General features: G+C 71.4%; 45 protein-coding genes and 1 tRNA gene (2 of these 46 cut by a window edge). 21 read left to right on the top strand and 25 right to left on the bottom strand.

The genetic code is table 11. The features are described from left to right. The 4 genes from B1759_RS09925 to B1759_RS09910 all read right to left on the bottom strand — a co-directional run. Positions 1–1,246: the 5' portion of a TonB-dependent receptor gene (locus B1759_RS09925; protein ID WP_095514846.1), read on the bottom strand. 1,871 nt of this gene lie to the left of the window's left edge; the window shows 1,246 of its 3,117 coding nt (coding positions 1–1,246); it begins with the start codon at positions 1,244–1,246; its stop codon lies beyond the left edge, outside the window. A 201-nt stretch (positions 1,247–1,447) separates the two neighbouring features. Further along, positions 1,448–1,918, bottom strand: coding sequence for a TonB-dependent receptor plug domain-containing protein (locus B1759_RS09920; RefSeq protein WP_095514845.1), 471 nt, complete (start codon positions 1,916–1,918; stop codon positions 1,448–1,450). 288 nt (positions 1,919–2,206) lie between these two features. Then, the gene (gene fabF, locus B1759_RS09915) at positions 2,207–3,472 is read right to left on the bottom strand and encodes a beta-ketoacyl-ACP synthase II (protein ID WP_095514844.1); all 1,266 of its coding nucleotides are present in this window, start codon (positions 3,470–3,472) and stop codon (positions 2,207–2,209) included. Positions 3,473–3,577: 105 nt separating this feature from the next. Continuing rightward, positions 3,578–3,823: an acyl carrier protein gene (locus tag B1759_RS09910; RefSeq protein ID WP_095514843.1), complete on the bottom strand. Its 246-nt coding sequence runs from the start codon at positions 3,821–3,823 to the stop codon at positions 3,578–3,580. A 247-nt stretch (positions 3,824–4,070) separates the two neighbouring features. Here B1759_RS09910 and metK point away from each other — a divergent pair, with 247 nt between their 5' ends. Next, the gene (metK, locus tag B1759_RS09905; protein ID WP_095514842.1) at positions 4,071–5,276 is read left to right on the top strand and encodes a methionine adenosyltransferase; all 1,206 of its coding nucleotides are present in this window, start codon (positions 4,071–4,073) and stop codon (positions 5,274–5,276) included. 27 nt (positions 5,277–5,303) lie between these two features. On the opposite strand, the gene B1759_RS09900 is transcribed toward metK, so the two are convergent. The 3 genes from B1759_RS09900 to B1759_RS09890 all read right to left on the bottom strand — a co-directional run bounded on the left by B1759_RS09900 (position 5,304) and on the right by B1759_RS09890 (position 11,534). After that, a complete protein-coding gene (locus B1759_RS09900; protein WP_158225200.1) occupies positions 5,304–7,475 on the bottom strand; it encodes a T9SS type A sorting domain-containing protein in 2,172 nt (723 codons plus the stop codon). A 471-nt stretch (positions 7,476–7,946) separates the two neighbouring features. Next, a complete protein-coding gene (locus B1759_RS09895; protein WP_143537333.1) occupies positions 7,947–9,623 on the bottom strand; it encodes a T9SS type A sorting domain-containing protein in 1,677 nt (558 codons plus the stop codon). A gap of 204 nt (positions 9,624–9,827) precedes the next feature. Beyond that, positions 9,828–11,534 carry a T9SS type A sorting domain-containing protein gene (locus tag B1759_RS09890; RefSeq protein WP_095514839.1) on the bottom strand — a complete coding sequence of 569 codons (1,707 nt, stop codon included), beginning with the start codon at positions 11,532–11,534 and terminating at the stop codon, positions 9,828–9,830. Positions 11,535–11,678: 144 nt separating this feature from the next. On the opposite strand from B1759_RS09890, the gene B1759_RS09885 reads away from it, so the two are divergent. The 3 genes from B1759_RS09885 to B1759_RS09875 all read left to right on the top strand — a co-directional run bounded on the left by B1759_RS09885 (position 11,679) and on the right by B1759_RS09875 (position 16,049). Then, positions 11,679–12,218 carry an ECF-type sigma factor gene (locus tag B1759_RS09885; protein WP_198948811.1) on the top strand — a complete coding sequence of 180 codons (540 nt, stop codon included), beginning with the start codon at positions 11,679–11,681 and terminating at the stop codon, positions 12,216–12,218. Between the two features lie 3 nt (positions 12,219–12,221). Continuing rightward, a complete protein-coding gene (locus B1759_RS09880) occupies positions 12,222–14,606 on the top strand; it encodes a protein kinase (RefSeq protein WP_095514837.1) in 2,385 nt (794 codons plus the stop codon). A 147-nt stretch (positions 14,607–14,753) separates the two neighbouring features. Further along, positions 14,754–16,049: an adenosylhomocysteinase gene (locus B1759_RS09875; RefSeq protein ID WP_095514836.1), complete on the top strand. Its 1,296-nt coding sequence runs from the start codon at positions 14,754–14,756 to the stop codon at positions 16,047–16,049. 47 nt (positions 16,050–16,096) lie between these two features. Here B1759_RS09875 and B1759_RS19985 read toward each other — a convergent pair whose 3' ends face one another. Then, positions 16,097–16,351 carry a hypothetical protein gene (locus B1759_RS19985; RefSeq protein WP_198948810.1) on the bottom strand — a complete coding sequence of 85 codons (255 nt, stop codon included), beginning with the start codon at positions 16,349–16,351 and terminating at the stop codon, positions 16,097–16,099. A gap of 192 nt (positions 16,352–16,543) precedes the next feature. On the opposite strand from B1759_RS19985, the gene B1759_RS09865 reads away from it, so the two are divergent. Continuing rightward, positions 16,544–18,727: a hypothetical protein gene (locus B1759_RS09865; RefSeq protein ID WP_095514835.1), complete on the top strand. Its 2,184-nt coding sequence runs from the start codon at positions 16,544–16,546 to the stop codon at positions 18,725–18,727. A 227-nt stretch (positions 18,728–18,954) separates the two neighbouring features. Here B1759_RS09865 and B1759_RS09860 read toward each other — a convergent pair whose 3' ends face one another. The 3 genes from B1759_RS09860 to B1759_RS09850 all read right to left on the bottom strand — a co-directional run bounded on the left by B1759_RS09860 (position 18,955) and on the right by B1759_RS09850 (position 21,259). Then, positions 18,955–20,253, bottom strand: a complete 1,299-nt coding sequence (locus tag B1759_RS09860; RefSeq protein ID WP_095514834.1) for a hypothetical protein — start codon at positions 20,251–20,253, stop codon at positions 18,955–18,957. Between the two features lie 102 nt (positions 20,254–20,355). Continuing rightward, positions 20,356–20,907, bottom strand: coding sequence for a molybdenum cofactor guanylyltransferase (locus tag B1759_RS09855; RefSeq protein WP_095514833.1), 552 nt, complete (start codon positions 20,905–20,907; stop codon positions 20,356–20,358). After that, a complete protein-coding gene (locus tag B1759_RS09850; RefSeq protein WP_095514832.1) occupies positions 20,891–21,259 on the bottom strand; it encodes a hypothetical protein in 369 nt (122 codons plus the stop codon). The genes B1759_RS09855 and B1759_RS09850 overlap by 17 nt, the downstream gene beginning before the upstream one ends. 50 nt (positions 21,260–21,309) lie before the next feature. Here B1759_RS09850 and B1759_RS09845 point away from each other — a divergent pair, with 50 nt between their 5' ends. Together B1759_RS09845 and B1759_RS09840 are read left to right on the top strand one after the other, a co-directional pair. Further along, positions 21,310–22,155 carry a DMT family transporter gene (locus B1759_RS09845; RefSeq protein WP_095514831.1) on the top strand — a complete coding sequence of 282 codons (846 nt, stop codon included), beginning with the start codon at positions 21,310–21,312 and terminating at the stop codon, positions 22,153–22,155. 105 nt (positions 22,156–22,260) lie between these two features. Continuing rightward, a complete protein-coding gene (locus B1759_RS09840; RefSeq protein WP_095514830.1) occupies positions 22,261–22,884 on the top strand; it encodes a malonic semialdehyde reductase in 624 nt (207 codons plus the stop codon). Here the strand turns inward: B1759_RS09840 and fdhD are convergent. From fdhD to B1759_RS09820, 4 genes are all read right to left on the bottom strand, one after another. Next, positions 22,881–23,735: a formate dehydrogenase accessory sulfurtransferase FdhD gene (gene fdhD / locus B1759_RS09835; RefSeq protein ID WP_095514829.1), complete on the bottom strand. Its 855-nt coding sequence runs from the start codon at positions 23,733–23,735 to the stop codon at positions 22,881–22,883. The genes B1759_RS09840 and fdhD overlap by 4 nt on opposite strands. After that, entirely contained in the window at positions 23,732–24,223 is a 492-nt protein-coding gene (locus tag B1759_RS09830; protein WP_095514828.1) for a DUF1641 domain-containing protein, read from the bottom strand. Before B1759_RS09830 ends, fdhD begins: the two co-directional genes overlap by 4 nt. A 97-nt stretch (positions 24,224–24,320) precedes the next feature. After that, positions 24,321–27,419 carry a formate dehydrogenase subunit alpha gene (fdhF, locus tag B1759_RS09825; RefSeq protein WP_095514827.1) on the bottom strand — a complete coding sequence of 1,033 codons (3,099 nt, stop codon included), beginning with the start codon at positions 27,417–27,419 and terminating at the stop codon, positions 24,321–24,323. A gap of 152 nt (positions 27,420–27,571) precedes the next feature. Then, on the bottom strand, positions 27,572–28,537 hold the full coding sequence (locus B1759_RS09820; RefSeq protein WP_095514826.1) for a D-2-hydroxyacid dehydrogenase: 966 nt from the start codon (positions 28,535–28,537) through the stop codon (positions 27,572–27,574). Between the two features lie 134 nt (positions 28,538–28,671). Here B1759_RS09820 and B1759_RS09815 point away from each other — a divergent pair, with 134 nt between their 5' ends. The 8 genes from B1759_RS09815 (at position 28,672) to B1759_RS09780 (ending at position 38,691) form a co-directional block, all read left to right on the top strand. Further along, positions 28,672–29,220 carry a DUF1440 domain-containing protein gene (locus B1759_RS09815; protein ID WP_095514825.1) on the top strand — a complete coding sequence of 183 codons (549 nt, stop codon included), beginning with the start codon at positions 28,672–28,674 and terminating at the stop codon, positions 29,218–29,220. A 70-nt stretch (positions 29,221–29,290) separates the two neighbouring features. Further along, positions 29,291–31,582: a PAS domain-containing protein gene (locus B1759_RS09810; protein ID WP_095514824.1), complete on the top strand. Its 2,292-nt coding sequence runs from the start codon at positions 29,291–29,293 to the stop codon at positions 31,580–31,582. Positions 31,583–31,586: 4 nt separating this feature from the next. Beyond that, on the top strand, positions 31,587–32,030 hold the full coding sequence (locus tag B1759_RS09805) for a response regulator (RefSeq protein ID WP_095514823.1): 444 nt from the start codon (positions 31,587–31,589) through the stop codon (positions 32,028–32,030). Next, positions 32,027–33,160: a response regulator gene (locus B1759_RS09800; RefSeq protein ID WP_095514822.1), complete on the top strand. Its 1,134-nt coding sequence runs from the start codon at positions 32,027–32,029 to the stop codon at positions 33,158–33,160. Before B1759_RS09805 ends, B1759_RS09800 begins: the two co-directional genes overlap by 4 nt. A 201-nt stretch (positions 33,161–33,361) precedes the next feature. After that, positions 33,362–34,318, top strand: a complete 957-nt coding sequence (locus B1759_RS09795) for an aldo/keto reductase (RefSeq protein WP_095515102.1) — start codon at positions 33,362–33,364, stop codon at positions 34,316–34,318. Positions 34,319–34,531: 213 nt separating this feature from the next. Beyond that, positions 34,532–36,991 (top strand): response regulator, encoded by a 2,460-nt coding sequence (locus B1759_RS09790; protein ID WP_095514821.1) that lies wholly within the window; start codon positions 34,532–34,534, stop codon positions 36,989–36,991. Between the two features lie 96 nt (positions 36,992–37,087). Continuing rightward, complete coding sequence (locus tag B1759_RS09785; RefSeq protein WP_095514820.1) at positions 37,088–37,534, top strand: hypothetical protein; 447 nt, start codon at positions 37,088–37,090, stop codon at positions 37,532–37,534. Continuing rightward, positions 37,531–38,691 carry an MFS transporter gene (locus B1759_RS09780; RefSeq protein ID WP_095514819.1) on the top strand — a complete coding sequence of 387 codons (1,161 nt, stop codon included), beginning with the start codon at positions 37,531–37,533 and terminating at the stop codon, positions 38,689–38,691. The genes B1759_RS09785 and B1759_RS09780 overlap by 4 nt, the downstream gene beginning before the upstream one ends. A 24-nt stretch (positions 38,692–38,715) precedes the next feature. Here B1759_RS09780 and B1759_RS09775 read toward each other — a convergent pair whose 3' ends face one another. The 4 genes from B1759_RS09775 to B1759_RS09760 form a co-directional block, all read right to left on the bottom strand. Next, positions 38,716–40,767 carry a TonB-dependent receptor gene (locus tag B1759_RS09775; protein WP_095514818.1) on the bottom strand — a complete coding sequence of 684 codons (2,052 nt, stop codon included), beginning with the start codon at positions 40,765–40,767 and terminating at the stop codon, positions 38,716–38,718. 95 nt (positions 40,768–40,862) lie between these two features. Next, positions 40,863–42,011, bottom strand: a complete 1,149-nt coding sequence (locus tag B1759_RS09770) for a PQQ-dependent sugar dehydrogenase (protein ID WP_095514817.1) — start codon at positions 42,009–42,011, stop codon at positions 40,863–40,865. Between the two features lie 68 nt (positions 42,012–42,079). Then, entirely contained in the window at positions 42,080–42,997 is a 918-nt protein-coding gene (locus B1759_RS09765) for a haloalkane dehalogenase (protein WP_095514816.1), read from the bottom strand. Then, positions 42,990–43,355, bottom strand: coding sequence for a DUF4260 domain-containing protein (locus B1759_RS09760; RefSeq protein ID WP_095514815.1), 366 nt, complete (start codon positions 43,353–43,355; stop codon positions 42,990–42,992). The genes B1759_RS09765 and B1759_RS09760 overlap by 8 nt, the downstream gene beginning before the upstream one ends. Before the next feature lie 261 nt (positions 43,356–43,616). Between B1759_RS09760 and B1759_RS09755 the strand changes: the two genes are divergently transcribed. Further along, positions 43,617–45,404, top strand: a complete 1,788-nt coding sequence (locus tag B1759_RS09755) for an AarF/ABC1/UbiB kinase family protein (RefSeq protein ID WP_095514814.1) — start codon at positions 43,617–43,619, stop codon at positions 45,402–45,404. Positions 45,405–45,509: 105 nt separating this feature from the next. On the opposite strand, the gene B1759_RS09750 is transcribed toward B1759_RS09755, so the two are convergent. From B1759_RS09750 to B1759_RS09735, 4 genes are all read right to left on the bottom strand, one after another. Beyond that, positions 45,510–46,892, bottom strand: a complete 1,383-nt coding sequence (locus B1759_RS09750; RefSeq protein WP_095514813.1) for a hypothetical protein — start codon at positions 46,890–46,892, stop codon at positions 45,510–45,512. Positions 46,893–46,944: 52 nt separating this feature from the next. Further along, positions 46,945–47,826, bottom strand: a complete 882-nt coding sequence (locus B1759_RS09745; protein WP_158225199.1) for a T9SS type A sorting domain-containing protein — start codon at positions 47,824–47,826, stop codon at positions 46,945–46,947. 124 nt (positions 47,827–47,950) lie between these two features. Beyond that, positions 47,951–49,933 (bottom strand): alkaline phosphatase family protein, encoded by a 1,983-nt coding sequence (locus B1759_RS09740; protein WP_095514811.1) that lies wholly within the window; start codon positions 49,931–49,933, stop codon positions 47,951–47,953. Beyond that, positions 49,926–50,636 carry a sulfotransferase family protein gene (locus tag B1759_RS09735; RefSeq protein WP_095514810.1) on the bottom strand — a complete coding sequence of 237 codons (711 nt, stop codon included), beginning with the start codon at positions 50,634–50,636 and terminating at the stop codon, positions 49,926–49,928. The genes B1759_RS09740 and B1759_RS09735 overlap by 8 nt, the downstream gene beginning before the upstream one ends. A 154-nt stretch (positions 50,637–50,790) precedes the next feature. Between B1759_RS09735 and B1759_RS09730 the strand changes: the two genes are divergently transcribed. Then, positions 50,791–51,870 (top strand): hypothetical protein, encoded by a 1,080-nt coding sequence (locus B1759_RS09730; protein ID WP_095514809.1) that lies wholly within the window; start codon positions 50,791–50,793, stop codon positions 51,868–51,870. Between the two features lie 59 nt (positions 51,871–51,929). Beyond that, complete coding sequence (locus B1759_RS09725; RefSeq protein ID WP_158225198.1) at positions 51,930–53,219, top strand: serine hydrolase; 1,290 nt, start codon at positions 51,930–51,932, stop codon at positions 53,217–53,219. Positions 53,220–53,316: 97 nt separating this feature from the next. On the opposite strand, the gene B1759_RS09720 is transcribed toward B1759_RS09725, so the two are convergent. Beyond that, positions 53,317–53,390: transfer RNA gene (locus B1759_RS09720), tRNA-Val, on the bottom strand. 395 nt (positions 53,391–53,785) lie between these two features. Between B1759_RS09720 and B1759_RS09715 the strand changes: the two genes are divergently transcribed. From B1759_RS09715 to B1759_RS09705, 3 genes are all read left to right on the top strand, one after another. After that, the gene (locus B1759_RS09715; RefSeq protein WP_143537332.1) at positions 53,786–54,163 is read left to right on the top strand and encodes a hypothetical protein; all 378 of its coding nucleotides are present in this window, start codon (positions 53,786–53,788) and stop codon (positions 54,161–54,163) included. 42 nt (positions 54,164–54,205) lie between these two features. Beyond that, a complete protein-coding gene (locus B1759_RS09710; protein WP_095514806.1) occupies positions 54,206–56,104 on the top strand; it encodes a mechanosensitive ion channel family protein in 1,899 nt (632 codons plus the stop codon). 88 nt (positions 56,105–56,192) lie between these two features. Next, positions 56,193–57,164 carry an RsmB/NOP family class I SAM-dependent RNA methyltransferase gene (locus B1759_RS09705; RefSeq protein ID WP_095514805.1) on the top strand — a complete coding sequence of 324 codons (972 nt, stop codon included), beginning with the start codon at positions 56,193–56,195 and terminating at the stop codon, positions 57,162–57,164. 12 nt (positions 57,165–57,176) lie between these two features. Here the strand turns inward: B1759_RS09705 and B1759_RS09700 are convergent, their stop codons facing one another. Then, positions 57,177–57,671: the 3' portion of a 2TM domain-containing protein gene (locus B1759_RS09700; RefSeq protein WP_158225197.1), read on the bottom strand. It continues 30 nt past the right edge of the window; only the last 495 of its 525 coding nucleotides appear in the window; its start codon lies beyond the right edge, outside the window; its stop codon occupies positions 57,177–57,179.

The raw sequence follows: 57,671 nt of genomic DNA, 5'->3' as shown, positions 1-57,671 counted from the left end.
GGTCGTTGACCGGGGCGACCGGCCGGTACTGGATGGCGTTCTGGAAGAGACCGCCCTCGAAGCCGCCCGTGTCGTTGGCCGGCACGAAGTCGTCGTCGGTGAGGGCGCTCGTCAGGTTGAGGCTCAGCCGCAGCTTGTTGTCGTAGAGCTGGTTGCTCGCGTTGAGGCGCGCGGTCACGCGCTCCAGCCCGGACGAGATCACGATGCCGTCCTGGTTGAGGTAGCTCAGGCTGGCGCGGTACTGCGTGTTCGCGGTGCCGCCGCCGAACGACAGGTTGTGGGACTGCGTCGGTGCAGGCCGGAAGAGCTCCCCGACGAAGTCGCTGTTGATCGAGCCCGTGTTGAGCGATGGATCGGGACCGGCGAGGGTCCCCGCGCCGAAGTTGGTCGTCACGAACTGGCGGTACTCGTCGGCCGTGAGCACGTCGAACGTCTCGCTGGCCTGCGAGATCGAGAACGAGCCCTCATAGTCGACCGTGACGCGGCCCTGAGCCCCGTTCTTGGTCGTGATCAGGACCACGCCGTTGGCGCCGCGCGAGCCGTAGATGGCCGTCGCGGAGGCGTCCTTGAGGACCGTCACCGACGCGATGTCGTTCGGGTTGAGCAGCGTCAGCGGGTTGCGCGCCGGGCCGGCCGTGGCCTGGCCTGCGCCTCCGGGCGTGACGTTGTCGCCCGAGACCGGGATGCCGTCGATGACATAGAGCGGCTCGTTGGACGCCGTGATGGACGTGCCGCCACGGATCCGGACGGAGACGTTCGCGCCGGGCTCGCCCGAGCTCTCGATCACGCTCACACCCGCCACCCGGCCTTCCAGGAAGTCCGTCGGGGCGGTCACCAGCCCCTCGTTGGCGTCGTCGACATCAACCGACGACACCGAGGCCGTCACGTCGCCGCGACGCTGCGTGCCGTAGCCGACCACGACGACCTCGTCGAGGATGTCGGAGTCCTCTTCGAGGCGCACGTCGATGACGGAGCGGCTGCCGACCGTCTCGGTTGCCGTGATGTAGCCGAGGAAGCGGTAGACGAGGACCGACTCGGGGCCGTCCACCGCGATCGAGTACTCGCCGTCGAGGTTGGTCGCGGCGCCGCGCGTGGTGCCTTCGATGACGACGTTGACGAAGGGCAGGGGGTCGCCAGAGGAGGCGTCCACGACTGTGCCTGTTACCGTTTGCGCGACGGCCGCGGGGGCCGCACCGAACGCAAACAGGAGCGCGGCCAGCCCGAGGAGGGTAGCGTTCCGACTCATCTGTGTAGGGGTGTGTGTGGGGTGTCCGTTCGACCGACCGCACCACCAGAGACCGGAAGCGCTATCAGCCGACCCAAGCTTAAGCGTTTCCCCCAGATTGCGCAAACGCTTACATCGGGCTTTAGAGACTGTAGGGCGGCACGGCTGCCTGGCCGTCTCCTCCGCTGCCCTTCACTCTCACGCATCCCAGGAAAAGCGCATTCAGGACCCGGCGCCCGAGCCGTCGTGCCCTCCTGAGTCCGGCCGGACGGTCGTGATCAGGATGACCCCGTTGGCCCCACGCGACCCATACATGGCGGTCTCGCTGGCGTTCTTCAGCACACGGATGCTGGCGACGTCGCGCGGGTTGATGCCCTGGAGCGCGCCCCCCACCCCGAGCGGAACCGCGATCCCGTCGATCACGAACAGAGGGTCCGCGTTGCCGTCGGCTCGGATGCTCTCGGTGCCGCGGATCCGGATGACGAGGTTGCCTGCTTCCTGGCGGACCTGTACGCCCGCGACCTGCCCGCGCAGCATGTCCTCGACACGCGCCAGCGCCTGGCCGTCCGTGTCGGCCGCCGTGACCACGTTGGGATCGCGATTCTCGCGGACCCCGTTGCCCGACCCACAGCCGACGAACAGGAAAACGACGAACAGGAGGGCGAAACGCCCCAGAGGCGAAGTGTGCGACATGGCGGCCGAGGGTCTGGTGTGCCCGCAAGGTGGGGCACCACCGCCCTCAGCGCAAGGCGCCCGGCGTACCACCCCTTGAGGCGAGACCCGCCCACAGCGGGAGGCCCCACCCGAGGCGGACGTACCCCGACCGACTCGACGTGCCGATAACGCCAAAGCGGAAGCCCATCAGCTCCTGCCCCTGGGGCTCCGGGTGCGGCAGGGATGGCGGCTGGGCGAAGCGTCGTCCTGTACGAGAACGGGGGCGGCAGGCCCTCGCCCACCGCCCCCGCGATCTGCTGCCCGACGCTACGCCGCGTCTTCGACCTTCTTGAACACGATGCACGTGTTGTGGCCGCCGAAGCCGAACGCGTTCGAGAGCGCCACCTTGACGTCGCGCTCCTGGGGCGCGTTGAACGTGTAGTTGAGGTCGCAGGCCGGGTCCGGCGTCTCGAAGTTGATCGTCGGCGGGATTTTGCCGTGCTGGATGGCCAGGATGGACGCCACCGCCTCGACGGCTCCCGCGGCACCCAGCAGGTGGCCCGTCATCGACTTCGTGGACGAGAGGTTCATCTGGTAGGCGTGCTCGCCGAAGACCGTCTTGATGGCCTTCGTCTCCGCCACATCGCCCAGCGGCGTGCTCGTGCCGTGCATGTTGAGGTAGTCGACGTCCTCGGGCGTGATGCCCGCCGTCTGGAGCGCCTGCCGCATCGCGAGCCGCGCGCCGAGGCCTTCCGGGTGAGGCGCCGAGATGTGGTGCGCGTCGGCGCTCATGCCAACGCCTGCCACCTCGGCGTAGATGCGGGCCCCGCGGGCGACCGCGTGGTCGTAGTCCTCCAGGATGAGCGCGCCCGCGCCCTCGCCCATCACGAAGCCGTCGCGGGCCGCGTCGAACGGGCGGCTGGCGCCCTGGGGATCGTCGTTGCGCGTTGAGAGCGCCTTCATGTTGCCGAAGCCGCCCAGCCCGACCTCCGTGATGGAGGCATCGGTGCCGCCCGCCACCACCGTATCCGCGAGCCCGGCCTTGATCACCATCCAGGCGTCACCAATGGCGTTGTTGGACGTGGCGCACGCCGAGACCGTCGCGTAGTTGGGCCCGTGGAGGCCGTGCCGCATCGAGATCAAGCCCGGCGCCATGTCGATGATCATCATCGGCACGAAGAACGGGCTCAGGCGACGCGGACCGTGCGCGGCGTACTGCACCACCTGGTCCTGGAACAGCTTCATCCCACCGATGCCCGACCCCACGATCACGCCGATCCCCGTCCGCTCCTCCTCCGACATGCTGGAGGGGTCGATGCCCGCGTCGGCCAGCGCCTCGTCGGCGGCGACGATGGCGTACTGGGCGAACGGGTCGAGGCGGCGGGCCTCCTTGCGGTCGAGGTAGTCCCCCGGGTCGAAGTCCGTCACCTCACAGGCGAACGTGGTCGGGTACTCGCTGGCGTCGAAGTGCGTGATGGGCGCCGCACCGCTGCGGCCCTCCATCATGGCGTCCCAGAAGGCGGGGACCGAGTGGCCGATGGGCGTGAGTGCGCCGAGGCCGGTGACGACGACGCGGCGGTCGGAGAACGACATAGGTGATTCGCGGAACGGGCCGCCGCAGGGGCGGGATACAAAACCGGCGGTGCGCTGCAGAGCGCCCCGCCGGAGAACGTCGGAGTGGAGGGGCCGAGCAGGACCCTACGCGTCCTGCTGCTTGCTGACGTACGAGATCGCATCGCCGACGGTCGCGATCTGCTCGGCGTCCTCGTCGGGGATGGTCATGTCGAACTCTTTCTCGAACTCCATGATCAGCTCGACCGTGTCGAGGGAGTCGGCACCGAGGTCGTTGGTGAACGAGGCTTCGGGCGTGATGTCGGCCATGTCGACGCCGAGCTTCTCGACGATGATCTCCTTGATTCGCTGTTCGGTGGACGCGTCAGCCATGGGATGGGTCGGATGTAGAGGGTAGGGGTGCGCCGGTCGGGCGCCATGAGGGCGGGAAAACTACGTCAGCCGCTCGGGCCGGGCAATCGGCCCGACGCAGTGGCTTCCGGGCACCTTACGAGCGTCGGCCGACGCAGATTCGCCGAAGACGCGTTCTCCTCGCGGCACGGCGCCGAATCGGGGCGCAGGGAACGCCGGGGGTCGGCTACCTTCTCGGCCCTCTGCACCCTCCAATTCGCGGTTTCCCATGGCGATCCTCTTCACCTCCGAGTCCGTCTCCGAAGGCCACCCGGACAAAGTCTCGGACCAGATCTCCGACGCCCTCCTCGACGCCTTCCTCGCAGGCGACCCCGCCAGCCGCTGCGCCATCGAGACGCTCTGCACGACGGGCCTCGTCGTGGTCTCGGGCGAGGTCACGAGCGACACCTACGTCGACGTGCAGGAGGTCGTCCGCACGACCATCGAGGAGATCGGCTACACCGACCCGATGCTCCAGTTCGACGCCCGCTCCTGTGGCGTGCTGGTCTCGATCCACGAGCAGTCGGCCGACATCGCGCAGGGCGTCGACGACGACCAGGGCCTCCACGTGGAGCAGGGCGCCGGTGACCAGGGCATGATGTTCGGCTACGCGACCCGCGAGGACGAGGAGACGCTGATGCCGCTCGCGCTGATGCTCTCGCACCGCCTCGTGCAGCGGCTCGCCGAGATCCGCAAGGCGGGCGAGGTGATGACCTACCTCCGGCCCGACGCGAAGAGCCAGGTCACCATCGAGTACGAAGCCGACGGCCGGACGCCCAAGCGCATCCACACCGTCGTCATCTCGACCCAGCACGACGAGATCAACCCCGAGGACGACGACGCGACGCTCGCCCAGATCAAGGCCGACGTCCGCGAGCACGTCCTGCCGGCGGTCCTGCCCGAGGGCATGGTCGATGACGGCCTCATCCTGCACGTCAACCCGACGGGCACCTTCGTGATCGGCGGGCCGCACGGCGACACGGGGCTCACGGGCCGCAAGATCATCGTCGACACGTACGGCGGGAAGGGCGCCCACGGCGGCGGTGCCTTCTCCGGCAAGGACCCCTCCAAGGTGGACCGCTCGGCGGCCTACGCCACGCGCCACGTCGCCAAGAATCTGGTCGCGGCCGGGCTGGCCGACGAGGCCCTCGTGCAGGTCGCCTACGCGATCGGCGTCGCCGACCCGGTCTCGATCCGCGTCGAGACCAACGGCACCGGCAAGGGCCTCACCGACGCCCAGCTGGCCGACCTCGTGACCGAGGTCGTCGACCTCCGCCCGGCGGCCATCATCTCGCGCTTCGGCCTGATCGACCCCGATGCCGAGACGCGGCCGACGTACCGCAACACGGCGGCTTACGGCCACTTCGGCCGCGACGAGTTCCCGTGGGAGCGCCTCGACCTGGTCGACGCCCTCACCGAGGCGGCCCAGGCCTAGCGGTGGGCCGGGGCCGCGTGGCTCCGGTCAGCGCGCGACGACGGCTCGGCGGGCGACCACCTGCCCGGCAGCCTCCAGCCGGACGACGTAGACACCCGCCGCGAGCGTCGCGCTCAGACGCGCCTCGTGGCGGCCTGCCGCGACGGCTCCGTCCGCAAGGACCGCGACCGTGCGGCCCTGCACGTCCAGGACGGTCAGGCGCACCGTGCCCGGCTCGGACAGTTCGAACGCCACCCGCGCGCCGCCCACGCTGGGGTTGGGTGCGACGGGTAGCAGGGTCACCGTCTCCGCCTCGGGGCTCGGGAGGCGCGCGTCGGAGACGGGCGCGGCGGGCCGGGCCGCCAGCCCGGCGGCCCAGGCAGGAATCGTGAGCGTCCGCGCAGCGCCGTTGGTGCGCGGCCCTTTGGCCTTGACGCGGAACGCCTCCCAGGGGCCGATCGCGGCGGGCGCGTCCACCCAGAGGCGCGTCTCGGGGTCCCACACCCAGACCGGCGCATTCGGACTGACGTTGGTGCCGCCGGGCCACGACGCGATCCCGGTCAGGTCGAGATCTGTCGCGAACGGGTTGGCGAGGTACGTGAACCGCGTCCCGGCGGTGTCCAGTTCGACCGTCACGTCGGTCGTGTTGGCGGGGCGGTCGGTGGTGAGCACGAACGGAAACTCGACCCCGACGCTGACGCGCGGGTTGCCCTGCGCGCGGTCGTACATCTGCCAGCGGAACGCGCGGCCGAGGGCCAGTTCCTCGCCGGTGCCGGCCGCGGGGGCCCAGGTGTTGCTCGCCGCGTCGAACGTCGTCCACAGATTGGGCGCGCGGGCGCCGGGGTAGTAGCCCGTCACGCCGCGGACGAGGTTCTGCGCGGCGAGGTCGTCCACGGTGACGCCCGAGGCGGGCGGCCCCAGGTAGCGGAGCCCGAGCCGTCCGTCGATGACCGTGGAGACGTAGGGCGTCACGGCGGGGCGGATGAGCCGGGCGTCCACGGGCCAGTGAGCGCCGACGCGGGCGAAGCTGTAGACGGCGCCGCTGCGGTCGCCGTCGTCGCTGGCGCCGGGCGCGCCGACGAGCACGCGGTCGCCCGAGATCGCGACCGACTGACCGAGTGCGTGGAGGGAGTCGAGGCGGGGCGCGAACAGGTCGGCCTCCTGCGCCCACGTCGCGCCCGTGCGTGCGAACACGTAGGCGGCGCCGGTGCCGGGGCCGAGGCCTGCGCGGCGCGACCCGACCAGCGCGCGGTCGCCAGAGATCGCGACCGAGATGCCGAACTCCTGGTCGATCCCGCGGTCGTCGGGCGCCAGCTTCGCCTCCTCCGTCCACGTCGACCCGGAGCGCGCGAACACGTAGGCGGCGCCGCTCTTCCGCGCCGGGTTGTCGTTGAAGTAGGACCCGACCAGCGCGCGGTCGCCCGAGAGCGAGACGGCGCGCCCGAAGAGGTCGACGGGCTGCGCGTCCGAGGCGGTGAGCTTGGCCTCCTGGCTCCACGTCGTGCCGGAGCGGACGAACACGTACGCCGAGCCGGTGCGGTCGCCGCCGTCGTCGTCGCGGTAGGCACCGATGAGCGCGCGATCGCCGGAGAGCGAGACGGAGAAGCCGAAGAAGTCGTCCACGTCCGCGTCGAGAGCCGTCAGCTTGACCTCCTCGGTCCAGGTCGTGCCGGAGCGCACGAACACGTAGGCGGCGCCGCTATCGGTCCCCTCATCGTCGTCTGCGAGCGCGCCGACGAGCGCCCGGTCGCCCGAGAGCGAGAGCGCGTATCCGAAGTAGTCCCCCGCCTCGGCATCGCTGGCGGTCAGCTTGGCCTCCTGCTCCCAGCCCGAGGCCGTGCGCACGAAGACGTAGGCCGAGCCGCTCAGCGCCCCGTCGTCACCATTGGCGAATGCGCCGACGAGCGCCCGGTCGCCCGAGAGCGAGACGGCCGCTCCGAACAGGTCGTCCGCCGCCGCATCGTCGGGGACGAGCGTGCCGTCTAGCACCCATCCGGTCTCCGTCCAGGCGTAGACGAACGCGACGCCGCTCCGCACGCCGTTCTCGGACGCCCGATACGCCCCGATGAGCGCATAGTCTGCCGACACGTCCACCTTCCAGCCGAAGTAATCGTCGGTGGCCAGGAGCGCGGCCGGGTCGATCTCCGCGGCCGGTTGCGCGACGACACCTCCGCCGACAAAAACGAACGCGAGCACGAGGCGACGGGTGACGGCGAGCATCGAGCGCGAAGAGGTTGAAGGGTGTGACGAAGGATACCCAGCGCCCACTCTCCGACCGCCCCCGGATACGACATGACCGCCGCCCCCGTACAGCGGGGGACGGCGGCTCCTGCAGCCGGCGTGGACCATCCCACCACGAACAGAGCCAGGCCGGGCGCAGAGATGTCGTCCGCCGAGGCTCCGAACCGGCGCAGCAGCGACCGTTCAAGAGCGAGGCCCGGCGGGCGACCTCAGTGTGCGATTCGCTTCGGGATTCCACATCATGGGATCCCACGATTTGTCTCGTGGCATCCCACGATTCGCCGACAGCCCTACCCGCTTCCGGCGGGCGGAATGGGCACCTGGCATGCCTGCTTCCTCCCCTAGCCATGCGGTCGGCGCGCGCGCCCACCCGGGACTGGCACACGAACCGATGGACAATAAACCGTTTCTAACCAAGTCCTTACATGCCGCGCCAGATAGGACATCGACCTACCGCATGACGACGGCCTGCCGCGTGAGACGCTGCCCGCCCGCCTCCAGCCGGACCACGTAGACGCCCGCGGCCAGCGCCGTGCCATCCAGCAGCGTCTCGTGACGTCCGGCCGCCACCTCGCCGTCGGCCAGGACGGCCACCTCGCGGCCCCGCACGTCGTAGACCGCCAACCGCACCCGGCCCGCCTCGGGCACCGCGAACGCGACCCGCACCAGCCCGGCCGACGGGTTCGGCACGACGGGAGACAGCGAAACCTCCCGCACCTCGTCGGCCGACGAGGCCGCAGAGGCCCCGATGCGGAGCACGAAGCGGTCCGCACCACTCTCGATGTCCGCGATCTCATGGAGCGGTACCTCGTCGAGACTCGGCCGCGGCGCGACCTGGAACGCCACCTCGGACCGGGACCGCACGTCGATCTCGGCCCCGGTGACGAGGTCGACCAGCGTGACCGGAAGCCCCCCGGGCAGCGCCGCGGCGTCCCAGCGGAGCGTGAGGTCGGCGGCGGCGCCTCGCGTCTCGACCGCCAGCGGAATTTCGGCGGCGGCGAACGGGCGCACGTCGTAGCCGACGAAGGCGTGCTCGCCGCTCGCCCCGGCATGTCGGGCGCCGATCATCGCGTAGGTGTCGGCGGGCACCTGGAGTTTTTCGGCGTCCTCGGCCTCGTCGAACCCGGCGCGCGCGTCTTCCTCGAACACGACCGTGAACGCGCGGTCGGCGAGTGGGCGTCCGTCAGCCGCCGTGCCATCGAGGGTGAACGCCAGACGCGGCGATGCGGCTGGGCTGACTGCCGAGCCCGGACTCGTCACGTCCTCCGTGCGGGCCGCCACGGGCGCGCGCAGGGCCGAGACGGATGCGCTGGCCGGAATCGTGAGCGTCCGCGGCTGGCCCGAGACCGGTGGCCCCTTCGCACGGACCCGGAAGGCCACCCAGGGGCCGACCGAGGCGGGCGCGTCGTCCCACGTCTGCGCCACCGGGTCGTAGACCCAGACCGGCGCGTTGGGGCTCAGGTTGTCGCCGCCGGGCCAGTCGCCGATGCCGGTCAGGTCGAGGGCGGTGCCGAACGGGTTGGCCAGGAAGGTGAACCGGTTGCCGCCCGTGTTGAGGTCCAGCACCACGTCGGCCGTGTTGGCGGGCAGGTCGGTGGTGAGCGTGAACGGCAGCGGCACCGACTGGCTGATGTCCGGGTTGCCGTTGGCGTGGTCGTAGAATCGCCACCGAAACGCGCGGCCGAGTGCGAGGACCTCGCCCGTCCCCGACGACGGCACCCAGGCGCCCGCGACGGGGTCGTAGGTCGTCTCTAGGTTGGCCGGGCTGGCGGCCGGGTAGTAGCCGGGCACGCCGCGGACGAGGTTCTGAGCCGCGAGGTCGTCCACGGTGAGTCCCGAGGCGGGCGGCCCGAGGAAGCGGACCCCGCGCGGCGTGTCGATCACGATCGAGACGGGGCCGTCCGTCGGCAGGCCGCCGCCGCACCAGAAGCCCTGGCAGATGGCGCCTCCCCCTCCCGAGACTTCGCCGACAACGCTCTGCCCGATGGTTCCCTGGACTCCGAACGTCGCGCCGGAGGCTGCCGTCGCGCCTCCGCCCACCACGACCCGCGACAGCTCCACCTGCGCCACGGCGACGCCGGGCGCCACGAGCAGCACGAGAGCGAGCAAACGGATCGAATGACGCATCGGAGAACCTACAGTTCGGGAATAGACGCCTCCCCCCTCGCGCCGTTCTCCGCGACCCCGCGAACGCGCCGTCGTCCGACAGGCCCACCTCGGCACCGCTCTCAGCAGACTCGGCACACACGACGCGGCCGGCCCCCCGGAGAGAGCCGGCCGCGCAGGGAGCCGGACGACGTGCCGTCCCGGAAAGAGCCCGGTCCCGGTTCGCTACCGCACGACGGTGACCGTTTGCGTGCGCACCGCGCCGTCGGCCGTCAACCGGACGATGTAAATGCCCGCCGTCTGCCCGTCGGGGTCCCACGTCCACTCGGAGGTGCCGGCTGAGACCGCGCCGTCGAACACGACCGCCACGCGGCGGCCGAGTGCGTCGAACACGTCCACGCGGACCTCGGCGGCCTCGGCCAGAGTCGCCGCGAGGCGGACGGCTCCGACGGCCGGGTTCGGGCTGGCCGTCAGCTGCAGGCCGACCTCTTCCGCTCCCCCCTCCGACGCGGTCGCCGGATCGAAAGAGAACGTCTGCAGGATGGTGCCTTCCGCCCCCTGGAAGCCGACCGTGCGGACGACGTAGGACGTGCCTCCCGTCACCGGGAACGTCACGAGTGAGCGCGTGCCGACGGGCGCGTCGTCGTTGCAGGCGACCTGTTCCCCGATCGCGCCGGCCTCCGTGATCACGTGCACCGACCCGATGGTGTCGAACGAGGACTCGGCCCAGTCGATGGTCACGCTGCCGTCGCCGGGAGCCGTGAAGATGCGCCAGACCGAATTCCGCCCATCGTTGGCCTCGGCGACGCAGGCCGCCACGCTCTCACCGGCCTCCTCGGTGGCGCCGATGTTGAGGTCCGGGTACAGCGCCGGGGCGTTCGAGAAGACCAGGGCGCCGGGCGCGGCGGCGACATTGTCGTTCGGCGCCTCCGCGACGAACGTGCTCAGGAGGCCGCTCACCCCACCGACGCCGACGGCCAGTTCTCCCTCGGCCCCATCGTATCCCGTCACGCGCAGGAAGTAGCGCGTGCCCGGCACCGTGTCGAACGTGACGTAGGAGCCGTCATCGGGGCTCCCCAACGTCCGGTCGTCGTTGCAGGCGACCTCGGTAAGAGAGCCCTCGCTGTCGAGCGTGTGGATCGTCAGGATGGTGTCGACCGGGTCCGCCCCGCTCCCTCCGGCGTACGCCTCCACGGTCCCCACCCCGGTCGCTGCGAAGGCCCACCACACGGCGTTGCTGCCGTCTCGGCCCGCGCCCACGCAGGAGGCGGGCGGGTTGAACGTGTCCTCGATGTCCGCGCCGACCAGCGTACCGACCTTGTTGGTGTCGGACGCCGCGATCGGGTAGGCCGCGAAGGCGAAGTCATTGACCGGCGGGTCTCCGCCGGACGGCGTGGTCACCACGAGCGACACATCGTCGACGAGGGCGCCGAAGAACGCGTCCGCCGTCGTTCCGGCCACCTCGACGCCGACGAATCGGATCGTGTGCGGCTGGCCGTCGGCGAAGAACGAGAGGTCCACGTTCCGCGCGACGTAGTCCGGGAAGGACGCGGCATCGTCCTGGGTGAAGGCCTCCAGTTGGATGGTGTCGATGAACACGGCGAACTCGCCGCTCCCGTCGTCACCGGCGCCGAGTTGGAGGTGGTACGTCAGAAGCGCGCTCGTGGCGTCGGCCGGAATCGTGACCGTCTGCGCTACGGACATGTCGTTGGACTCACTCAGCCCAGCGAGAAACACGTACTGGGCTCCGGTTCGCGGCGGCCGGCCGCACGTGTCATCACAAAAAGGGCTCGTGGCGGAACTGGTGGTTTCGCTCCAGCCCAGCGGCGGCGTCCCCTCGAAGGAGCCGTCGAGGACGAGGTCCTGCTGGGCAAGCACGGCGGGCGCGGCGAGCAGGAGGAGGGCGGAGAGGAGGAGTCGCAAGGGAGTCATCGGGGATGAAGGAGGTTCACCCTTCCCATAGCCGAACCCGGTCGAGACCTAATCATGGTCGGCATAAGGTTTTCCGGTCCGCTATCCTGTAGGCCTCCAGCCTGCCTGTCGATGCCCGCCCCGGCAGACCCGCTCGACGTCTCCGTGACCCGACTGCTCCACGCCGCTAGCCGCGGCGAGCCCGACGCCCTCGACGAGGTGTTCCCGCTCGTCTACGGCGAGTTGCAGCGGCTCGCCCGCAAGGTGCGCAGCGGGCGAGCGGGCGACACCCTCAACACGACCGCGCTCGTCCACGAGGCGTACCTCAAGCTGGTCCGCACCGACGACGTGGCGTGGAACGGGCGGCAGCACTTCTTCCGGGTCGCGGCCCGGGCCATGCGCCAGGTGCTCGTGCGCGACGCCACCCGGCGGCAGACGGCCAAGCGCGGCGGCGGACAGGCGCCTGTCGAGCTCAACGAAACCATGCACGGCGCGGCGATGGCCGACGACGACGTGTTGGCGCTCGACGAGGCGCTGGGGCGCTTGGAGGCGCTCGACGCCCGCCAGGCGGCCGTCGTCGAGATCCGGTTCTTCACGGGCCTCACCCTGGAGGAGACCGCCGAGACGCTGGGCGTTTCCGTGCCCACCGTCAGCCGCGACTGGCGGATGGCGCGGGTGTGGCTGGCCCGCGCCCTCGCCGCCTGAGCCATGGACGCCGACCGCTGGGCCGCGCTTCAGCCCTTGCTCGACCAGGCGCTCGACCTCACCCCCGCCAAGCGCGCGGCGTTCCTCGCCCACCAGCCAGACCCGGAGGTGGCCGCCGACCTGGCCGCTTTGCTCGACGCCGCCGACGAGGTCCCTGCCATCCTGGATGGCCCGCCGGCCTGGGACGCGCACGCCCTCCTCGACGACGCGACCGCCGAGGCGGACGACCTCGCCGGGGTGCACGTCGGGCCGTACCGATTGGTCCGCGAGTTGGGCCGGGGCGGGCAGGGCCGCGTCTTCCTCGCCGAGCGCGACGACGTGGGCACGCAGGTAGCGCTCAAGCTGGTCCACGGTGCCCTGGCCGCGCCCGAGGTGGTGGGCCGATTTCTGACGGAGCGGCGCGTGCTCGCCGGGCTCGTGCACCCCCACATCGCCCGGCTGCTCGATGCCGGGACGGCCGACCTCGGCGGCCTCAGCCCCACGCCGTACCTCGTGATGGAGGCCGTCGAGGGCCGGTCGATCACCGCCCACGTCGCCGAGACTCGCCCTCCCCTCGACGAGCGCCTCCGCCTCTTCGGACAGGTCTGCGAGGCCGTCGCGTTCGCGCATGGGCGGCTGGTCGTCCACCGCGACCTCAAGCCGTCGAACATCCTGGTCGAGGACGGGCCCGAGGGGCCGCGCGTCAAACTGCTCGACTTCGGCATCGCCAAGCTGCTCTCCGACGACGCGGAGGGCCTCACGCGGACGGGCCAGTCGCCTCTCACGCCCGAGTACGCGGCGCCGGAGCAGGTGCTGAGCGGCCCCGTCACGGTCACGACCGACGTCTACGCGCTCGGCGTGATCCTCTACGAGTTGCTCACCGACGCACGGCCGTACGACACGTCGGGCGGCTTGCGCGAGGCCGTCCGCGCGGTGTGCGACGAGGAGCCCGCCCGGCCCTCGACCAGGGTGCCCGATGCCGACCGCGCCCGGTCGCTCCGCGGCGACCTCGACGCCATCGTGCTGCGAGCGCTCGCCAAGTCCCCCGACGTGCGCTACGCCTCCGTCGATGCCTTCCTCGCCGACCTCCACCGCCACCGCGACGGGCTTCCCGTCCTCGCGCGCCGGGCGACCGCGCGCTACCGGGCGACCAAGTTCGTCCGTCGCCACGCCCTCGCGACGAGCGTCGCCGCCCTGGTGGTGGTGCTCGGGATCGGCACCGGCGTGCGTGAGGTGTCGCTCCGACGGTCTGCCGAGCTCGCTCGCGACGAGGCGCAGGCCACCGCCGCACTCCTGACCGACGTCTTCGACGCGACCAGCGACGCCGTCAGCTCGGAGATCCGGCGCGACACGCTCCGCGCCGTCGACCTGCTCGACCGCGCCGCGACTCGGCTCGCCGCGACCCCCGACCCCGATCCCGCGCTTCAGGCCCGCCTGACCCTCCACCTCGGGCAGATCTACGCCAGCCTGGGCCTGGAGGACCGCGCGGCCAGCCAGTACCGCGAGGGCGTCCGTCTGCTGCGCCCCCTCGGCGGCGCTCCCCTCGCCGACGCCCTCTACCTCGTTGGCATCAATGCGACCGCCCGCGGACTCTGCACGGAAGCCGAAGCCGCCCTCACGGAAACAGTCGAGATCGGTCGGCGCGAGCGGCTCCCCGCGTCGGCGACGGCCAGCGCGCACGGCGCACGGGGCGGCGCTCTGGCGTGCCTCGGCCGCTACGACGAGGCCATCTCGGATGCCCAGGCCGCCCAGCGATATGCCGCCACCCAGCCTGGAGACGACGGCACCTCCCTCCATATCCTGAGCGACATGCTCGACCGGGGCGGACGGCGCGACGAGGCCATCGACGCGATTCGCCAGAGCCTGGCGCTGGCGGCGAGCCTCTACCCTGAGGGGCACCAGGTCCTGACGGCGCGCCGCCTCATGCTGGGCCGCCTCCTCGCCGACGCCGGGGCCGACGGAGCCGCCGAGCGCGTCCTCCGCACGGCCTACGAGACCTCGCGGGCCCGCATCGGCCCCCGCCACGGGCGGACGCTCGCGGCACAGGGCGCGGTCGCCGAAGCCCTCGCCCGCCTCGGGCGGACCGCCGAGGCGGAGCCGCTCGCCCGCGACGCAGTGCGGGTGGCGCAGACCCTTCCGCCCGCAGACGCCGTCGCCCGCATTCGGGCGCTCCAGTCCCTCGCCCGCGTCCGCCTCGCCGCCGGGCGGCCGGAGGACGCGGAGGCCCCAGCCCGGGAGGCCGTCGCGTTCGCGACCACCCTTCCCCTCTGGAGCGTGACCACCTTCCCCGAGACCCACCGCACCCTCGCCGAGTCTCTGCGCCGCCAGGGCCGCGCCGCCGAAGCCGAGGCGGCCGAACGAGAGGCCGAGGCCGTCGAGGCGCGCATGACCGCTCGCGCCTCCAGGTGAGCGACAGGCCCCCACCTGAGGCCTTGCACCTGCGCGCACCCTCGTCTAGAATTGACGGAGCGGCACTGCAAATTGACAGCCTCCCAACGTCCGGCGCGCTAGGTTTCACTCACACCTGAAACACCACCGGCACGGCCGGCCATCTCCATGGATCACAAGGAAGGAAAGTACAAGGTCGCCGACCTCTCCCTCGCGCCCGAGGGCCGCATGCGGATCGAGTGGGCCGAGAGCCGGATGCCGGTGCTCATGAAGCTCCGCGAGGAGTACAGCCAGTCGAAGCCGTTCGCCGGCTACAAGATCACGGGCTGCCTCCACGTCACCAAGGAGACCGCCGTCCTGTGCGAGACGCTCAAGGCGTGCGGCGCGGAAGTGGCCTGGAGTGGCTGCAACCCGCTCTCGACGAACGACTCGGTCGCGGCGGCGCTCGCGATGGGCCCCAACGGCGACGAGGACGGCATCGAGATCTACGCCTGGTACGGCCAGGACACGGAGGGCTTCTACTGGTCCATCGACCGGTCCATCGACAAGACGCCGGACACGACCCTGGATGACGGCGCCGACCTCATCTTCCGCGTCCACAGCGCCTTCCCCGAGAAGCTGGCCGACATCATCGGTGGCTCGGAGGAGACCACGACGGGCGTCCACCGCCTGCGTGCCATGGCCGACGACGGCAAGCTGGGCTACCCCGTCTACGCCGTCAACGACGCCGAGACGAAGTGGGACTTCGACAACGTCTACGGCACCGGCCAGTCGACGCTCGACGGCATCCTGCGCGGCTCGTCCGTCCTGATCGCGGGCAAGAACTTCGTCGTCGCCGGCTACGGCCACTGCGGCCGTGGCGTCGCCATGCGGGCCAAGGGCATGGGCGCCAACGTCATCGTGACCGAGATCAAGCCGACGGCCGCCCTCAAGGCGACGCTCGACGGCATGCGCGTCATGACCATGGAGGAGGCCGCCAAGGTCGGCGACATCTTCGTGACCGCCACCGGCATGAAGGACATCATCCGCGGCGAGCACTTCGTCTCGATGAAGGAGGGCGCCATCGTCTGCAACACGGGCCACTACGACGTCGAGCTCAACCTCGGCGAGCTGGCCGAGATCTCGCAGGACACGCGGATGATCCGCGACGACAACCGCGAGTACACGATGGACAACGGCAAGAAGATCTACGTCCTCGCCGACGGCCGCCTCGTGAACCTCGCCGCCGCGGAGGGCCACCCCTCGGAGGTCATGGACATGAGCTTCGCCAACCAGTTCCAGGCCCACCTGGCGCTGATCCAGGCCAAGGAGGCCGGCGAGGAGATGCCCAAGGCCGTCCTCGACCTCCCCGAGGAGCTCGACCAGCAGATCGCCCGCGTGAAGCTGGAGACGATGGGCCTCCAGATCGACGAGCTGACCCAGGACCAGATCGAGTACGCCACCGACTACTCGGCCGGCACCTGATCGTCTGACTCCCCGTCCCGCTCGCGGGACGGCCCCGACCGGGGTGCCTACCGCCATAGGCTCCCGGAAAGAGCGCCCACCCCCTTTCTCGGGGGGTGGGCGTTCGCCTGTTCAGCCCCCGCCTCGGTGCCGAGGTGGGCATGGGCCGAGCGCACACGGCCCCACGACGACGAGATGGGGGCGAGGTTGGCAGAGCCGTCGGCGTTGCGCGTGCTCACCAGCACGACGGGCGTCCCGAGATAGAGGATGGTCGGGTCCAGCGTCCGGGTAGGCGCGGTCGAGAGGTCGGCGAGGGAGAGCATGGCGGTGCGGAGGAGAGCCCCAACCTCGGCCCGACGTGACCCCAGCGGCTTCCCGGTTCATGATCTCGAACTCCCTCGCCCTGGTCCATTTTGCCCCCGCGCTCCCTCCGCCTCGGCCCCGAGGCGGGCAGGGTCGTCCGCCCCGCGTGGAGCACCGATCCCGTAGGTTGCCTCCCCGCCCCGACCGAACGCATGCGCACGCTCCTCCTGCTGGCCGCCCTCCTCCTCGCCCTGCCCACCTCGGCGCAGTCGCGAGCCGACGCCAGTTCGCAGGCGGGTGACTGCCCCTACCCGGTCGTCTTCGTCCACGGCTTCACCGGCAGCCAGGCCTCCTGGGAGCCCTTCACCGGCCACCCCGACGTCGCCACGATCTGGGGCCCCCGCGCCGACGTGTTCCACGCTGTCCTCAACGCCTATGAGAACGAGGAGCGCATCGCCGGCCCCGACGGCGTCCGCGACACCCCCGACGACGACGTGCTGGTCAGCTTCGCCAACCGGTCCAATGCCCTCGCGCCGGGCTGCGTCTATGCGTCCAACTGGGAGAACTTCTGGAACGAGGACCCCGCCAATCCGCTGCTGGAGGTCAACTCAGGCGACTCCCCCGGTGGCCTCTTCGCCTCGGAGAGCGACTCCAACGAGGAGGCCGTTCAGAAGCAGGGCTACACCCTCGGCCGCCTGATCGACGCGGTGCTCGCCGCCAACCCTGGCAAAGACCGCGTCATCCTCGTCGGCCATTCGATGGGTGGCCTCGCCATTCGCGAGTACCTCCAGCGCCGCGACGGCGCTGGCACGCCCATGTGGTGGGTCGAGCCGACCGCGCCCGGTGGACACCGCGTCGCCCGCGTCCTCACCGTCGGCACCCCGCACCGGGGCAGCAACCTGTTCGGCAACCCCTTCTTCGACGACCCCGGCCTCGACGGCACACCCGACATCAACAGCGCCGCCGTCCGCGACCTGCGCTACAACTACTTCTGCTTCATCTGCAACGGCCCCGCCCCCTACTTCTGGGGGGGCGAAGAGGACGGCATCGCGGCGGGCTTCCACACGGACGACGTGGACCTCGACGGCGACGAGACCTCCACCATCACCGGCATCAACATCGACGGTCGCGACCAGGGCTTCGGGGATGCCGAGGACGGCACCCTCGACAACCCGGCGATGCCCCTCCCCACCGACCTCCACTATACCTGGCTCACGTCGGACATGGGCACCACCGGCGACGGCGTCGTGGATATCACCCGCCAGTGGATCTACGACGCCAGCGGCCCCGTCCCCAGCGATGGCGTCCCCCACCGCCTCGCGGACTCGCTCCTCACCGACTCCTTCCACCTCGACCAGCAGGAGGACACCGACGCCGTCATCCGCGGCCTCGACGAGCCCGACTACCCCGTCTGGGCCTACGCCCTCGCCGTCGGCCCGACGTACGCCGCCACCGCGACCGTCCGTTCGATGAGCACGCCCGACGGCCCGCCCACTGAGGACCCCGACTGGTTCCGCGTGGTCGGCCCCGCGCGCATCGTCGTGATCCCGACGCCGGGCCTGGCGGGCCGGATCGACGCCTACGAGGGCACCCCGCCCCCGTACACCACCGCAGACGGCGACGCGACCGCCGCATGGGAGGCGGGCGACATCCGCCGCGCCCTGGTGGTCCCCCCCGGCCTGAACCACGTCCGCGTCACCCACGCCGGCGTCGGGATGCAGTCCTGGCGGACGCCCTACACCGTCACCGCCCAGCCGCTCCCGCTCGTCGTCACGGCGACCCCACGCAACGCGCCCGTCGTCATCCCGGCCGGCGGCGGCGGCTTCCGCTACGACGTGCGGATCCTCAACCGCAACGCCGTCGACCTCCCCGTCGAGGTCTGGGCCGACGCCCTCGGCCCCGACGGCGAGTTGTCGGACGTGGCGACCGCGCCTCGCCCGGCCACCGCCCTCCCCAGCCGGACGACCCGCGTCACCATCCGCCAGAACCTCCGCCGCACCGCCGCGCCCGGTGCCTACACCTACCGCGTCCACGTCGGGACCTACCCGGATGCAGACCTCACGGTCACCTTCCCGGTCGAGAAAGCGACTGCTCTCACAGCCGCCGCCGCCTCCACCTCGGCCGATGAGGCAACCGAGGCAGGCCTGGGCGCTCCCAGTCCCAACCCACTCCGCACGCGCCTGACGGTGCCGCTCACGCTCGACGCGCCCGCTACGGCCACGGTCGCCGTCTATGACGTGCTCGGCCGCCGCGTCGCGACGCTCTGGGACGGTCCGCTGGCCTCCGGAGCGCACCGTCTCGTGTGGGACGCCGCCGACGCCGCCCCGGGCCCCTACGCCATTCGCGCGACGGTCGGCGGACGCACCGAGGTAAGACAAGTCGTGCGGATCCGCTGACATCGCCGGGAGCACCCCTGCTCCTCGGCGCGTTACACTCCGTTCCCACCGACGGGGTCCGCGGAGCGCTGGCACCTCTCGTCGGAATCTTCTGCGCCGAGGTCGGCTGTGACCCTACGCGTCCTCTACCAGAGCACCGACGCGCTCCCAGGCCGCCGCGGGCGAGTCGCTCGCCACCGAGCCTGTGGTCCCCTCCTTCGGGGGGCTCGGCGGCCCCGCAGGCGGGCTCACGGAGAGTCGTAGTCGTCGATCTCGATGAGGCCATCGTTGGTCGCCGCCCAGACGGTCGAGCCCTGGACCAGAAGGTCGCTCGCTGCACCTCGATAGCGTCGGTCCGCGACGCCGCCGACGTACCGCACGATGTGGCCGTCCGGGGCCCCGACCCACATCCGGCCTGGGGTGGACAGGGCCACCGTCCCGCACCCCGAGGTGCTCGGCGGGAAGGACGCCTGCTCGGCCCAGCCCGAGCCGGTCCACGTCGCGACCGTGCACAGTCCGCCGGTCGGGCCGGTGAGCGCGAACACCTGCCCGTCCGGCGTCCCGCCGACGCGGCTCGCCGCGTCGGAGCCGAGGCCCGAGGTCGACTGCCAGCCCGTCCCGTCGTTTCGAAGCACCCCGCGGTCAGACGTCGCCAGCCAGTGGACGCCGTCGGACGAGATGTGGTACCCGAGGAGGGACGGGGGCACCGAGTCGTACTCGTATGGGCCGCTCTCGATGAACGCGACGCGCTCCCCCTCGATGCGCATGAGGTGCTGGCGACTCTGGTGGATGCCGTAGAACGCCTCCCCAAACCCGGCTCCGGCCTGGAGTCCGTCGTCGTAGAACACCCGGTACGCCGCCCCAGTCTCTCCGGTCGCGAGGTCGACGCGGTGGAGGTACGTCTGCCCTCCCCCCGCTGCCGTGCGGTGCTCGACCCACGCCACCTCGCCGTCCGAGTCGAGGTAGCGGTCGAACCCCGTGGACCGCTTCACGAAGGAGACCCCGTCCGTGGAGGACCAGAACGACGAGGGAAACTCCGAGAGGTGCACCCACAGCTCGCCACTGACCCCGGAGTAGACCGCGCTCACGTCGGACTCATAGGGCGAGGGGCTGGAAACGCCGCGACGCCACAACGTCTGCTCGATCTCCACCGGGAGACTCGCCGTCGCCAGCCGGTCGGCGTACAGCGTGTCCCCGTCCACGACCCCGATGAACGTGTCCCGGACCTCGACCGCGAAGGTGAGGGTGCCGTCCAGTTCACTGACTGAGGCCACGTACTCCAACACGCCGTCCTGCGGCGGAGACGCCCCGACACGCTCTTCGCCGAGCGTCCCCTGCACAGACGCGATGCCCGTCTCTGAGTTATCGCCCGTGACGCGGACGCGAAGCGTGTCCCGGACGGGACTCGCGCTGAGGACCTCGACCGAGATCTGGAGCGGAGGCACCGAGGCCTCGAACTCCTCCTGGCGCTCCTCCAGCGTCACGGAGTCGCACGCGCCGAGGACGACAGCGAAGAGAACGAGGCACGACACGACGAGGCGACGCATAGGGATCGAAATGGAATCCAAGAGGAGTCGGTCGAGAAAACCTACCGACCGGGTCGCCGGACTCGCCTGTGACTTTCGTGCGCCCTCCCGCTCGCCCACCCGTCAGAGTTCGCTCGGTCGGTTGACGTTGTGGAGGCCGCGTATGGACACCTCGCGTGCCTCAAGCCGGTCGACGAGGCCGTGCAGCGCGAGTCGCCCCGCCGCCAGGCGCTCTGCCACGACTGGCCCGACCGTCGCCACGCGCCACAGTGCCACCGTCGGCTGGCGACGCCCATCGTCGGCCAGCGCCACGGCGACATCGACGGCCTCGGGCACGTCGCCGAGGAGTGGCTGAAGGGCCTCAGCCGTGAGAAAGGGCAGGTCGACAGCGGATGACACGAGCCAGGGCGTCTCGCAGGCGGACAGCCCAGCGGCCAGCCCAGCGAGCGGACCTCCGTCCGGGACGGCATCGAGAACCACGCGGGCGTCGATGGGATAGGCGCGCGGCGTCGGCCCGGTCGCCACGAACACCGAAGCGGCGTGGGCGGACAGCGCGGTGTGGACGCGCGCCACGAACGGAACGCCGTCCAGCGCCGCGAGCGCCTTGTCGCGCCCGAAGCGCCGACTCGCGCCCCCTGCAAGAATGAGCCCGGTGACCTCAGCGCGCGTCGGCATCGGGGTGCGGGAAGAGGTCCGTCTCGTCCGGCCGCTTGTGCAGGCAGTCGAAGTCCTTCTCGACGAGGAGGCGCAGCGTCCGCCCGTCGCCCGCGTCCTGCGTGCCCTCGAACCCGACGCGTTCGTCGTCCGGCCATCCAGCAAGCCACTCGCGCGGCACCGAGACGGTCACCGTGCCCCCCTCCACCTCGGCACCGAGGTGGGAGACCTCAGCGGCGCAGAAGATGTAGCGGAGTACGGCGCCCGGTGCGACGTGCATCGCGCCCTCGACGGCGCCCGTCTGGTCGAGCGTGCGGAGGTCGCCGCGCGACAGGCGCAGGCGGAGAGAGTCGTCCTGGATGCGGAGCTTCACGGGGAGCGGGGAAAGTGCGACGGTACGTTCGGCGTCCGCCCGTGCTCCCCATGCCGACCCTCTCCCGCCCCGCCGTCCTCCTGCTGACCTCGGCGACGATGGCCGCGTTCGCCGCCAACTCGGTGCTCGCCCGGCTGGGGCTGGCGACGACCGAGACCGGCGCGGCGAGCTTCACCGCCGTCCGCGTGGCGACCGGTGCTCTCGTGCTATGGACGATCGTCCGCGCGCGCCGCCAGGCAGTGGGCGGAAGCTGGCCCTCGGCCGTGGCGCTGATGGTGTACGCGGCGGCCTTCTCGGTCGCCTACCTCCAACTAGCCGCGGGCACGGGCGCGCTCGTGTTGTTCGGCGCCGTCCAGCTAACGATGATCGGCTGGGGCGTTTTCCAGGGCGACCGCCCGAGTCTCCCGGTGTGGACCGGGATCGCGCTGGCCGTCGGCGGCCTCGTCGCCCTGTTGCTGCCCGGGCTGACCGCGCCGCCCTTGGTTCCCGCGCTGCTGATGGCCGCCTCGGGCGTCGGCTGGGGCGTGTACTCACTGAGGGGCCGCGGCTCTCAGCACCCGGCGGCCGACACGGCGGGCAACTTCGTGCGCGCCGTCCCCCTGGCGGCGCTGCTACTGCTTCCCGCCGCGCTGGGCGACGGACTCCGGATGGACGGGCTGGGGTTGGGCTACGCGCTCGCCTCGGGCGCCGTGACCTCCGGGCTCGGCTATGCGCTGTGGTACGCCGTCCTCCCGAGCCTGCGGGCGACCTCCGCGGCGACGGTCCAGCTCAGCGTGCCGGTGCTGGCAGCACTGGGCGGCGTGGCGTTGCTGGGCGAGGCCGTCACCCCCCGCCTGGTGCTGGCGTCCGTGGCGACGCTCGGTGGCATCGCCCTCGTGGTGCGCCAGCGCCGCTGACCACGCGGGCGTTGGTGCCGGGGCAGGATGTCTGCCCCTTCGCAATTACTTGTTGCAACAGACAAGTAGGAGAGGCGTTGAGCCGCCGACCCACCTCCCACCCCTATGCTCCCCGTCCTCTCCGCCCCCCTCCGCCTCGACGACGATGCGCAGGACCTCCTCTTCCGCGAGGCCCGCACCGCCAACGCCTTCACCGACGAGTCCGTCACCGACGAGCAGATGGAGGCCATCTATGACCTCGTCAAGTGGGGCCCGACGGCCGTGAACGGCCAGCCCCTGCGCGTTCTCCTGGTGCGCTCCGACGAAGCCAGGGCTCGTCTCCTGCCTCACGTCGGCGAGGGCAACCGTCGCAAGACCGAGAGCGCTCCCCTCGTGGCCGTGCTCGCCTACGACACGGACTTCCACGAGGCCCTGCCGCGCGTCTTCCCCCACGCGCCCGCCGCGAAGTCGTGGTTCGAGGGCAGCCCGGAGCAGGACGCCGCGCGGGCGGCCGGGGCGCGCGACAACGCGTGGCTCCAGGCGGGCTACTTCACCCTGGGCATCCGGGCTGCCGGTCTGGCCGCCGGTCCGATGGCCGGATTCGACGCGGCCGGCGTCGACGCGGAGTTCTTCGCGGACCGGCAGTGGCGGTCGTTCCTGGTCGTCAACATCGGCCGACCGGCCGAGCAGGGCGCGTGGTTCGACCGCTCGCCGCGCCTCGACTACGACGAGGTGGTCGAGACCGTCTAGCCCGCCTCGGCGAGCCGCCCGGCGCCCGCGTACACGTTGAACCGTCCGTCGCGGACGAACCCAAGCAGCGTCATCCCGTGCTCGGTCGCCAGGTCCACCGCCAGTGACGACGGGGCGCCGACGGCGGCCAGCACGGAGATCCCGGCCATCAGCGCCTTCTGCGCCAGTTCGAACGACGCCCGGCCGCTCACGAGCAGCACGTGCTCGGCCGGCACGTGGGCGCCCTCGGCCAGGAACGAGCCCACCAGCTTGTCGACGGCGTTGTGCCGCCCGACGTCCTCCCGCACGCGCACCAGTTCGCCCGCCTCGGTAAAGAGCGCGGCCGCGTGGAGCCCCCCGGTCTGCTCGAACACGTCCTGCGCCTGTCGCAGGCGGAGGGGCAGCGCGTGAACGGTCTCCGGGCGGAGCGACGGACCGCCGGGCAGCGTCGGCGCGCCCGACACCGCGACGGCCTCCAGCGACGCCTTCCCGCAGACGCCGCAGCTGGAGGTGGTGTAGACGTGCCGCTCCAACCTCCGCGCGTCGAACCGGACGTGGTCGGCCAGTGTGACGACGACGATGTTGGGATCGCGCTGGCCGCCCTGGAGCGGCGTGTGCGCCACGTCGATCACGTCGGTGGGCGCGTGGATGACGCCCTCGCCTGCGAGAAAGCCGAGCGCGAGCGCGGCGTCGTGGCCGGGCGTCCGCATAGTGACCGCGAGGCGCTGGACGCGGGGCTCGGCGGCCGTCCCCCACCGCAGGCGGATCTCCAGCGGCTCCTCGGCCGCCACCCAGTCCATGTCCGCCTCGGGCGCCCCGTCGCGGACCCGCACGACGGCGACCTCTCGGGACGCGATCGTCTGCACTGTCATTCCGGCTGCGCGCCGTCGCGACCATCGTGGGACGAGTGGACGGGCGGCTGGGGATCGTGGAGTTGGCTGCCGAGGGTACCCAGCAGCGTCAGCGCGGCGTCGAGGCCGCGGCGCACCTCGGGCTGGCGGAGCTTCTTCAAGACCGTCAGCGAGCCCGGCGCGTCGTCGGCGTCGTCCAGCCGCTCCCCGGCGTCGGCGAGGGCGCGGTCGAGGGCGGCCACGAACCGGTCGAGGCCGTCGGCGTCGATGCGGCCGAGCAGCTTGGCGAGCACGAGCAGGTTGGCGAGCCCGTTGCGTCCCTCATAGGTGTTCAGCCCGTCCAGCACGACCGCCATCACCTCCTGGAACTGGCTGACGAGCCCGTTCAGCACGCGCAGGGTGCCTGACGTGTGGAGGGTCTCCAGCAGTCGATTCAGGTCGTCTTGCGCGGTAAACGCCTGCTCGCCGGGCGGCGCGGGCGGGAGGTCGTAGGCGAGGGGCTGGGCCATGAGGAAAGAGGGATGGCGGGATTCGGGATGGAGAGGGATGCGGGGCTCAGGATGGAGAGGGGCAGCATCGGTTGACGCGTCCCTCATCCCGTATGCCTCATCCCGCATCCCTCCTGTACCCGACCGGCGGGCGCTGGAGGACGGGCAGGTCGTAGTCGGGCCGCGCCCACTTGCGCTCCACCTCGACGCCGTTCTGGGGTGTCGGCGAGCCGTAGCGGTGGTGCGTGGCCGCGATCGGACGCTTGCGGCGCTCGCCCCGAGGTGGGCCGTCGAGCACCTCCATCTGGACCGCCAGTTCCTTGTAGGCAGGCGTGTGGCTGTCTGGATCGACGTGGTTCGAGGTGAGGTAGTTGACCGCGTGTGCAGCGGACGACAGCGGCATGTAGAGCTCGCCGTCGCGCACCTGGTCGCTCACGAGCACCTGCACCTCCACCTTGCCGCGCCGCGACGCGAGGCGCACCCAGTCGCCGGTCGCCACCCCGCGCTCCCGGGCGAGGTCGTGGGACACCTCGACGTAGGTGTCCGGCACGATCGCGTTCAGCCCGGCCGACTTGTGCGTCTGGTTGCCGACGTGGAAGTGCTCCAGGTTGCGGCCCGTGTTGAGGTGGAGCGGGTACTGCTCGTCCGGCGCCTCACTCGGCTCGGTCCACCCGAGCGGGTAGAGCCGCGCCTTGCCGTCGGGCAGGTGGAAGCCGTCCGTGTAGAGGAGCGGCGTGTCGGTGCCGTCCGCGTCGACGGGCCAGCAGAGGGACCGGTAGCCTGCGAGGCGGGCGTAGGTGACGCCCGCGAAGAGCGGCGTCGTGGCCGCGACCTCGTCCATGATCTCGCCCGGGTGCGTGTAGCCCCAGTCGTGGCCGCAGTGGCGCGCGAGGTCGGTCAGGATGCGCCAGTCGGGGCGGCTGTCAGCGAGGGGCGGGATGGCCTGGTAGAGCCGCTGGATGCGGCGCTCGGTGTTGGTGAACGTGCCGTCCTTCTCCAGGCTCGGGCTCGCCGCCAGCACCACGTCCGCGAACTGGGCCGACTTCGAGAAGAAGATGTCCTGCACCACGAACAGGTCCAGCTTGGCGAGCGCCTCCTGCACGTAGTGCGCATTGGCGTCCACGAGCGCGATCTCCTCGCCGACCAGGAAGACGGCCTTCAGCGTCCCCTCGTGGATCGCGTCGATCATCTCGCGGTTGTCCAGCCCCTTCGTCGCCGAGAGCGGCACGCCCCACGCGGCCTCGTACGTCGCCCGCACCTCGGGGTCGTCGACCGGCTGGTAGCCGGGGAAGAAGGTGTTGATGGAGCCGAAGTCCGAGCACCCCTGCACGTTGTTGTGGCCGCGGAGCGGGTACCCGCCCGTGCCCGGCTTGCCGAAGTTGCCAGTAACCAAGAGCAGGTTCGAGAGGGCCGTGCTCGTGTCGGAGCCCATCTTGTGCTGCGTGACGCCCATGGCCCACAGCCCGCAGACCGTCTCCGCCTCGGCGATGCGCCGCGCGATGTCGATCAGCGTGTCCTGCGCGATGCCCGTCATCTGCTCCGCGTAGGCGAGCGTGAACGGCTCCAGGCTCTCGCGGTAGCTCGCCTCGTGGTTGACGTGCTGGTCCAGGAAGGCGCGGTCCTCCCAGCCCTGGTCGAAGATGTACTTGGCGACCGCGCTCATCCAGATCAGGTCCGTCCCCGGGGTCGGGCGGATGAACACGTCGGCGCGCTGGGCGGTCAGGTGCGCGCGGATGTCGGCCACAATGTGGGTCTGGCCGTTCTGCTTCTGGGCCGCCCGGAGGTGCGCCGCCAGGACGGGGTGGCTCTGGTCTGTGTTGGTGCCCACCATCAGCACGAGGTCGGCCGCGCGGATGTCGTCCATCGTGCCCGCGTCGCCACCGTAGCCGACCGTCCGCCACAGGCCGACCGTCGCGGGCGCCTGGCAGTAGCGGCTGCAGTTGTCGACGTTGTTCGTCTTGAACACGGCGCGGGCCAGCTTCTGGACGAGGTAGCTCTCCTCGTTCGTCGCCTTGGACGACGCGATGAAGGCGACCGAGTCCGGCCCGTGCGCGTCGACGATGGCGCGCATCCGCGTCGCGACGGTCTCCAGGGCGTGGTCCCAGGTCGCCTCGGCGAACGTCTCGCCGCCCTGGCCGTCCGGCACGCGGACGAGCGGGCCGCGCAGACGCTCCGGCGCGTTGACGTAGTCCCACCCGAACTTGCCCTTGACGCAGGTCGAGATGCCGTTGGCCGGCCCCTCGCCGGTCGGCTCGATCTTGAGGATGCGCCGCTCGCGCGTCCACACCTCGAACGAGCAGCCGACGCCGCAATACGTGCAGACGGTCTTGGTCTTGTCGATGGAGGCCTCGCGCATCGCGGCCTCAGCGTCCGAGAGCGCGAAGATGGGGCTGTTGCCGATGAAGGGCTCGACGGCCTTGACCACGTCCACGGACGGGTAGAAGACGTTCGACTGCAGGTTGGTGAAGTGACCGGCCTCACCGATCATGGTCTTCTCCATGAGCGCGTTGCACGGGCACACCGTCACGCAGTGGCCACAGCTGACGCACGAGGACTCGCCCGCGAGCGCGCCGCCGTCCCACTGCACCCGGGGCACGTCGGCCTCCCAGTCGATCGAGAGCGTCTCGGTGACCTGGACCTCCTGGCACGCCTCGACGCACTTGCCGCAGACGATGCACTGGTCGGGGTCGTACTGGTAAAACGGGTGACTCGCGTCGGTCTCGTAGGGCTTCCGCTCGAACGGGTAGCGCTGGTGCTCGACGGCGACGTGCTTGGTCGCGTTGTGGACCGGGCAGTCGCCGTTGTTCCGGTCGCAGACCGTGCAGTACAGGTTGTGATTCCCGAGCAACCGGTGCATCCCCTCCTCCCGCGCATCGCCCGAGGCGGCCGTCCGCGTGGCGACCACCAGCCCGGCGCGGACGGGCGTCGCGCAGGCGCGGGCCAGCGTGCCGTCGACCTCGACGAAGCAGGTGTCGCAGGTCTGGATCGGCCCCAGTTCCGGCTGGAAGCAGACGTGGGGGACCGAGTGGCCACCCGGCCCGCCCTCGGTCGCCGTGCGCTGGCCGTCGGCCTGGTCGAGGCGGTCGAGCAGGGTCGCCAGCCACTCGCCGTCGCGGCCCTCCACCGCGCGGCCGTCGACGGTGAGTTGGACGACCTCGGCGGTGGCGTCGGACGCGAACCCGCGGTGGGCCTGGGGAACGGTACGCAGCAGGTCCATGCGGAGGCATCGTGAAGGGAGCGCAGGGTACACCCGCCGCGGGCGGTCGGGATCCGGCGCGGCGCTCGGGACTCGCCTGACTGCCTCCGCCTCGGTCGGCCTGCCACCAGGGTCGGCCCGCGACCTCCCCGAGGCGAGAGGGGCCGGAGGCATCAGTACCCGGCGTCGAGGTCCACGCGGTTGCGGAGGTCGCTGCCCGCTCGCCACCGATTGAGGTTGTCGGCGAACAGGGCCAGCGCGCGGTCGGCGTAGCGCGGCGTGTCGCCCGCGACGTGGGGCGTCACGATCACGTTGTCCATCGTCCACAGCGGCGACGAGGCGGGCAGCGGCTCGTCCTCGACCACGTCGAGCCCGGCCGCGCCGACCTGCCCCGAGCGCAGCGCCTCGATCAGGTCGTACTGGTCGACCGTCTCCCCCCGGCCGACGTTGACGAACACGGCCCCGCGCTTCATGGCACCGAACACGCTCGCGTCGAGCATGCGGTACGTCGCGGCGGTGGCGGGGAGCGCAGCCACGACGGCGTCCGCCTCGGCCAGTTCATCGGTCATGGCGTCGGGCGTGACCGTGCGGAGGGCGCCGGGCGTCTCGCGCCCGCTGTGGCGCACGGCCACCGCCGTCATGCCGAAGGCGTCGGCCAGCCGGATCACGCGCTCGCCGATGGAGCCGGCGCCGATCATCACGAGGCGCTTGTTCAGCCACTCGAACACGCCCCCGTAGTCGTCCGACGTGCCCCACCGGCGGTCGCGCTGGTCACGGAACGCGCGGGGTAGGTCGCGCGCGACGGCCAGCAGCATCGCGAACACGTGCTCGCCGATGGGAACGGCGTGGACGCCCGACGCGCTCGTCACCATCAGGTCCGGGTGCGCCGACGAGTCGAACGCCTCGTGCGCGACGAGCCAGTCGAGCCCGGCACTCCACGACTGGATCCACTCCAGGGCCGGTGCCTCGGCCACGAGCGCGGGCGGGAAGTAGCCGAGGGCGACCGTGACCTCGCCGAGGTGGGGGCGGACGTCCTCCTTGGAGCGGGTGCGGACGACCTCGAACTCGGGCGCCAGGGCGCGGACGCGGTCGAGATCGGGGAGTTGGTCGTCGGGGAGGCAGACGAGGAGGGTGGGCATCCGAATGCGCGAGAGGGAAGCGAGGCACGAACCGGCGCGCGGCGGGGATCCTCGGGGATGGCCCGAGGCGAGGCTCGTGACGAACACCGCAGGAGCGTCAGGGTTGGACTCCTCCCCTCTCTCCCACACCTCCCATGTCGAGTTCGAATCCCTCCGCCCATCTGCAGCCGTCGATCTGGAAAGGCGCCCTCGCCGGGCTCATCGGCGGGCTCGTCGGCACGGTCGTCAAGAGCCAGGCCGAGCCCATCCTCCAGAACCTCGGCGAGCGCTGGTTCCCCCCGACGCACGCCCAGAAGGAGCGCCCCGGAGCCGACGTGCAGGGCCACCCCGACCGGATGCCTCCGTCGTACATGGCCCAGGGCGCGACCGACCTCGTCGGCGTGACGCTGAGCCGCGACGAGAAGCTGGAAGCGCAGAACGCCATCCACTGGACCTTCGGGACGAGCGCGGGCGTGGCCTACGGCGTGCTCGCCGAGGTGACCGACGCGGAGGTCGGGTTCGGCATCCCCGCCGCCGCGGCGCTGTTCGCCGCCACCCACGGCACGACGCTCCCGGCCGCCGGCCTCCAGGCCTCCCCCCGCGACATGCCGACCGCGTGGTGGGTCTGGGAGTTCGGCTCGCACCTCGTCTACGGCCTCACCGTCGACCTCGTCCGCCGGGGCGTGCGGACCGCCCTCGGCTGAGCCGGTCCGCCTCGGCGCGGCGAGCGACACCTGCTCGCAGGTACGTTAGGCGGCCCTGTCCTCCCCTGCCGTGCCCGACGGTTCCTTACTCCCCCCTCCCTCGGACGCCGCCGAGACCGATGGCCGCCTCGATCAGGTCGCGGCGCTGGTCGACTTCGGGACGCTGGTCATCGACGGCGACACCGCGACCGCGGACGCGCGCGGCGCCGAGCTGTTCGGCCTGCCTGTTGGGCTCCCCGTCCCTCGCACCGATGTCCTCGCACGGTTCCACCCGGCCGACCGTGCCGAGATCGAGCGCCGGTCCGCGGCGTCTCTCCCCCCGGACGGAGACGGGAGCTTCGCCATGGAGTCCCGCGTGATCCAGCCCGACGGCTCGGTCCGCTGGCTGGACGTGCACGAGCGGGTCGTGTCTGACGGGACCGAGAGCGGCCATCGTCCCCGGCGCACCGTGCTCGTCGCCATCGATCGGACCGAGGTCCGCGCGGCGAGCGCCGCGGCGGCGCTGGCCTCCGCGGATCTCCAGACAGCGCTCGACGCGGCCAGCATGGGACGATGGGACGTGGACCTCGCCGACGGCACCGTCTTCGGCGACGCCCAGTTCCAGGCCATCCACGGCGACCCGCCTGTGGCCCGCCGACGCTCGTTCGAGGAGGCGACCCTGCTTCTCCACGAGGCCGACCGGGAGCGCGTGCTCGCGGCCTACCGGCGGGCGGTCGACTCGGGCGGCGCCTTCCGTGAGGAATACCGGGTCACCCACCCGTCGGAGCCTGTCTGCTGGGTGCGCGTCACGGGGCGCGCCATCGACGCGGGCCGCATCGCGGGGGTCGTCCAGGACATCACCGAGGCGAAGCAGGCCGAGGAGGCGCTCCGGCAGAGCGAGATCGACTTCCGCCGGCTCGCCGACGCCACGCCCCAGCTCGTCTGGACCGCCCGCCCGGACGGCACCGTCGAGTACTACAACCAGCGGCGGGACCTCTACGGAGGCATCGAACCCGCCGAGGACGGCACGTGGGCATGGGCCCCGGTGGTCCACCCGGCCGACCTCGGGCGGACGACCGAGGCGTGGGAGACCGCAGTCGTCGAGGGCATGCCGTACGAGTGCGAGCACCGCGTTCAGATGCGCGACGGCAGCTACCGCTGGCACCTCAGCCGCGCCGTGCCCGCCCGCGACGAGCGCGACCGCGTCAGCCGCTGGTACGGGACAGCCACCGACATCCACGCGCTCAAGGAAGCCGACGAGCGGCTCCGGCAGAGCGAGGCCCGCTACCGAACCCTGTTCGACTCCATCGACGTCGGGTTCAGCATCCTCGACCTGATCTACGACGCCGACGGCCGGCCGGTGGACTACCGCTTCGTGGAGACCAACCCCGCGTTCGTGGCACAGACCGGGCTCGTCGGCGCCGAGGGCCGGAGGGCCTACGAGCTGATCCCCGACCTCGAGCCCCACTGGGTCGAGACCTATGCCCGCGTCGCCGAGACGGGCGAGCCGCTCCGGTTCGAGAACGGCTCGGATGCCCTGGGCCGCTGGTTCGACGTCTATGCCGTTCGTGTCGGAGGCGAGGGCAGCATGCGGGTCGCACTCCTGTTCACCGACATCACCGAGCAGCGGGCGGCCGAGCAGGCACTCCGGGCACTCAACGACGAGTTGGAGGACCGCGTCGAAGCGCGGACGGCCGAACTCGAACGGTCGAACGCCGAGCTCGACCAGTTCGCCTACGTGGCCAGCCACGACCTCAAGGCTCCGCTCCGCGCCATCGACAGCCTCGCGGCCTGGATCGAGGAAGACGCCAAAGACGTCCTGCCCGAGCCCTCGGTCCGGCACCTGTCGCTCCTCCGCGGCCGGGTCGGGCGGATGGAGCGGCTCCTCGACAGCCTCCTGACGTACTCTCGCGTGGGGCGCAAGGAGGCTGCGCCCGAGGCCATCGACACCGCGGCCCTCGTCCGCGAGGCGGTCGCGCTCGTGGCCCCGCCCACGGGCGTCGAGGTCCAGGTGGCGGGCACGTTCCCGACGCTCGTGAGCGCGCGGGCGCCGCTGGCGCTCGTCATTCGCAACCTCGTCTCGAATGCTGTCAAGCACCACGACCGACCGGACGGGCGCGTGACGGTGTCGGCCCGGATGGACGGCGACTGGGCGGAGTTCACGGTCGCCGACGATGGGCCAGGCATCGCGCCCGAGTACCGGGACCGCGTGTTCGGCCTGTTCCAGACCCTCCGCCCGCGAGACGAGGTGGAAGGCAGCGGCATGGGGCTCTCGATCGTCAAGAAAGCGGTCCAGAGCCGGGGCGGGCGGGTGTGGATCGAGCCTGGCGAGGGGCGGGGGGCTATGTTCCGGTTCACATGGCCCACACAGGTAGACACCTAACGTCTTGGAAGTAAACAGCGTCACCCTCCTCCTGGTCGAGGACGATGCCATCGACGCGGAGGCCATCCAGCGCGCCTTCCGGCAGCATCGCATCGCCAACCCGTTCGTCGTCGTGCGCGACGGGGTCGAGGCGCTCGCGGCGCTGCGTGGGGAGAGCGAGGTCGAGGTACCGCATCCGTACGTCGTCCTGCTCGACGTCAACATGCCGCGCATGAACGGGATCGAGTTCCTCGATGCCATCCGTGCCGACCCCGCGCTGTCACGCACGATCGTGTTCGTGCTCACGACGAGCGACCGCGAGGAGGACAAGGTGGCGGCCTATGAACACAACGTGGCCGGCTACATCCTGAAGAGCCGGGCGGGCGAGGACTTCCTGGAGGTGGTCAAGCTGCTGCGCGTCTACTGGCGCCTCGTCGAGTTTCCGCCGAGCCAGGGCGCCGCCGCATGACTCCGGGCTTCCGCATTCTCCTCATCGACGACGACGAGGTGGACCGGGCACGGGTCCTCCGCGCGCTCCGGCCCGAGCACGAGGTCTGCCAGGCCGCCACGGCCGCCAAGGGCAAGGCGTGCATTGAGACCGGCTTCGACGGCCACGCCCCCGACGTGGTCCTGCTCGACCTCCGGCTGCCCGACGCGGACGGCCTCGCGCTGCTGCCCTGGTTCACCGACCTCGGCCTCCCGGTGGTCATGCTGACGGGCGTCAGTGACATGGAGGTCGCCGTCGAGACGATGCGGGCGGGCGCGCTCGACTACATCGCCAAGGGGAATCTCACAGCCGAGTCGCTCGAGCGGGCCCTCCAGCGCGCCGTCGAGACGGCCGCCCTCCGGCGCGCCGTGGCCGACCACCAGGCCGAGATCGCGCGGCAGCGCGACCAGATGGTCGAGCAGGCCGACGCCCTGGCCGTGTCGAACCGCGAGATCCGCGCGCTCGCCTCGGCCCTCACGCTCGCCGAGCAGGCCGAGCGCCGACGCATCTCGGCGCTCCTCCACGACCACGTCCAGCAGTTGCTCTTCGGCGCGCAAATCCTGCTGGAAGGCGTCCAGAAGACGCCCGAGGCGGCGCCCTTCCGCGACCGCATCCTTCGCGCCTACGACATCGTCGGCGAGGGCATCGAGGCGACGCGCCAGCTCGCGCTCGGCTTCACGCCGCCCGTCCTCGACGCCGACGACTTTTCGCTCGCGCTCCGGTGGCTCGCCACCCACGTCCACAAGACGTACGCGCTCACGGTAGAGGTCGAGGCCCGCGACCCCGTCGTGATCGGGGACCGGGAGGTGCGGGTCCTGCTGACCGAACTCGTCCGCGAGCTGCTGTTCAACGTCGTCAAGCACGCCCGCGTGGACCGCGCTACTGTACACCTTCGCCGGGACCGCCAGGAGGTCGTGGTGGTGGTGTCCGACGCGGGCGCCGGCTTCGATCCTGCCAGCCTCGCGGCCGACGAGCAGTTCGGGCTCTACAGTGTCCGGCGGCGGCTCGAACTCCTGGGTGGGCGGTTCGAGATCGCCTCGTCCGTGGGCCAGGGCACCCGGGCGACCCTGTGGATCGCGGCCGCCGAGACGTCTCCCCTCGCGGAGACGTAGCCGGAGCCTCCCGCCCGGGGAGCGCTGCGAGTCCTCGGCGCACGCGGGAGGTGTGGAACTGAGGCTCAGGACCGGCGGTCCTGAGACCCTCCGCGGCCACCTCGGTGGCCCTGTCCTCACCTACCCGGCCACGCGCCTGCCCCCGTGATCTACCGCAACGACTCTGCCCCGTACGCCCCCGCCGCCGACCGGTACGACGCGATGGACTACGTCCGCTGCGGGCAGTCGGGCCTGAAGCTGCCCGCCGTGTCGCTCGGCCTGTGGCACAACTTCGGCTCGGTGGATGTGTACGAGAACGCTCGCGCGATGGCGCTGCGGGCGTTCGACCTCGGCATCACGCACTTCGACCTCGCCAACAACTACGGCCCCAAGCCGGGCTCGGCCGAAGAGACGTTCGGCCGGATCCTGGCCGAGGACCTCGGGCCGTACCGCGACGAACTGGTGATCTCGACCAAGGCGGGCTACGGCATGGGCCCCGGCCCGTACGGGGAGTGGGGCTCGCGCAAGACGCTCCTCTCCAGCCTCGACCAGAGCCTCGACCGGATGGGCCTGGACTACGTCGACATCTTCTACAGCCACCGGTTCGACCCCGAGACGCCACTGGAGGAGACGATGGGGGCGCTGGCGCACGCCGTCCACGCGGGCAAGGCGCTCTACGCGGGCATCTCGAACTACCCGCCCGAGCAGACGCGCGAGGCGGCCCGTCTGCTGGACGAGTTGGGGGCGCCGCTGCTGATCCACCAGCCGAAGTACAGCCTGCTCGTCCGCGACCCCGAGGCAGGCCTGTTCGACGCGCTGACGGAGGTCGGCGCGGGAGCCATCGTGTTTTCGCCACTCGCGCAGGGGCTATTGACGGACAAGTACCTGGACGGCATCCCCGAGGGATCGCGCGCCGCACGTGCCGAGGGCTTCCTGCGGGAAGACCAGGTCACCGACGACGTGGTGGAGACCGTCCGTCGGCTCCGGGAGATCGCGCAAGGCCGCGGACAGTCGATGGCGCAACTGGCGCTGGCGTGGACGCGCCGCCGGCCGGAGGTGACCTCCACCCTCATCGGCGCCAGCCGCGTCGCGCAGATCGAGGAAGCCGTCGCGATGCTGGCCCAGCCGCCGCTGTCTGACGACGAGATCGAAGCCATCGACGCCATTCTGAAGGGCTGAGCGAGGGCGGGCTCCAAACGGGATCGATGCGGCCCCGCCGAGAGGTGGGCCCTGGGGTCGCGGAGGCCAGACCGACGCACGGCGAGGGAGAGATCAGAAACCGCGCCTACGGGCGCGTTTCTGATTTCTCCTGTGCCTGTGCCTCTGGATTCCCCGGAGGCTTCAGTCGAGCCAGCATCGGCCGATACAGAAGGGACCCTCATTTCTAGTCGTATGTCGATCCACGCTTGGCACCTGTACGGAGTCGCGATCCCCTACGTCCTCATCGCGACGGCGCTGTGGGGTCTCGCATCCGGAGCTGTCGCCGACGCCGTCCGCGTCGGGCTCTTGCCCTCCCGGACAGCGATGGGCCTGCCGACGATCCTTCTCGGCTATGTGGGCGGGTTCGTGAGTGTGGCGTTCATCTACATGTGCGCGCTGGACCGGAGGCACATGGGGGCGGCTATCGGTGTCGACCCTCACACGCTCGCGCCGGGGGCAGACGCCTACCTGTACTTCCTCGCTGCTGTGTCGTGGCTCTCGACGGCATTCGTCGTCTTCGGCTACGTCTGGCTGCGCCGAGGGACGCGAAACATCCTGACGTCCTCGGCTCAGCGAGAGAGCGCTACCCGGCATGTCGAGGAACAGCGGGCGCTGCTGCAGACGATCATCGACGCGGTCCCGTCGGGCATCTACGCCAAGGACCGGGATGGGAAAGTGATCCTCCAGAACGCATCCAGCCACCAGAACCCGCGAGTCGGGGTCATGCTGGGCAAGACGGTGTTCGACCTGTTTCCGAAGCCCATCGCAGAGACCCATCACGCTGGGGACCGGGAGGTCATGGCGACAGGGGCGAGCCTCACGATCGAGTACCCGATCCCCGGCCCCGACGGCACGGATACCATCTACCGCACCACCAAGACGCCGCTGCGCGATTCGAAGGGGGAGGCCGTGGGGGTCGTGGGCATCTCGCACGACATCACGGCGCAGAAGCGCATCGAGACCGAGCTCCGGCAGGCCCGCGACGCGGCCGAGGCCGCCTCGGTGGCCAAGAGCCAGTTCCTGGCCACCATGAGCCACGAAATCCGGACGCCCATGAACGGCGTCATCGGCATGACCTCGCTCCTGGCCGACACCCCGCTCGACCCGGAGCAGGCCGACTTCGTGGAGACGATCCGCCAGTCCGGTGATGTCCTGATGTCGATCATCAACGATGTGCTCGACTTCTCAAAGATCGAGGCCGGGCAGGTGGACCTGGAGCACGCGCTGTACGACCTCCGCGAGATGGTCGAGACGACGCTCGACCTCGTGGCGCCGGCAGCAGCCGAGAAGGACGTGGAGTTGGGGTACATCATCGAGGACGGCGCGCCGGGGCGCGTCGTGGGCGACGTGACCCGGGTGCGACAGGTCCTCGCCAACCTGCTCTCGAATGCGGTCAAGTTCACCGACGAGGGCTCGGTGTGCGTCCGCGTCGCGTCTGATTCGGGGGGGGCGGCCACCGGGACCCGCGTCGGGCTGACCGTCACGGTCGAGGACACCGGCATCGGGATCGACCCGGACAAGCAGGACGCCATCTTCGAGTCGTTCTGCCAGGCCGACGCGTCGACGACGCGCCAGTACGGGGGGACCGGCCTCGGGCTGGCCATCTCACGCAGCCTCGTGGAGATGATGGGCGGCACGCTCTCGGTGGAGAGCGAGCCCGGCGTCGGCTCGACGTTCCGCGTCCGGTTCGAGAGCGAGGTCGCGGGCTACGAGCACCGCGAGTTCCTGGACCGCGAGCAGCCCCGCCTGGCCGGTCGCCGCCTGCTGATCGCGGACGACAACGTCCTCAGCCGCCAGATCCTGGAGCAGCTGGCCCAGGGCTGGGGGATGCGCGTCACGACCGCAGCCTCCGGAGCCGACGCGGTCCAGGCTGCGGTCGCCGCGGAGACGTCAGGCGCTCCGTTCGACCTCGTGCTGCTCGACATGCAGATGCCGGGCCTGACCGGCATCGAGACCGCGCGGCAGATCGCCCACGCGCTCCACGCGCGTCCGGCGACGGTGCTGCTGGCGCCGATCACCCTGACCGCGGCGCTGCGCGACGAGGCTCAGGCTGCGGGCTTCGACGCGGTGCTCTTCAAGCCCACGAAGCCCGCAGCACTCCACGAGGCCCTCGTCGAGATTCTCGGCATGCCAGAGGCAGTGCCCTCGGCCTCGGCGCCCGCCTGGATCTCCCGCCCCGCCACGTCCCCGGCCCGGAGCCTCACGGTGCTCCCCGCTTCGCTAAACGTGCTGGTGGCCGAGGACAACGTGATCAACCAGAAGGTGATCACGCGCCTGCTCGCCAGCCTGGGCGTCACGCCGGTCGTGGTCGCGGACGGGAACGAGGCGGTCACGGCCATCCAGAGCCGCGCCGAGGCGGGGCGGCCGTTCGACATCGTGCTCATGGACATCATGATGCCAGAGATGGACGGCCTCACCGCCACGCGTGCGATCCGGGCACTCGGCACGTCCTTCCGCCAGCCGCACATCATCGCTCTCACGGCCAACGTGATGCAGGGCGACCGCGAGCGGTGCCTCGCGGCCGGGTGCGACGCGTACCTCCCGAAGCCCGTCCGCCGGGACCAGTTGGTGGAGGCGCTGACTCACCTCCCACCCTCGATGGGGCAGCGCCCTGTGGGAGAGCGGGCCGTTCGGGCAGAGGTAAGCGAGTAAAGGAACTGGATTCCGGTGCCCTGTCGTGGCTCTAAGAGCCAGGCGCCGCCGGGTCAGCGTCGCCGCTAGCTTCGGGCTCCCCGTCCGCCCTCCCTTGTGCCCGCTGCTCCGGCCGACCTCTCGCTCGACTACCGCTGGTCGGCGGGGTCGATGCCGCCGCCGCATCACTACGCCGTCCGCATCCGCCTCGATGCCGACGGGGCGGAGGTCGCGCTGAGGCCGGGCTATGCGGGCGCCGACACGCCCACCTGGACGGTGCCCCTCACACCGACGGCGTTCGACCGAGAGACGCTCGTCACAGCACTCCGTGAGGCCGGTCTGTTCGAAGCCGACTGGACGCCTCGCCGCCCGAGGCACATCGGGGGCAGCGGCTGGACCCTCCGTGTGACAGCCGAGGGACGATCCGTATCCGTCCCCCGCGACGCCGTCGCCGAGGCGGGCGACCCGGCGGCTGTGGAAACGGCGGTCCGCGCGCTCGTGCCCGACGCAGTCTGGGCGGATTTGCGAGCGCGTCGGCAGGCATTCATCGCCGCGCCGGGATGACCCTTCCCCCCTTTCTCCAGACGCCACGCCTGCGGTCCGCCGCGCTGCCGTTCGCCGCCAACGGGGTACTGTATGGGACGTGGGCGTCACGCATCCCCGAGATCCAGGAGCGGACGGGGCTCGGCGAGGGCGCGCTGGGGCTCGCACTTCTCGGACTGGCCGCCGGGCTCGTGGTGTCGGCGTCGGCCGCGGGCCCGCTGGTGGCGCGGCTGGGGGCGCACCGGGTGACCCTGGCGGCGCTGTCCGTCTTCGCGCTGGCGGTGATCGGTCCGGGACTGGCCGTCGGGTTCGGATCGCTGGCGGCCGTGCTCGTCGGCGTAGGGCTGACGAGCGGGCTGCTGGACGTGGCGATGAACGCGTGGGCGGCCGAGGTCGAGGAAGCGGACGGCGTGACCATCCTCGGCGCATGCCACGGGTTGTTCAGCCTGGGCGGGATGGTCGGCGCCGGGCTGGGCGCGGGCGCGGCGGCGGGGAGCGTGTCGCTGGCGCTCCACTTCGGCGTGTGCGGAGTGGTGTTCGCAGGCGGCGCGCTGGCGCAGGGGGTCGGCCTCGGGGCGACGTCGGACGCGGTGGCGGGGGCGGAGGACGGCCCGGTGATCGCGTGGCCGACGGGGCCGGTGGCGGGGCTGGCGGCGCTCGCTGTGTGTGGCCTGATCGCCGAGGGCGCCATGGCCGACTGGGGAGCCGTCTACCTGCGCGAGGTGCTGGCAGCGTCGCCCGCAGTGGCAGCGCTCGGGTTCGCGGCGTTCTCGGCCTGCATGGCGGGCGCCCGATTCGGCGCCGACGCGTTGACGGAGCGCCTCGGCGACGCACGGTTGGTGCGCCTCGGGGCGGCGCTGGCGGCGGTCGGGCTGGCGGTCTGCGTCATCGCACCGACCGTGTGGGTGGCGGTGGCTGGCTTCGGGCTGGTCGGCCTCGGATTCGCGGCGGTCGTGCCGGCCCTGTTCCGGGCGGCGTCGAAGGCGCCGTTGCCACCAGGCGTCGGCATCGCGGCGGTGGCGAGCGCGGGCTACCTGGGCTTCCTCGCGGGACCGCCGGTGATCGGGTTCATCGCCGAGGCGGCTGGGCTGCGGGTGTCATTCGGCGTGCTGGCCGTGCTGGCCGTGGTCGTCGCGCTCGGCGCGGGCGCGGCGTTCCGGCGGGTACGGGGCGAGTGAGACTACAAGGCCTTCTCGTCGGGCCTACGGCAGCGCCACCGACACGCCCGCGATCACGTGGCGGCCGGGCGCGGGCTCGACGAACCGTCCGCCGAACGCGTTGACGACGACGGCTCCGGCATAGGCGCTGTCGCCGACGTTCCGAAGGGTCACGAACGGCGTCACCCGCGCGGGGCCGACCGGCAGCCTGGCCAGGGCCAGACGCAGGGTGAGGACGACGTACGGGTCGGTGACCGACTCGCCCGCGCTGTCGGCCGCGTAGGCCGCCGCCGCCTCTCCGTCGACCCCAACCACGAGCGGCACACGGCCCGACGCCGCCCATGTCGCCGTCCACGTCGCCAGCCGTGGAGGGAAGCCGGGGACGCGGTTGCCGGCAGGCGTCTCGGAGCCGTCGGGGCCGTCCAGAAACGTCCCGCGCGCCAGCGTCAGCGCCGCGGCACCACTCACGCCCCCCGGCCCGAGGCGGACGCCCTCGGCGCTCGCCGCCAGTTCCACGCCGACGTGTCGCGCCTCACCTGCGTTCGCGTACACCGTCACGTCGCCGACCTCAGAGGGCAAGAGCAGGTCGCGGGCGAGCGCCACGAACGCCGCCGCATCCAGGCCGACCGCACCGCCGCCCATCGCCCAGGAGCCGCGTGCGCCGACCTCCGCGCCCCAGGTCCGCTCCGGCTGGAGCGAGGGGTTGAAGCCGGGACTGCCGTCGGCGCGGTTGCCCAGTTCCGTCGTCGTCGGCGCGTCGAGGGCCCCGGCGACGTTCGCGTAGGCGGTCGCCCCGCCTCGCCGAGTGGTGACCCGGTACGCGAGGCCGAGAGACGGGCTGACAGCGCCGAGCGTTCGAGCCTCGGGCTCCACGTCGGCCGGGTCGGCGGCGTAGCGGAGGGCGTCGGCGCGGAGGGCCGCGGTGGCCGTGAGCGCGTCGCTCAGCGGGAGGGCCACGCGCCCGAAGAGGGCGCCCGAGCGAACTGTCTCCACCTGATCGGTGAGCACCTCGGTGCCCGGTCGGCCCTCATCGTTGGCCCGTTCGAGGCGGTCGTCGCGCTGGCCCTCGACCTCCGCGCCGACGCCCCACGTCAGGCGTCCACCCCCTTCCATGACCGCGCGCAGGCCGCCCGACACACGGCCCAGGGTGATGTAGCGCGGGATGATGGGGTTGTCGAGGGTCCGCCCGGCGCCGGTGGCGGTGACCCGGAGGCGCGCATCTCCGAGCGGACGGCCGTAGGTGATGGCCAGGTGGCCCTGAGCGAGACTCTTCCCAGCGTCCTGCATGATCGAGGCCTCGCGGACCTGCCGCGGGTCCTCATCTGCGGCCGCCGCGGTGATGCCGCCTGGCGACTCGGCCCGCGGCACGACGGCCCCGAGGCCGACCACGCCGAGCGTCTGCCCGCTGCCGAGGTCCGCCGAGCCGGTGAGCCCGCCGCGGAACGCCTCCAGCGCCGCGTGCCGACGGAAGCCGCGTTGCGTGACCGCCGAGCCCCACACCGACAGTCGCCGCCCGTCGCCGAGGTCTGGGCGCGCCGACGCCTCCGCCTTGGCCAGCCCGTACGCCCCCCCCACTCCACGAACGCGGACACGAGGATCCATGTCATCAACCGTCGACAGGGCTAGAACGCCCGCCGAGCCGCTCCCCCAGAACGTCGACGCCGGGCCGCGCAGGACCTCGACGCGCGAGACCAGCCCGGGCTCGATCACGTTGAGCTGTCCCTGCCCGTCGGCCAGCGTCAGCGGAACGCCGTCCAGGATCACGTGTGTGCCGCGGACGCCGAACGCGGCCCGCCAGCCGAGGCCGCGCACCAGCACCCGCTCGCCTGTGGACGGGTTGCCGCGGTCCGAGATCCAGAGCCCTGGCAGACCGCGACCGAGCGCGTCGAGCGCCGTGGCTGGGTCGGTGGCCCGCTCCGCCTCGGTGCGCTCGCGGACGGCCAGCGCCAGCGGCGCCCGACTCGGGACGAGCGTGAAGGGCGACGCGGTCACCTCGACGACCCCGAGGTCGCGCGTGGCGGTGGTGTCCGGCTGGGCCGCGATGGAGGCCGACAGCAGAACGAACAGGCCGACGGCAGGACCGAAGCGGTAGCGCATGGGGACTGGGCGGGGGGCCAGGAAAGAGTGGCCGGTGGCAGAGAGTGACGGTCGTCGCGAACGGGGTGGCGTCGCCACGGGCCTCCTCCCGTGGGCTACTCGCCTCCCCGGGTGGGCTCCAGACGCCACACGGCCCCGTCGGCGTTGTCCGTCAGCACGTAGACGAAGCCATCCGGGCCCTGCTCCACGTCACGGATGCGCTCGCCGAGTTCGATCGTCTCCTCGCCACTGACCGTGTCCCCGTCCAGCGTCAGGCGGACGATGCCCTGCCGCCCGAGGCTGCCCAGCATCAGGCTGCCCGTCCACTCGGGGAAGGCGTCGGCCGTGTAGAACAGCATGCCGGAGGGCGAAATCACGGGCGTCCACTGGCGGACGGCGTCGGTGAACTCGGGGCGCGTCGGCGGGTCGGGGATGGGCGTGTTGTCGTAGTTCATGCCCCAGCTGACGACGGGCCAGCCGTAGTTGGTGCCCGGTGTGATGAGGTTGAGCTCGTCCCCGCCCTTCGGGCCGAACTCGGCCTCCCAGACGGCGCCGGTCTCGGGGTGGATGCCCAGGCTCTGCCCGTTGCGGATGCCGTAGGCCCAGATCTCCGGCCGCGCGTCCGGGTCGCCCACGAACGGGTTGTCGTCGGGGACGGCGCCGTCCATCGTCAGGCGGACGATCACGCCGATGGTGTTGCGGAGCTCCTGCGCGGGCTCCTTCTGGCCGCGGTCGCCTGTCGAGATCAGCAGGAAGCCGTCGGGCGTGAACGCGATGCGCGAGCCGAAGTGGCGGCCGCCGGCCTGAAACGGCGTCTGGGCCCACAGCTCCTCGAAGCCGACGATCGCGCCGTCCTCGAAGCGTCCCCGCCCAACGGCTGTGGCGCCCATGTCGTTCGGGCCGGGCTTGGCGTAGGTCAGGTAGACGAAGCCGGTCTCGTCGAAGTCCGGGGCGAGGGCCACGTCCAGCAGACCGCCCTGGCCGTTGGCGAAGACCTCGGGCGTGCCCTCCACGACCGGCGCCTCGCCTGAGCCGTCGACCAGCCGGAGACGGCCGGCCCGCTCGGTCACCAGCGCGCGACCGTCCGGCAGGAACGCGATGCCCCACGGGTGGTCGAGTCCGCCCTGGACTTCGACCACGCCCACCGTCCCCGCCTCGGTGCCGACGGTTTCCATCACCGCCGATACGCCCGAGGCGGAGCCGGTCGGCTGGGCGCAGGCGCCGAGGGCGAGCAGGGGAGCGGCGAGAAGAAGGGTGCGGGACATGGCGCGGGCGGAGCGGAAGCCTGCGGACCGTCCACCGCGCGCTCCTGTTCCGCCTGCTTTCGCGGCAGCTACGTCCGCTCTACGAAGGCGACGACGTGCTCGGCGATCTCAGCACCGGAGGCATCTTGCAGGAAGTGCCCGCCGCAAACGAAGGTCGGCGGCTCGGCGGTCGGGACGAGGCGCTCGAAGAAGCGATGCGCGCCTCCGAGGATGGGGTCGGCTTTGGACCAGACGAGGAGGCACGGCCTGTCCCAGATCGCCAGCGCCTCCCGCGCCCGAACCATGATCTCGGCGACGGGGTCGGTCGGATCCATCGGCACCATCAGCGGCCACCTCGCGGCCCCCGCCTTGTACCGGACGGACGGAAAGGGAGCCGTGTACGCCGGCACGAACGGTTTCTGCCGATCTGGGAGCGCCATCGTCATCAGCCGCCCGATGGGCAGGCGCCGCCCGAGCAGGCGGACGCTCGCGCGCCACGCTCGGAAACCGAACGTGGGGGTCTCGGTGCCCGTCGGCAGGAAGGTGTTCATCACCACGAGCCGCGCGATGCGGTCCGGCACGTCGAGCGTGGCGACCGGGAGACCCATCAGCCCTCCCCAGTCCTGGACCACCAGCGTCACGTTCTGCAGATCGAGCTGTCGGATCACGTCGAGCAGGACCGTCCGGTGCAACTCGTAGGTGTAGGCGCCCGCCTCGGTCGGCTTGTCGCTGCGGCCGAAGCCGGGAAAGTCGAACGCGACCGCGCGGTGCCCGGCGGCGACGATCGGCGGGATCATGCGCCGATAGAGGTAGCTCCACGACGGCTCGCCGTGCAGCATCAGCACCGTCTCGTCCGCCTCGCGCGGCCCTTCATCCACCACGTGGACCCGCAGCGGGCCCACGCCGGGCGTGTCGACGGTGAGGTACTGCGGCGCGAACGGCCACTCGGGCAGATTGGCGAACCGCGCCTCGGGCGTGCGAACGACGTGGGGAGGGAGGTCAGCCATGGCGAGCAGGCCCGATGGGGCCGAGGTGGGTCTGGTGGAAGCCGTCGGGCTGCTTGAGGCCGTAGCCGAGCAGGCGGTCAAGACCGATGTGCGCGGTCCAGATCAGGGCGACAGGGACGCCGGGCGTCCACCCGAGGCCGACCGAGGCCACCGCCAGCATCGCGGGCGCAGCATAGGTGTGGGCCACATTGTATGCCGCCGCCCCGATGCGCGGCCCGCGCAGGTAGCCGACCATCGACACGTCGGGCACGAGCAGGAGCGCGGCGAACCACCCCCACGATGCGCCGGCGAGCGCGTAGACCCACGTGGCGACGACCAGCGCAGCGGCGCCTTCGAGACGGAGAAGCAGGATCGGCATGGCGACGCGATGTGAGGGGGCCACGCTACGGCCCTCTCGGCCCGAGTTGCGGCAACCGGAAGTCGCACACGACGCCCGTTCCCCACGGTGCCGCCGGGCGCCAGCGCCGCATCCTCGTCGTCAGCCGGGCGCGGCTGTGGATGGCATCCGGGAAGGGAGACGAGGCCGTTCTGCCGTCTGCGTCCGAGGCCCTGTTCGGTACGGGCAGGTGCAGATTCAGGGCGGCGGACACAAAGCCGGCCGTCCCTCGTACCGCCGCTTGTGAGCCCCGCCCCGCCCCTGCTCGTCGACCCGCCGACCGTGCCCGCCTCGGGGGTGACGCGGGCCGCGCCAGACATTGAGGTCGCGGCCCCGGCGCGGCGGCGGTTCCGTGTGTGGCGGGCGTACCTGGCCGCGCTCCGCGTGGCCGTCAGCTACCTGTGGTTCGACGCGATGACCCGCGTCCGCGGCGAGCGCTGGGCGGCGCGCAGGGCACCGTCCCTCCATGCCCGCAACGGGCGACGCGTCCGCGACTCGATCCTGAGTCTGCGGGGCCTGTTCATCAAGGCGGGCCAGCTGGCGAGCGTGCTGACGAACCTCCTCCCGGAGCCCTTCCGCGCCGAGCTGGAAGGCCTCCAGGACCGCGTTCCGGCGAGTCCGCCCGAGATGGCCCGTGCCCGCATCGAGGCGGAGTTGGGCGCCCCCGTCGAGGCGCTGTTCGTCGACTTCCAGCCGATGCCGGTGGCGAGCGCGTCGCTGGCGCAGGTCCACCGCGCCCGCCTCGCGACGGGCGTCGGTGGGGACGGGCAGTCGGTCCTGCGCGACGTGGCGGTCAAGGTGCAGCACGCCGACATCGACGCCATCGCGAAGCTCGACCTGCGGGCCATCGAGACCATCTTGCGCGTGGTCGGGCGGTGGTTCGGCATTCGCGGCCTGCGCGAGCAGTTCCGCGAGATCGAGGCGGTGATCCTGAGCGAGTTGGACTTCGAACGAGAGGCCGCCTCGGGCACCGAGATCGCGCCGATGCTCGGGGCCGGCGTGTCCGTGCCCGCCGTCGTGCCCAACCGATCGTCGCGGCGCGTGTTGACGACCGAGTTCGTGGACGGCATCAAGGCGGGCGACCTGGCGGCGCTCGACGCGGCAGGCGTCGACCGGCTGGCGCTCGCCGAGCGCATCCTGGAGGCGTACGGCGGCATGATCTTCCGCGACGGCCTCTACCACGCCGACCCCCACCCCGGGAACCTACTGGTCCGGCCGGACCTCGCGGCGCCGGGCGGGTTCGAGTTGGTCTTCCTCGACTTCGGCGCCGTCGCCCGCCTGCTGCCCGAGATGCGGACCGGCCTGGCCGAGATGATCGCGGGCGTCCTGGCGCGCAACCCGGCCCGCGTCACGACCGCCCTCGACACGATGGGCTTCACCGCCGACGCCGGAGGGTCGATGCAGGCCGACGCCGCCGTCCGCGCGCTGGTGGAGGGCGTCCACGAGCGGGTGCTGAAGAACCTCGACCCGATGGCCTTCCGCCTGGGCGACCTGACGCTGGAGTTCGCGATGGCGCAGCATGCCGAGACGTTCGACCAGATGGCCGACCTCGGCGTGTCGGTGACCGACCTCGCCTCCGCGTTCCGCGTCCCGCGCGACTGGATCTTGCTGGAGCGGACGGCGCTGCTGCTGATCGGCCTGTGTGGCGCGCTCGCGCCCGACGTGAACCCGCTCAAGGTGCTCCAGCCTCACATCGAGCCGCTGACGCGCGAGGCGGCGCCCGCCATCGGCGCGGCGATCTGGGCCGAGGTCCAGTCCGCCGGGCGTGTCCTGCTCGGCCTGCCGACGCAGATCGATCGCGTCCTCACGAAGGCCGAGGCGGGCGAGATCGCGGTCCGCGACCCGGCGTCGGTGGCGGCGACGGAGCGGCTGGCGCGCTCGGTCCGCGGGCTGGCCTACGCGGTCGGCGCGGTGGGCTCCGGCGGCATCGCCTACGCCGCGTATGCGGGTGGCGACGCGGGCATCGCGCTCGCGCTGACGGTCGTGGCGACGCTGTTCGGGCTCGGCACGCTGCGGTCCGGGCGTCGCTAGCGCCTCCACCTCGGCAACGAAGGGCGACTCCCGAGGCGACCGAACGTGGCCGAGGGCCAGACGACCGCGTCGTCTGACCCTCGGGACGGTCTCCGGCTCTGGACCCTAGTCGTCCATGCCCCACACGTCGTTCCGCTGGATCCCGTACGGCCGGGCCGCCGGGCGACCGGTGACCGGCACCACGCGCTCGTCGTACAGCATCTCGGGCGCGAACGTGGACACCTCGACCGGCCCCGACCCGAACCCGAACAGCTCGCGCGGGTCCTCCAACTCATCGACCTGCGCCTTGATGAAGCTCCGGTCGACGGGCTGGTCCGCGACCAGCGCCAGCCGGAGCTGCGGGTCGATGAACGTGTTGCCCGACACCTCCGCGTCCAGGTTGTCGCGCACGCCGTCGATGTCGAGCAGGATGTACTGCGGGTTGGTCCCGAACTTCCCGGCGACGATGACCGCGCCCGCGCCGCTCTCGCCGAACAGGGGGCCGTTGAAGTAGAACAGGTTGTCGCGGATCGTGAGCGCCGGGAGCCGGTCCGGCGCCCAGTCCGACTGGAACGCGCCGCCGGGGTTGAACGCGAAGATGTTGTTCTCGAAGACCAGCTCGTCGAAGCTGTTGTCGTTGTGCCACTCGACGGCCGACACGTTCGACGAGGTCGGGTCCGGGTTGAAGGGGAAGTTGAGCGCGAACGTGTTGTTGCGGACGAGCAGCCGGGCGTACGGGAAGCCCGCGCGCCGACCGAACGTCTGCGTCCGGAGCGCGAGGAGGTTGTTGAGGAAGACGTTGTTCTGGATGACCACCTCGCCCGTGCCCGCCACCGGCGGCGTGGAGCCGATCTGGAAGCCGGCCATCGCCCCGTTGGCGATGACGTTGTCCGCGATCACGACCCGCTCGGCCTCCATCTGCGCCCACCCGATGACCGGGTTGCTGTTGGATGACCCTTTCTGCAGGCTCCCCGACATCACGTCGTAGTTGTTTGAGGGCGACGCGTCGAGCACGAGGCCGCTGACCACCACCTCCCGGATGACCGAGTTGCCCGCGATCTGGAAGATGGCGCCGTCGCGGCCCATGGCCGTCGGGACACGGGAGGGCCGGGAGAACGGGTCGCGCGCCGAGAAGTCGTCGTTCATGCCGCCGAAGACCTTCAGCGTCCCGGCCGCGTTTTCGAGCTTCGGCACGCGCTGGATGCCCGCCGCGAACTGGCCGGGGTAGTCGCCCTCCGCGACCAGGACCAGAACGGTCCGCTCGCCGCCTTCGTTGACGAGCGCGGCCGCGTCCCGGACCGCACGCCAGAGGGCCGACTGGGCGAAGATGGTGGAGCCGTTGTCCTGGGTCTGGGCATAGGCATAGGCCGCCGACCCACTGGGAGCGACGAGGATCGTGAAGGTGTCCATCGCCTCGGAAGACGACGAGACCGGCTCGAAGGACGAGGCGCCCGCGAAGGCCGCCGGACTGCCGACGAGGGCGAGCAGCAGGAGAAGAAGGGTTTTCATCGGGAGGATCGGAATGGAGTGGCCAGGGGCGTGTCGGGAGGGCGCCGGCTCGCTAGCGGACGACCGTGACGGAGCGCGACGTGGTGAAGGACTCGCCCGTCACCCGGACGAAGTAGACGCCCGCCGTGAGGTCGCTCTGCGCGATCTCGAACGTGGCCTCGGCCCCGCCCGCGAGCGGTCCGTCGTGGAGCGTCCGCACGCGGCGCCCGAGCGCATCGATCACCTCGACCACCACCGTCTCCGTCCGGCCGACCGAGAGGCGGAAGCGGGAGACGCCGGTGACCGGGTTCGGGGCGACCGGCGAGAACCCGTAGCCCTCCGCCAGCCCGTCGGGCTCGACCGCCACGGCCGCGTTGGCGATGATGGCGGCGCCTGGCGTCGCGTTGAAGGCGTAGTCGAGCACGCGCACCTGCCCCTCCGCCTCGGCCTCGACGCGGACCCACCCGTAGTGCTGGTCCCCGTTGTCGAGGCGGAACCGGACGCCGACGTAGGACTCCCCGGCGCTCAGCCAGTCGTTCGGGTCGGAGCCCTCGAACGTGAACGAGGCCTGGATGGGCAGCGCGAAGTCGCCGAGGTCCACCAGGTCCGCGTTGGACGCAGAGACCTCCTCGCCCGCAGCCACCGGGAGCGCGTAGGCGTACGAGTTGCCACGGTAGACGAACCCGTTGCCGAGCAACCCATTCACGTAGTCCCCGGACTCCGGGTCGGTCAGCAGGATGATCTGATTGCGGTCGTGGGTCGACTCCGCGAGCGCGAACTCCGGGTCGCCGTCGCCGTCGATGTCGATCTCGAAGGCGGCATCGGAGAGGGTGACGTCCGGGGAGACATCGACGTAGACGACCTGGGCGGCGGCGTCGGAGGCTCCGAGCGCCGCCGCAGCAGCAGCGGCGGTGACGTACCAGAGCGAATTGTTGAGCGTAGCAGTCGGGAGCATGGCGGGAAGGAGGTTGGAAATCAGAGGAGACGAATCGCACGGATCTCGAGCATCCATCTGGTGACGAGGCGTTGCTCATCGTGCATGCCTTCGCCAAACCGTTCCTGTGAGGGTCACCCCCTCGCTATTTCTCTCCCGTCGCCGCGGACAACCGCCTGTACGCCTCCCAGTGGCGCTTCGCATCGTGCGGCTGGCGGAGGTAGTCCTTGTAGATCCGTGCGAGCCACCGGTGCGCGAGCGCGAACCCCGGCTGCTGACGCAGGCAGACCGCGAACGCGTCCTCGGCCCGATCCGCCCACCCGAGCCGGAGCAGGGCGACGCCGAGGTGGAAGTGCGCCAGCGGGAAGTGGTAGAGCCGGGCGACGGCTGCCAGCGCGGCGTCGTGGGCGGCCGCGTAGTCCTTCCGCTGGATGGCGACCACGGCGCGGCCGTTGTAGGCACGGGCGTTGTCGGGGTCGAGCGCGAGCACCGCCTCGTAGGCCTCCGCCGCCCGCTCCGTGTCCCCGAGGCGGAGCAGGAGATCGGCCCGCCGCAGGTGGACCTCCGGGGAGGCGCCGCTGGATGCGGGGAGATCCTGCAGCAGGGCGAGCGCGCCGTCGGGGTCGCCGCCAGCCGCCGCCAGATCGCTCTGGAGCAGGGCGACCGCGGTGGGAAAGCGGCTCCCCTCCGCCACCGAGGCTTCGACCACCCGGCGGGCGTCTTCGACTCGCCCGTCCGCCGCGTAGGCCCGCGCCAGCGCCAACGCGTAGTAGTCCCGGTGCGGCGACTCGGCCTCGACGACCGACTCGTAGAGCGGGATCGCCTCCGCCACGCGCCCCGTCGAGTCGTACACCCGCGCCAGGTTGAACGCGGCGTCGCGGACCGCCGCCGCCGCCGCCTCGGCGTCGCTCTGGTCCGGGTCGAGGTACCCCAGCCCGACGAGTTGCTGCACGGCCTCGTGCTCGGACCAGGGATCGGCGCGGGCACCGTCCGGGTGGCGACCGTCGTCGCCATCGACCGCCTCCCACGACGGGATCGTCTCGAACGCCGGGGGCTCCTCGAAGGCTTGCACGAGGGGCGCGCCCGCCATGTCGGCGCCGACCGGGAGGCCCAGCAGCGTCAGGACGGTCGGGGCGACGTTGAGCAGGCCGGCGCCGTAGATCCGCTCGTCGCGGCGGATGCCCGGCCCGGCCATGACGAGTGCCCCGAACGGGCGATGCTCCAGGGCCGCGCCTGCGGGCACATGGCGGGGCACGACGCGCGGCCGGAGGTGGTCGGAGTGGAACCCGTGGTCCGAGAGCAGGATCACCGCCGTGTCGGCGTCCACCTGCGCGAGGAGCTGCCCCAGCATCATGTCATGGAAGCGATACCCCGCCTCGACGACGTGCCGGTACCGACGGAAGTCGTGATCGGAGACGCCTTCCATCTGGGGCGGGTGGTAGCCCATGAAGCCGTGCCCGAGGTGGTCGATGGCGTCGTAGTAGACCGCCGTCAGGTCCCACTCGGTCGTCTCCATCAGGTAGGTCACCGCCGCGTGGATGCTGGCCGCGTCCGCGATCGCGCGCGCGACGGCCAGCGGGCGCTTGTCGGCCTCCTGGTCGATCTCGGCCAGGTCCGGGATGAACGGCACGAGGTGGTTGCCCGTCAGCTCCCGGAGGTCGATGCGGAGGTCGAGCAGCGTGTCTTCGATCTCGGGCGGGTGGACGGTGCCGGGCGGTGAAGCCGCGGTCTGGAAGAAGTTCGAGACCATGGCCCCGCGGATCGGCTCGGCCGGGTGGCTCGGCCACCAGCCGACGACGTTCGACCGCATCCCCTCCTGGTGGAGGATGTTCCAGAGCGCCTTCGTCGTCCGCGAGGTCCCCAGCACGGGACGGATGCCGGTGCCGCTCTCGTCGGGCTGGACGAAGTGGTGGATCCCGTGGCGGTCGGCCGTGTGGCCGGTCGCGATGCTGGTCCAGAGTATCGGGGAGAAGGGCGGCTCCAGGGTCGCGAGGTTGCCCATCACCCCGCGGTCGACGAGCGATGCCAGCGCGGGCATCTTGCCCGCGTCGAGCAGTGGCGACATCACCTTCCAGTCGGCAGCGTCCCAGCCGATCAGGAGAACGCGTTTGGCGAGACGCTCAGCCATCGGAGACACGCTGGCGATGGAGCGACGGGTCGATCACGGCTGCGGTCACGGCCGGGTCGCCATCGAGCCCGAGGTGGGCGTGGAGCTGGTCGGCCGCCCGGAGGGGCGCAGCGATCACGTCGCGGTGCTGGAGCACGAGCGTCGAGGCGTGCCGGTCCAGCCACCCGCGCGCGGCGTCGAGGTACCGCGCGTAGGCCGTCCGCAACGACGCGCCGGAGGCAGCCGTCGCGCCGTTTCGTTTGAGCATCGCCTCTTGCGACTGAAGCACCTCCCGCAGGTCCCGCTCGATGAGCACAGCACGGTACGTCGGCCCCGGCGGCAGGTGCGGCAGCAGCGGGGCGACGACCTTCAGCGCGTGCCCGTCGGCCTCGGGCAGCCACCCCGACTCATAGGCCAGGCGCATGACGGGCTCGGCTTCGAGGTAGCCCTCCGGGTTGGACGCGTCGGCCTCGCGGGCCCCGTCCGTGTAGGGCGGCACGCCCGCCGCGGCGAGCATCTGCATCAGCATCGAGGTGCCCGACCTCGGCAGGCCCGTGACCACCACCAGGGAGACGCCCGAGAGGTCGGGGCCGGTCGCCGCATCCGGAAGAGAGGCGCCCAGCGGACCACGGACCTCTCGCCACGCGCGGACGCCTCGCCAGCCCGCGGCGAGCAGTCCCAGCGAGCCGCCGGGAGGGACATCGTAGAGAGGACGATCGGACACGAAGGGAAAGGAGGGGACGGCGCAACGTAGCGTCCTCCGCCAAACCCGCTCGCGGCGGGTCATGGGCCCTGCGCCTCGGGACGAAGACGGACAGCGCGATGCCTTGTTCGTCAACGGCTTGCACCCTACCCTCCGACACCCAGCCTCTTCGCCTATGCGCCGGTTTCTTGTGCTCGCCGCGGCGCTCGTCGCCCTCCCCGCTCTCGCCCAGACCGACGGCCGCCTGCATGACCAGGGGCACGCCCTGACCGATCGTAGCCCCCGGGCCGACGGCCGCCTCGACGCGGCCCGCCCGCTCCTCGGCACCTGGGAGGTGGCCGTCACCACCTTCCCCACCGACACGACCACGCACACAGCGACGGGCCAGGCCGAGATCACCTACATGAACCGAGGCTACGCGCTCATGGAACGGCGCATCGTGGAGGACGCCGTGCCCGGCCGCACCGACCACGCGCTGTCGTTCCTCGTGTTCAGCCCCGGCCCAGACCGCTGGGCCCTCGGCGAGGGGCGCTCCGAGACGGAGCACATCGAGGTCTACGACGGAGTCGCCGAGGCGGGAGGGCTCGCGCTCCGCACGGCCGTCCGGCGGGGTGGCGGAACGCTCCTCACCCACGAGCGCGTCCGCTATGCGATGGCCGACGACGGGCTCACGGTGACCGTCGAGACCTCCACCGACGACGGCGCGACGTGGGCTCCGCACGAGCGCCGGTCGTACACGCGTCGCGCGGCCGCCCCTCTCCTGGCCGTGCGCGCTGACGACGGCGTCCCCGCCGAGGGGCTGCCGGCCGAAGCCCGCCAGTTCGACTTCCTGCTCGGCGTCTGGGACGCCCAGCACCAGATCACGCTCCCGACCGGCCAGCAGGTCGCCTTCCCAACCACGACGACGGCCAGCATCGCCCTCGGAGGGCACGGCCTTCTGGAGCATTCCTGGTTCGACCTCGACCCGACTCTGCCCGACGCGGCCACCACCATCCTCCGCCTCTACAACCGCGCCGAGCGTCGCTGGGAGTCGCTCTACCTCACCAACCGCGCCAACACGCTGCTCGACTTCGGCGGCGTCTGGGAGGGCGACCGGATGGTGCTCCATCCGTTTGACACCCATCTCGGCGGCACGATCTCGCGCTTCGTCTTCTACGACATCGAGCCCGATCGCTACCTCTGGTTGGCCGAGTCCAGCACCGACCGGGGCGAGACCTTCACGACGACCTGGACCATCGACGTCACGCGACGCTGACGGTCCGGAGCAACTCCGGATGGCTGCGCGTGTCCCGATACACTCCGCCCTGCCCGATCGTGCGCTGTCTTGCCTTCCTCCTCGCGGTCCTCAGCGTCGCCGTGACCGCCCAGCCCGCCGACCGGGTCGCCCGCCTCGACTCGGCGCTGGCCGCTCTCCACGCCGGTGGTCTGTTCGACGGCGCGCTCGCGATTTCTGGCGCCGATGGGACCGTCCTGTACCGATTCGCTGCGGGCATGCACGACGGCGCGCCCGTCACGACAAACCGGCCGCTCTACGTCGCCTCGGTCTCGAAGCAAATGACGGCAGCGGCTGTCCTTTCCCTCGTCGCCGAGCGGCGACTCGGCCTCGACGACCCGGTCGAGCAGGTTCTCGACCCGTGGCCCTACCCCGAGGTCACGGTCCGGATGCTCCTCGACCAGACGTCCGGCCTTCACTTCCTGACGACCCTCGTCGCCCACGCCGACACGTCGCGCCCTGTACCATCGGAGATCGCGCAGGCACTCATCGCCGAGCACCGGCCAGGGACCGCCCACGAGCCAGGAACGGCGTTCGCCTACGACAATGCGAACTACATCACGCTCGCCTGGGTCCTCGAAGCAGTGACCGGGCAGATGTATGGAGAGGTTCTCCGCGAGCGCGTCTTCGAGCCGGCCGGGATGACGCGTGCGTTCGTCGGGCCGTCCGGGGCGGCCGACTGGATCGCGTGGGCCGGAGGTGACGGTGACGCCGTCCACGCCTCGGTCGACGACCTGCTCGCCTTCGAAGACGCCTTCTGGAGCGGGCGGATCGTGCCCGACTCGCTCGTCCGGTCGGCCGTGGTCGAGTTGCCTGACGGGACCGACAGCCAGTACGTGTTCGGTCGATTCGTGCGCGAGGCGCCACGCCCCCTTGTCGGCCACTGGGGCGAAGGGGACGCGGTCAAGACGGGGCTCTGGCGCGAGCGACTTCACGGCACCCTGCCGGGGACTACCTACGCCATCGAGGCCACGAGCCATGGCGTCTACCGGACGCCCATCCTGGGAGCGATGATGGACCTCTGGAACGGGGTCCCCTTCGCGTTCCCCCTCCCCCGCCCCCTCGCCGACGTGCCCGAGGCGGTGCTGGCGCGGCACGTCGGGGTGTACGAGTCCGGCTTCGGCCGCCTCCACATCACGCTGGAGAGCGGCCAGCTTCACCTGGAGCCGGAGAGCGCAGGCGGCAGCGAGCCACTCGTCGCGGGCTCCGAGACGGTGTTCTACTTCTGCTGCCAGGACCTCACCTGGGAGTTTGTCACCGACGCCGAAGGCCGGACGGTCGGCATCCAGATCCAGGGGCAGCCGCAGACCCTCGGACGCCGAGTGGAGTAGTCGCACCCCGGTTCGCCTTGTAGTCGGGCTGGGGGGTCGGCTCGCCGCTGAAGCACAAAGAAGCCCGCGTCCAAAGACAGGACGCGGGCGATTCGTGTGGGCTCTACTGGATTCGAACCAGTGACCTCGTCGATGTCAACGACGCGCTCTAACCAACTGAGCTAAGAGCCCGGCGCGGCGCAGGGCCGACGGCAGGGCGTCCAACATACCGCGCGGGCGAGACGGCGGGCAAGGCGCGCAAGCGCGCTCCGTGTGAAGGCGGACGGAAGCTTCTGCCCGCGCCCCGAGGAGGGCGGGTTACGAATCGGCCCGGCGACGGGGCGGGGCGGCCCCGCCTCACAGCGCCTCGGCCGATGACCGAGAGCGTTCACAGGGGGACCGACGACCCTGATCCCGTGACAATCCAGGCACCGAAACCGTGAACGTGGCGCCCCCTGGGCTCCAGCATGGCTCTCACGGACTGTTCCAGGGGCATGGCACATGCTTTGGGGACACATCCTCACTCCCCAGTGCCGTCTATGCTCGCCCTGAGCGTCCAGTCTCCCTTCGCCTCGTCGCCACGTCTGATGGCCCGAGAGGATGTCGTCGCCAGCGCCATCCAGTCGGCAGGGACCGTGTCGGGCGCCTACGCGACCTCTCCCTGCGCCTTTCTGACGCTCCCGGCCACGGTGGCTCCACTTCTGGAGTCGCTTCGCCCCGACGACGCACAAGACGGCACGTGGTTGTTGGTGACGGTGCGCGCAACCGGAGAACCCGGCCAGCGCGTCCACCTCCACGAGCGGTGCCTGACCGCCGTGCAAAGGGTCATGCTCGCGCTCGCCTGTGACGGCGTCGAGAGCACATGGGTCGGAGACGGGCTACCCGACGCGGACGCCCTCGCTGGGGCCGGAGCCCCGCTCGACGGACGCGTGCCGGTGGGGCTCGTGTGGTGCGCCGCAGGCTGAGAGCGCTCGGCGGTATCGTGGAGGTGCCCCTACGCCGCTTCCGTGCCGCTCCTCCTCCGCCTCGCTCTCCTCGCTTCGCTCGGCGTCGGCGCCGTCGCCCAGCCGACGGATTCCCTCGCACAGGTCGCCGACTCCACCTCGGCTACCGACTCGCCCCCGCTCGCCGATTCCACTGCGGCGGGCCGCCCGGAGCCGCTCGCCGTCGAGACGCTGTCGGACTCGGCCGCCGCCGAGCTGGACTCCCTCGCCGTCGCGTCGCTCTCCGACTCGACGGAGACCGTCTCGAACGCGCTGGCCGAAGGCATCGACGTGACGCTGGTCGGCCGGGTCCTTTTTCGCATCTGGGGCGGCCTGGGCGACCTCTCCCTCAATCAGCGGGCGGAGCGGCTCTCAGCCCGCCTCGGGGAGTTGGCCCAGAGCCGCGAGATCGACCCCACCACGCTCCGCGTCGTCGACGGCCGCACGCTCACGACCATCCAGGTGGGCGATGTGATCGTGATGACGGTCACCGACGACGATGCGGCGGCCCTCGGGCTGCGCCGGTCCCTGGCCGCGACCCGCTACCGCGCACAGATCGTCGAGGCGGTGCTCGAATACCGCGAGCAGGCGACCCTGCGGGGGGTCCTCTGGGGCCTCGCGTACTCGCTGCTGGCGCTCGTCGTGCTCGTCGTGGCGCTGCGGCTCCTGGGACGAGCGTTCGCCTGGCTCGACACGCGCACGGTCGCGCTCCGGCGGCTGTACCTGCGCGGCATCCAGATCGGGACGCTGGAGGTGGTGGGCAAGGATCAGGTGTCGCGGTTCGGTCGGGCTCTGGTGGGGCTCGCCCGACTCGCGATCTCGCTCGTGTTCGTCTACACCTTCCTGACGTTCGCTTTCGGGCAGTTCCCGTGGACGCAGAGCTGGAGCCACAACCTGCTCGACGCCGCGCTCACACCGCTGCGCCAGCTCGGCGCCGTCCTGCTGAGTTCTGTCGACAACGTGATCGCGATCCTCGTGATCATCGTCGTGGTCCGGTGGATCATGCAGATCTCGGACTACCTCTTCCAGCGCGTCGCGCGCGGTGAGGCCGAACTGGCGGGCTTCCACGCCGACCTCGCCGACCCGACGCGCAAGATCGTCAAGTTCCTCCTCGTGGTGATGGGACTGATGCTGATCTATCCCTACACGCCCATCGCCGACAACCGCGGCTTCCAGGGGCTGACGGTCTTCTTCGGTCTCCTCCTGTCGCTCGGCTCCTCGACGGCCATCTCCAACATGGTGGCGGGCGTGGTGCTGACGTACACGCGCGCCTTCCGCATCGGCGACCGCGTTCGCATGGGCGAGGTGTTCGGGGACGTGGTGGAGAAGAGCTTCCTGGTGACGCGCGTCCGGACGACGAAGAACGAGGACATCTCGGTGCCGAACGCGAACGTGCTCTCGAACCACATCGTCAACTACTCGCGGATGGCGCGCGAGGGGAGCGGCGTGATCCTGCACACCGAGGTGACCATCGGCTACGACGTGCCCTGGCCGCAGGTCCACCAGCTGCTGACGCAGGCCGCCCGCGACACGGCGGGCATCGAGACCGAGCCGCCGCCGTTCGTGCTCCAGACCGGCCTCGGCGACTTCTCGGTGGCGTACCAGCTCAACGCGTACACCCGCGAGGTGACCCGCATGGCGCGCCTCTACAGCGACATGCACCAGAACATCCAGGACCAGTTCGCCGAGGCGGAGATCGAGATCCTGAGCCCCACCTACGGCGCCTACCGCGAGGGCCCGTCCACCGTCCCGGACGCTGCCGCGCTCCGCGACGACGAGGGCCGCCGGGCCGCGACGACGCCCACCTCGGCCACCGACGGGGCCGACGCCGCTCCCGAGGTGGACCCGGCCGACCTGCCGGACGTGGCCCTGCCACGCTTCCTTCGCGGAAAGGCGAAGGGGGACGAGGCGGCGGAGAGCTGACGACGCTTCTCCTTCTCGTTTTCCCGGTCCCAGGGGTTCGATTCGGCGATTGTAGTGTCTTCCGCTGTCTCCAACCGCTTCTTACCCCGTGCCGCTTCCCGATCCGTTCGTCGCTCGGCTTCAGCAGATCGTCCCGGCGGACCGTCTGGACGCCGTCCTCGCCTCCTTCGAGGCGCCCATCGCGACGGGCTTCCGCGTGAACACCATGCTCCGGGACGAGGAGGAGACGATCTCTGTCCTGATGGACGAGGGCGTTCCCGTCCAGGCTGTCGAGGGCGTCCCCGGCGCCTACGCCGTCCCGGCCGACAGCCGCCCGGTGCTGCTCGCCTCCCGGCCCTACGCCGACGGCCACATCTACATCCAGAACGTGTCCAGCCAGCTGGCGCCGATCGCGCTCGCGCCCCGCACCGGCGACCGCGTGCTGGACCTCTGCGCCGCGCCGGGCTCGAAGACGGGCCAGCTCTCCGCGCTCGTCGGGCGGCAGGGCGAGGTCACGGCCGTCGAGAAGGTGCGTCCGCGCTTCTACAAGCTCAAGGCCAACGTCTACGCGCAGGGCGCGACCAACGTGCTGCCGTGGATGGGCAACGGGGCCGTCTACTGGCGCCGCGAGCCCGAGTCCTTCGACCGCGTCCTCGTCGACGCGCCGTGCTCTACCGAGGGGCGCTTCCGGACGCACGATCCCGAGACGACGGCCTACTGGAGCCCCCGCAAGATCCGCGAGATGCGCTCCAAGCAGGTCAAGCTCCTCTGGGCGGGCATCCAGGCCCTCAAGCCCGGCGGCACGCTCGTCTACTCGACGTGCACCTTCGCGCCCGAGGAGAACGAGGGCGTCGTGGCCAAGGTGCTCCGCACCTTCGGCGACGCCATCGAGGTGGTCGATGCCGGCCTGCCGACGCGCGGCCCCGTCGCCGACCAGACCGTCCCCGGCCTCGACGCCTGGAACGACCGCCCGTTCGACTCGACCCTGGCCACGACCCGTCGCGTGCTGCCGAACACCCTCCTGGAAGGCTTCTACATCGCAAAGCTGGCCAAGCGGTCCAGCACTGTCGACAAGAGCTAGCGACCGGCCGCGTCAGGCGGTCGGCTTGGAGCGGGCCCGCGAGCGCGGTGCCGGGCCGTCGAGACGCGGCGTGTCGATGGGCTCGCGCGACATGGCGAACGGATCGTCGGGGACATCCACCTCGGGCGCCGCGCCGATCCACTCCGGCGCGACCGGGCGCCCGACGGCGTTCGCGGAGCCGAGGTCGAACGGATCGAGGACCTCGGGGGCCGGAGCAGGGCGGCTGGAGACAGGCCCTGCCGTTTCGAGGGCACGGAGGCGTAGCTCCAGATGGCGGAGCGCATCGTGGTTGGGCGCGACTTGGAGCAGGGCGGCGCGGCGCTCGATCCAGTCCCCTCCCAGGACGTGGCGGAAGACGGCCGCTGCGTGACTCGCCACGATCAGCGCCCACGCGACCCCCACCCACGCGGCCCACATCGCCCCGCCCATCACCAGATTCACCCCCAGCAGCACCGCCGTGACGACGGCGAATGCGGACAGGTGGCCGAAGAAACGAGACTCGGCGAG

The sequence above is a fragment of the Rubrivirga sp. SAORIC476 genome, assembly GCF_002283555.1.
Classification (GTDB): Bacteria; Bacteroidota; Rhodothermia; order Rhodothermales; family Rubricoccaceae; genus Rubrivirga.
The sequence above is the reverse complement of the archived record's forward strand: the minus strand, read 5'-3'. Positions and strand labels throughout refer to the sequence as shown.

Excerpts from the sequence above, each read along its gene's own strand:
- B1759_RS09750 (WP_095514813.1), bottom strand. The coding sequence starts at position 46,892 with ATGAAAACCCTTCTTCTCCTGCTGCTCGCCCTCGTCGGCAGTCCGGCG.
- B1759_RS09865 (WP_095514835.1), top strand. The coding sequence starts at position 16,544 with ATGCGCACGCTCCTCCTGCTGGCCGCCCTCCTCCTCGCCCTGCCCACC.
- B1759_RS09745 (WP_158225199.1), bottom strand. The coding sequence starts at position 47,826 with ATGCTCCCGACTGCTACGCTCAACAATTCGCTCTGGTACGTCACCGCC.
- fabF (WP_095514844.1), bottom strand. The coding sequence starts at position 3,472 with ATGTCGTTCTCCGACCGCCGCGTCGTCGTCACCGGCCTCGGCGCACTC.
- B1759_RS09880 (WP_095514837.1), top strand. The coding sequence starts at position 12,222 with ATGGACGCCGACCGCTGGGCCGCGCTTCAGCCCTTGCTCGACCAGGCG.
- B1759_RS19985 (WP_198948810.1), bottom strand. The coding sequence starts at position 16,351 with ATGCTCTCCCTCGCCGACCTCTCGACCGCGCCTACCCGGACGCTGGAC.
- fdhF (WP_095514827.1), bottom strand. The coding sequence starts at position 27,419 with ATGGACCTGCTGCGTACCGTTCCCCAGGCCCACCGCGGGTTCGCGTCC.
- B1759_RS09840 (WP_095514830.1), top strand. The coding sequence starts at position 22,261 with ATGCTCCCCGTCCTCTCCGCCCCCCTCCGCCTCGACGACGATGCGCAG.
- B1759_RS09900 (WP_158225200.1), bottom strand. The coding sequence starts at position 7,475 with ATGCTCGCCGTCACCCGTCGCCTCGTGCTCGCGTTCGTTTTTGTCGGC.
- B1759_RS09800 (WP_095514822.1), top strand. The coding sequence starts at position 32,027 with ATGACTCCGGGCTTCCGCATTCTCCTCATCGACGACGACGAGGTGGAC.
- B1759_RS09730 (WP_095514809.1), top strand. The coding sequence starts at position 50,791 with ATGCGCCGGTTTCTTGTGCTCGCCGCGGCGCTCGTCGCCCTCCCCGCT.
- B1759_RS09740 (WP_095514811.1), bottom strand. The coding sequence starts at position 49,933 with ATGGCTGAGCGTCTCGCCAAACGCGTTCTCCTGATCGGCTGGGACGCT.
- B1759_RS09830 (WP_095514828.1), bottom strand. The coding sequence starts at position 24,223 with ATGGCCCAGCCCCTCGCCTACGACCTCCCGCCCGCGCCGCCCGGCGAG.
- B1759_RS09815 (WP_095514825.1), top strand. The coding sequence starts at position 28,672 with ATGTCGAGTTCGAATCCCTCCGCCCATCTGCAGCCGTCGATCTGGAAA.
- B1759_RS09760 (WP_095514815.1), bottom strand. The coding sequence starts at position 43,355 with ATGCCGATCCTGCTTCTCCGTCTCGAAGGCGCCGCTGCGCTGGTCGTC.
- B1759_RS09790 (WP_095514821.1), top strand. The coding sequence starts at position 34,532 with ATGTCGATCCACGCTTGGCACCTGTACGGAGTCGCGATCCCCTACGTC.
- B1759_RS09890 (WP_095514839.1), bottom strand. The coding sequence starts at position 11,534 with ATGACTCCCTTGCGACTCCTCCTCTCCGCCCTCCTCCTGCTCGCCGCG.
- B1759_RS09780 (WP_095514819.1), top strand. The coding sequence starts at position 37,531 with ATGACCCTTCCCCCCTTTCTCCAGACGCCACGCCTGCGGTCCGCCGCG.
- B1759_RS09765 (WP_095514816.1), bottom strand. The coding sequence starts at position 42,997 with ATGGCTGACCTCCCTCCCCACGTCGTTCGCACGCCCGAGGCGCGGTTC.
- B1759_RS09845 (WP_095514831.1), top strand. The coding sequence starts at position 21,310 with ATGCCGACCCTCTCCCGCCCCGCCGTCCTCCTGCTGACCTCGGCGACG.
- B1759_RS09775 (WP_095514818.1), bottom strand. The coding sequence starts at position 40,767 with ATGCGCTACCGCTTCGGTCCTGCCGTCGGCCTGTTCGTTCTGCTGTCG.
- B1759_RS09795 (WP_095515102.1), top strand. The coding sequence starts at position 33,362 with ATGGACTACGTCCGCTGCGGGCAGTCGGGCCTGAAGCTGCCCGCCGTG.
- fdhD (WP_095514829.1), bottom strand. The coding sequence starts at position 23,735 with ATGACAGTGCAGACGATCGCGTCCCGAGAGGTCGCCGTCGTGCGGGTC.
- B1759_RS09875 (WP_095514836.1), top strand. The coding sequence starts at position 14,754 with ATGGATCACAAGGAAGGAAAGTACAAGGTCGCCGACCTCTCCCTCGCG.
- B1759_RS09770 (WP_095514817.1), bottom strand. The coding sequence starts at position 42,011 with ATGTCCCGCACCCTTCTTCTCGCCGCTCCCCTGCTCGCCCTCGGCGCC.
- B1759_RS09910 (WP_095514843.1), bottom strand. The coding sequence starts at position 3,823 with ATGGCTGACGCGTCCACCGAACAGCGAATCAAGGAGATCATCGTCGAG.
- metK (WP_095514842.1), top strand. The coding sequence starts at position 4,071 with ATGGCGATCCTCTTCACCTCCGAGTCCGTCTCCGAAGGCCACCCGGAC.
- B1759_RS09895 (WP_143537333.1), bottom strand. The coding sequence starts at position 9,623 with ATGCGTCATTCGATCCGTTTGCTCGCTCTCGTGCTGCTCGTGGCGCCC.
- B1759_RS09820 (WP_095514826.1), bottom strand. The coding sequence starts at position 28,537 with ATGCCCACCCTCCTCGTCTGCCTCCCCGACGACCAACTCCCCGATCTC.
- B1759_RS09920 (WP_095514845.1), bottom strand. The coding sequence starts at position 1,918 with ATGTCGCACACTTCGCCTCTGGGGCGTTTCGCCCTCCTGTTCGTCGTT.
- B1759_RS09715 (WP_143537332.1), top strand. The coding sequence starts at position 53,786 with ATGGCCCGAGAGGATGTCGTCGCCAGCGCCATCCAGTCGGCAGGGACC.
- B1759_RS09860 (WP_095514834.1), bottom strand. The coding sequence starts at position 20,253 with ATGCGTCGCCTCGTCGTGTCGTGCCTCGTTCTCTTCGCTGTCGTCCTC.
- B1759_RS09855 (WP_095514833.1), bottom strand. The coding sequence starts at position 20,907 with ATGCCGACGCGCGCTGAGGTCACCGGGCTCATTCTTGCAGGGGGCGCG.